The organism is Ralstonia sp. SA306 (genome assembly GCF_054792405.1).
In genome coordinates, this window is the sequence record NZ_CP096453.1 from 57,672 (window position 1) to 115,102 (window position 57,431).

Annotated in this window: 52 protein-coding genes and 3 pseudogenes (1 of these 55 only partly in view); 29 read left to right on the forward strand and 26 right to left on the reverse strand. The window is 60.2% G+C overall.

Going from position 1 to position 57,431, the window contains the following annotated elements; translation table 11 throughout:
• Positions 1–221: 221 nt before the first annotated feature.
• Genes M1D44_RS25565 through M1D44_RS25580 form a run of 4 tightly spaced genes read left to right on the forward strand, consistent with a single transcriptional unit; the run spans position 222 to position 7,185 of the window.
• Positions 222–3,095, forward strand: coding sequence for a type VI secretion system Vgr family protein (locus tag M1D44_RS25565; protein WP_439004787.1), 2,874 nt, complete (start codon positions 222–224; stop codon positions 3,093–3,095).
• A 23-nt stretch (positions 3,096–3,118) separates the two neighbouring features.
• Positions 3,119–4,027, forward strand: a complete 909-nt coding sequence (locus tag M1D44_RS25570; RefSeq protein WP_439004788.1) for a DUF4123 domain-containing protein — start codon at positions 3,119–3,121, stop codon at positions 4,025–4,027.
• Positions 4,024–4,605 carry a DUF3304 domain-containing protein gene (locus M1D44_RS25575; protein WP_439004789.1) on the forward strand — a complete coding sequence of 194 codons (582 nt, stop codon included), beginning with the start codon at positions 4,024–4,026 and terminating at the stop codon, positions 4,603–4,605. The genes M1D44_RS25570 and M1D44_RS25575 overlap by 4 nt, the downstream gene beginning before the upstream one ends.
• A 57-nt stretch (positions 4,606–4,662) precedes the next feature.
• Positions 4,663–7,185, forward strand: a complete 2,523-nt coding sequence (locus M1D44_RS25580; protein WP_439004790.1) for a T6SS phospholipase effector Tle1-like catalytic domain-containing protein — start codon at positions 4,663–4,665, stop codon at positions 7,183–7,185.
• Positions 7,186–7,384: 199 nt separating this feature from the next.
• On the opposite strand, the gene M1D44_RS25585 is transcribed toward M1D44_RS25580, so the two are convergent.
• The 4 genes from M1D44_RS25585 to M1D44_RS25600 form a co-directional block, all read right to left on the reverse strand.
• Complete coding sequence (locus tag M1D44_RS25585; protein ID WP_461241634.1) at positions 7,385–7,567, reverse strand: hypothetical protein; 183 nt, start codon at positions 7,565–7,567, stop codon at positions 7,385–7,387.
• A gap of 1,056 nt (positions 7,568–8,623) precedes the next feature.
• On the reverse strand, positions 8,624–10,351 hold the full coding sequence (locus tag M1D44_RS25590) for a DUF2334 domain-containing protein (RefSeq protein WP_439004792.1): 1,728 nt from the start codon (positions 10,349–10,351) through the stop codon (positions 8,624–8,626).
• A gap of 24 nt (positions 10,352–10,375) precedes the next feature.
• Positions 10,376–10,825 (reverse strand): hypothetical protein, encoded by a 450-nt coding sequence (locus M1D44_RS25595; RefSeq protein WP_439004793.1) that lies wholly within the window; start codon positions 10,823–10,825, stop codon positions 10,376–10,378.
• A gap of 138 nt (positions 10,826–10,963) precedes the next feature.
• On the reverse strand, positions 10,964–12,472 hold the full coding sequence (locus M1D44_RS25600; RefSeq protein WP_439004794.1) for a lactonase family protein: 1,509 nt from the start codon (positions 12,470–12,472) through the stop codon (positions 10,964–10,966).
• A gap of 512 nt (positions 12,473–12,984) precedes the next feature.
• On the opposite strand from M1D44_RS25600, the gene M1D44_RS25605 reads away from it, so the two are divergent.
• Positions 12,985–14,226, forward strand: coding sequence for a DUF2252 family protein (locus tag M1D44_RS25605; protein WP_439004795.1), 1,242 nt, complete (start codon positions 12,985–12,987; stop codon positions 14,224–14,226).
• Positions 14,227–15,403: 1,177 nt separating this feature from the next.
• On the opposite strand, the gene M1D44_RS25610 is transcribed toward M1D44_RS25605, so the two are convergent.
• Both M1D44_RS25610 and M1D44_RS25615 read right to left on the reverse strand, forming a co-directional pair.
• Positions 15,404–18,517: an LPD7 domain-containing protein gene (locus tag M1D44_RS25610; RefSeq protein WP_052672820.1), complete on the reverse strand. Its 3,114-nt coding sequence runs from the start codon at positions 18,515–18,517 to the stop codon at positions 15,404–15,406.
• Between the two features lie 7 nt (positions 18,518–18,524).
• Positions 18,525–18,884 carry a plasmid mobilization protein gene (locus M1D44_RS25615; RefSeq protein WP_045204865.1) on the reverse strand — a complete coding sequence of 120 codons (360 nt, stop codon included), beginning with the start codon at positions 18,882–18,884 and terminating at the stop codon, positions 18,525–18,527.
• A gap of 403 nt (positions 18,885–19,287) precedes the next feature.
• On the opposite strand from M1D44_RS25615, the gene M1D44_RS25620 reads away from it, so the two are divergent.
• Positions 19,288–19,788: a hypothetical protein gene (locus M1D44_RS25620; protein WP_045204864.1), complete on the forward strand. Its 501-nt coding sequence runs from the start codon at positions 19,288–19,290 to the stop codon at positions 19,786–19,788.
• Between the two features lie 310 nt (positions 19,789–20,098).
• Here the strand turns inward: M1D44_RS25620 and M1D44_RS25625 are convergent, their stop codons facing one another.
• Positions 20,099–20,719, reverse strand: coding sequence for a hypothetical protein (locus tag M1D44_RS25625; protein WP_052672819.1), 621 nt, complete (start codon positions 20,717–20,719; stop codon positions 20,099–20,101).
• A gap of 573 nt (positions 20,720–21,292) precedes the next feature.
• Entirely contained in the window at positions 21,293–21,931 is a 639-nt protein-coding gene (locus M1D44_RS25630; RefSeq protein WP_439004796.1) for a hypothetical protein, read from the reverse strand.
• Positions 21,932–22,560: 629 nt separating this feature from the next.
• Here M1D44_RS25630 and M1D44_RS25635 point away from each other — a divergent pair.
• Positions 22,561–23,031 (forward strand): annotated as a pseudogene (locus M1D44_RS25635) (SOS response-associated peptidase family protein); the annotation flags it as partial.
• Between the two features lie 576 nt (positions 23,032–23,607).
• Here the strand turns inward: M1D44_RS25635 and M1D44_RS25640 are convergent.
• Positions 23,608–24,516, reverse strand: coding sequence for a LysR family transcriptional regulator (locus M1D44_RS25640; RefSeq protein WP_045204863.1), 909 nt, complete (start codon positions 24,514–24,516; stop codon positions 23,608–23,610).
• Between the two features lie 198 nt (positions 24,517–24,714).
• Here M1D44_RS25640 and M1D44_RS25645 point away from each other — a divergent pair, with 198 nt between their 5' ends.
• The 11 genes from M1D44_RS25645 (at position 24,715) to M1D44_RS25695 (ending at position 30,781) form a co-directional block, all read left to right on the forward strand.
• Entirely contained in the window at positions 24,715–25,608 is an 894-nt protein-coding gene (locus M1D44_RS25645; protein ID WP_439004797.1) for an MBL fold metallo-hydrolase, read from the forward strand.
• A gap of 32 nt (positions 25,609–25,640) precedes the next feature.
• A complete protein-coding gene (locus M1D44_RS25650) occupies positions 25,641–26,222 on the forward strand; it encodes an ester cyclase (RefSeq protein ID WP_045204862.1) in 582 nt (193 codons plus the stop codon).
• A 63-nt stretch (positions 26,223–26,285) separates the two neighbouring features.
• The gene (locus tag M1D44_RS25655; protein ID WP_045204861.1) at positions 26,286–26,861 is read left to right on the forward strand and encodes a flavodoxin family protein; all 576 of its coding nucleotides are present in this window, start codon (positions 26,286–26,288) and stop codon (positions 26,859–26,861) included.
• Positions 26,862–26,959: 98 nt separating this feature from the next.
• Positions 26,960–28,258, forward strand: coding sequence for a hypothetical protein (locus M1D44_RS25660; protein WP_439004798.1), 1,299 nt, complete (start codon positions 26,960–26,962; stop codon positions 28,256–28,258).
• Positions 28,259–28,360: 102 nt separating this feature from the next.
• Entirely contained in the window at positions 28,361–29,014 is a 654-nt protein-coding gene (locus M1D44_RS25665) for a hypothetical protein (RefSeq protein ID WP_461241631.1), read from the forward strand.
• A 124-nt stretch (positions 29,015–29,138) separates the two neighbouring features.
• The gene (locus M1D44_RS25670; protein ID WP_316897819.1) at positions 29,139–29,276 is read left to right on the forward strand and encodes a hypothetical protein; all 138 of its coding nucleotides are present in this window, start codon (positions 29,139–29,141) and stop codon (positions 29,274–29,276) included.
• A gap of 1 nt (position 29,277) precedes the next feature.
• Positions 29,278–29,487, forward strand: coding sequence for a hypothetical protein (locus tag M1D44_RS25675; protein WP_045203160.1), 210 nt, complete (start codon positions 29,278–29,280; stop codon positions 29,485–29,487).
• 22 nt (positions 29,488–29,509) lie between these two features.
• A complete protein-coding gene (locus tag M1D44_RS25680; protein WP_045204860.1) occupies positions 29,510–29,791 on the forward strand; it encodes a hypothetical protein in 282 nt (93 codons plus the stop codon).
• Entirely contained in the window at positions 29,791–30,081 is a 291-nt protein-coding gene (locus M1D44_RS25685; protein ID WP_045204859.1) for a hypothetical protein, read from the forward strand. Before M1D44_RS25680 ends, M1D44_RS25685 begins: the two co-directional genes overlap by 1 nt.
• On the forward strand, positions 30,078–30,395 hold the full coding sequence (locus tag M1D44_RS25690) for a helix-turn-helix transcriptional regulator (protein ID WP_439004800.1): 318 nt from the start codon (positions 30,078–30,080) through the stop codon (positions 30,393–30,395). Before M1D44_RS25685 ends, M1D44_RS25690 begins: the two co-directional genes overlap by 4 nt.
• Positions 30,396–30,622: 227 nt before the next feature.
• On the forward strand, positions 30,623–30,781 hold the full coding sequence (locus tag M1D44_RS25695; protein WP_439004801.1) for a hypothetical protein: 159 nt from the start codon (positions 30,623–30,625) through the stop codon (positions 30,779–30,781).
• A 55-nt stretch (positions 30,782–30,836) separates the two neighbouring features.
• Here M1D44_RS25695 and M1D44_RS25700 read toward each other — a convergent pair whose 3' ends face one another.
• Positions 30,837–31,499, reverse strand: a complete 663-nt coding sequence (locus M1D44_RS25700; protein ID WP_439004802.1) for a winged helix-turn-helix domain-containing protein — start codon at positions 31,497–31,499, stop codon at positions 30,837–30,839.
• 400 nt (positions 31,500–31,899) lie between these two features.
• A complete protein-coding gene (locus M1D44_RS25705; RefSeq protein WP_045204856.1) occupies positions 31,900–32,142 on the reverse strand; it encodes an H-NS family nucleoid-associated regulatory protein in 243 nt (80 codons plus the stop codon).
• 1,119 nt (positions 32,143–33,261) lie between these two features.
• Between M1D44_RS25705 and M1D44_RS25710 the strand changes: the two are divergent.
• Positions 33,262–33,495 (forward strand): annotated as a pseudogene (locus tag M1D44_RS25710) (AI-2E family transporter); the annotation flags it as partial.
• 79 nt (positions 33,496–33,574) lie between these two features.
• Entirely contained in the window at positions 33,575–34,294 is a 720-nt protein-coding gene (locus M1D44_RS25715) for a Crp/Fnr family transcriptional regulator (protein ID WP_021197631.1), read from the forward strand.
• Between the two features lie 20 nt (positions 34,295–34,314).
• Here the strand turns inward: M1D44_RS25715 and M1D44_RS25720 are convergent, their stop codons facing one another.
• Together M1D44_RS25720 and M1D44_RS25725 are read right to left on the reverse strand one after the other, a co-directional pair.
• Positions 34,315–34,776: a PRC-barrel domain-containing protein gene (locus tag M1D44_RS25720; protein ID WP_021197630.1), complete on the reverse strand. Its 462-nt coding sequence runs from the start codon at positions 34,774–34,776 to the stop codon at positions 34,315–34,317.
• A gap of 394 nt (positions 34,777–35,170) precedes the next feature.
• Positions 35,171–35,353, reverse strand: coding sequence for a CsbD family protein (locus M1D44_RS25725; protein WP_045204854.1), 183 nt, complete (start codon positions 35,351–35,353; stop codon positions 35,171–35,173).
• Between the two features lie 379 nt (positions 35,354–35,732).
• Between M1D44_RS25725 and M1D44_RS25730 the strand changes: the two genes are divergently transcribed.
• The 4 genes from M1D44_RS25730 to M1D44_RS25745 all read left to right on the forward strand — a co-directional run bounded on the left by M1D44_RS25730 (position 35,733) and on the right by M1D44_RS25745 (position 38,276).
• A complete protein-coding gene (locus tag M1D44_RS25730; protein ID WP_439004803.1) occupies positions 35,733–36,323 on the forward strand; it encodes a BPSL1445 family SYLF domain-containing lipoprotein in 591 nt (196 codons plus the stop codon).
• 485 nt (positions 36,324–36,808) lie between these two features.
• The gene (locus tag M1D44_RS25735; RefSeq protein WP_037028723.1) at positions 36,809–36,967 is read left to right on the forward strand and encodes a DUF3309 family protein; all 159 of its coding nucleotides are present in this window, start codon (positions 36,809–36,811) and stop codon (positions 36,965–36,967) included.
• A 73-nt stretch (positions 36,968–37,040) separates the two neighbouring features.
• Positions 37,041–37,298 (forward strand): hypothetical protein, encoded by a 258-nt coding sequence (locus tag M1D44_RS25740; RefSeq protein ID WP_439004804.1) that lies wholly within the window; start codon positions 37,041–37,043, stop codon positions 37,296–37,298.
• Positions 37,299–37,388: 90 nt separating this feature from the next.
• Complete coding sequence (locus tag M1D44_RS25745) at positions 37,389–38,276, forward strand: slipin family protein (RefSeq protein WP_439004805.1); 888 nt, start codon at positions 37,389–37,391, stop codon at positions 38,274–38,276.
• Positions 38,277–38,363: 87 nt separating this feature from the next.
• On the opposite strand, the gene M1D44_RS25750 is transcribed toward M1D44_RS25745, so the two are convergent.
• A complete protein-coding gene (locus tag M1D44_RS25750) occupies positions 38,364–38,579 on the reverse strand; it encodes a glycine zipper 2TM domain-containing protein (RefSeq protein WP_080693787.1) in 216 nt (71 codons plus the stop codon).
• A gap of 396 nt (positions 38,580–38,975) precedes the next feature.
• Between M1D44_RS25750 and M1D44_RS25755 the strand changes: the two genes are divergently transcribed.
• Positions 38,976–39,191 (forward strand): hypothetical protein, encoded by a 216-nt coding sequence (locus M1D44_RS25755; RefSeq protein WP_156158402.1) that lies wholly within the window; start codon positions 38,976–38,978, stop codon positions 39,189–39,191.
• 95 nt (positions 39,192–39,286) lie between these two features.
• On the opposite strand, the gene M1D44_RS25760 is transcribed toward M1D44_RS25755, so the two are convergent.
• Positions 39,287–40,576, reverse strand: a complete 1,290-nt coding sequence (locus tag M1D44_RS25760; RefSeq protein WP_439004806.1) for an NRAMP family divalent metal transporter — start codon at positions 40,574–40,576, stop codon at positions 39,287–39,289.
• Between the two features lie 185 nt (positions 40,577–40,761).
• Between M1D44_RS25760 and M1D44_RS25765 the strand changes: the two genes are divergently transcribed.
• On the forward strand, positions 40,762–41,310 hold the full coding sequence (locus M1D44_RS25765; protein ID WP_156158401.1) for a hypothetical protein: 549 nt from the start codon (positions 40,762–40,764) through the stop codon (positions 41,308–41,310).
• Positions 41,311–41,436: 126 nt separating this feature from the next.
• Here the strand turns inward: M1D44_RS25765 and M1D44_RS25770 are convergent, their stop codons facing one another.
• The 4 genes and pseudogenes from M1D44_RS25770 to M1D44_RS25785 form a co-directional block, all read right to left on the reverse strand.
• A complete protein-coding gene (locus tag M1D44_RS25770) occupies positions 41,437–41,652 on the reverse strand; it encodes a hypothetical protein (protein WP_156158400.1) in 216 nt (71 codons plus the stop codon).
• 536 nt (positions 41,653–42,188) lie between these two features.
• The gene (locus tag M1D44_RS25775) at positions 42,189–44,402 is read right to left on the reverse strand and encodes an amylo-alpha-1,6-glucosidase (protein ID WP_439004807.1); all 2,214 of its coding nucleotides are present in this window, start codon (positions 44,400–44,402) and stop codon (positions 42,189–42,191) included.
• Positions 44,403–44,419: 17 nt separating this feature from the next.
• The gene (locus M1D44_RS25780; protein ID WP_045204847.1) at positions 44,420–45,499 is read right to left on the reverse strand and encodes a glycosyltransferase family 4 protein; all 1,080 of its coding nucleotides are present in this window, start codon (positions 45,497–45,499) and stop codon (positions 44,420–44,422) included.
• A gap of 400 nt (positions 45,500–45,899) precedes the next feature.
• Positions 45,900–46,223, reverse strand: a pseudogene (locus tag M1D44_RS25785) (Crp/Fnr family transcriptional regulator); the annotation flags it as partial.
• Between the two features lie 332 nt (positions 46,224–46,555).
• On the opposite strand from M1D44_RS25785, the gene M1D44_RS25790 reads away from it, so the two are divergent.
• Together M1D44_RS25790 and M1D44_RS25795 are read left to right on the forward strand one after the other, a co-directional pair.
• Positions 46,556–47,332: an EAL domain-containing protein gene (locus tag M1D44_RS25790; protein WP_439004808.1), complete on the forward strand. Its 777-nt coding sequence runs from the start codon at positions 46,556–46,558 to the stop codon at positions 47,330–47,332.
• A gap of 130 nt (positions 47,333–47,462) precedes the next feature.
• Positions 47,463–48,713: a sensor domain-containing diguanylate cyclase gene (locus M1D44_RS25795; RefSeq protein ID WP_439004809.1), complete on the forward strand. Its 1,251-nt coding sequence runs from the start codon at positions 47,463–47,465 to the stop codon at positions 48,711–48,713.
• 506 nt (positions 48,714–49,219) lie between these two features.
• Here the strand turns inward: M1D44_RS25795 and M1D44_RS25800 are convergent.
• The 3 genes from M1D44_RS25800 to M1D44_RS25810 all read right to left on the reverse strand — a co-directional run bounded on the left by M1D44_RS25800 (position 49,220) and on the right by M1D44_RS25810 (position 54,877).
• Complete coding sequence (locus tag M1D44_RS25800) at positions 49,220–49,537, reverse strand: hypothetical protein (RefSeq protein WP_439004810.1); 318 nt, start codon at positions 49,535–49,537, stop codon at positions 49,220–49,222.
• Positions 49,538–49,735: 198 nt separating this feature from the next.
• On the reverse strand, positions 49,736–51,130 hold the full coding sequence (locus tag M1D44_RS25805; protein ID WP_439007803.1) for a hypothetical protein: 1,395 nt from the start codon (positions 51,128–51,130) through the stop codon (positions 49,736–49,738).
• 363 nt (positions 51,131–51,493) lie between these two features.
• Positions 51,494–54,877, reverse strand: coding sequence for a hypothetical protein (locus M1D44_RS25810; RefSeq protein ID WP_439004813.1), 3,384 nt, complete (start codon positions 54,875–54,877; stop codon positions 51,494–51,496).
• Between the two features lie 752 nt (positions 54,878–55,629).
• Here M1D44_RS25810 and M1D44_RS25815 point away from each other — a divergent pair.
• Entirely contained in the window at positions 55,630–55,995 is a 366-nt protein-coding gene (locus M1D44_RS25815; RefSeq protein WP_439004814.1) for a hypothetical protein, read from the forward strand.
• A 16-nt stretch (positions 55,996–56,011) separates the two neighbouring features.
• Here the strand turns inward: M1D44_RS25815 and M1D44_RS25820 are convergent, their stop codons facing one another.
• From M1D44_RS25820 to M1D44_RS25835, 4 genes are all read right to left on the reverse strand, one after another.
• Positions 56,012–56,314 carry an SOS response-associated peptidase family protein gene (locus M1D44_RS25820; protein WP_439004846.1) on the reverse strand — a complete coding sequence of 101 codons (303 nt, stop codon included), beginning with the start codon at positions 56,312–56,314 and terminating at the stop codon, positions 56,012–56,014.
• Positions 56,277–56,696: an SOS response-associated peptidase family protein gene (locus M1D44_RS25825; RefSeq protein WP_439004815.1), complete on the reverse strand. Its 420-nt coding sequence runs from the start codon at positions 56,694–56,696 to the stop codon at positions 56,277–56,279. The genes M1D44_RS25820 and M1D44_RS25825 overlap by 38 nt, the downstream gene beginning before the upstream one ends.
• 40 nt (positions 56,697–56,736) lie before the next feature.
• Positions 56,737–57,069, reverse strand: a complete 333-nt coding sequence (locus M1D44_RS25830) for a hypothetical protein (RefSeq protein ID WP_439004816.1) — start codon at positions 57,067–57,069, stop codon at positions 56,737–56,739.
• Positions 57,070–57,220: 151 nt separating this feature from the next.
• Positions 57,221–57,431 carry the 3' portion of a hypothetical protein gene (locus tag M1D44_RS25835; protein ID WP_439004817.1) on the reverse strand. 68 nt of this gene lie beyond the right edge of the window, so the window shows 211 of its 279 coding nt (coding positions 69–279); its start codon lies beyond the right edge, outside the window — the gene reads right to left on this strand; it ends in the stop codon at positions 57,221–57,223.

The window sequence follows — 57,431 nt, forward strand, 5'->3', positions numbered from 1 at the left end:
CTTGCGCGCCACCGGCTGTCGGCCAAATTTCGGCAATCAGCATTCCTCCAATGCTGAATGATTTTAGATGCGCGAATATCTGTATTCAAAAATCTAATTATTTCGCTTTCTTAACCTGGCGGCGACTATTATTTACTACTTTGGGTGTGGCGTACATTTAGAATAATGCGCCCGCCTTGTTGCAGTACGTCGGGCGTCTAGCACCAACTGACATACCACTGATGGACGCCACGACCCTTCTTCAGAACCTCTTCGCACCAACACGACGCCTGTATACGCTGGAAGGCGATGGGCCGCTTGCGGACCTTGCGGTGGAAGCCTGGCTCGGTCGGGAGGCGCTGTCCGAGTTGTTTGAATGGCGCGTGGTGGCCGTCAGCGCCAATGCGCGCATCGCGCTCAAATCGTTGCTGGGCCAGCGCGTCACGTTGGTCACGACGCTGGCCGACGGAACGCAGACCAAGCGCACAGGCCTGATCCGCCTGGCTGAGAAGCTTGGCGCGGACGGTAGCCTCACGCGCTATCGCCTGACCGTGGTGCCCTGGTTCTGGTTGACCACGCAGCAGCGCCACAGCCAGGTGTTCCAGAACCGGCCGCTGCCGGACATCATTGAACAGATGCTGTCGCCGTACGAGCCATATGCCTCGTGGCGCTATGCGGCCGGTGCCGAAGCGCGCATGGCCGACTTTGGTACGCGCACGCACATCGCCCAGTTTCGCGAGACCGACTATCACTTTGTCACGCGCCTGCTGGCCGAGGCAGGGCTCGGCTTCACCACGGTGGAAGACGATCAGGCGCATGGCGGCCACACGTTGGTGATCTTTGCCGACAGCACACAACTGCAGGAAGACGCGGAATCAGCTGCGGCGGGCGGTATCCGCTTCCACCGCGCGCACAGCCTGGAAGAGCGCGACGCGATCCAGCAACTCGCTTGCCATAGCCGCACCACCGTAAGTGGCGTGGCGGTGGCCGCGTGGGACCCGGAAGGCAAGCAGAACGCTCGCGCCCATGCGCCCGCACGCTTCGCCACAAGCGCGGGCAGCCCGGATGCGTATCTGTCGATCAGCCCGTCGCTCGCACCCGATTCCGCCAACGCCCAGCGCATTGCCGAACAGGTCATGGAAAGCCTGGAGGCGCGCGCGCTGCTGTTTTCGGGGCGCGGCACGGTGCGCACGCTGCGCAGCGGTACGCGCCTGCAGGTTGTGGATTGCCCGCACCTGCCGCAAGACGTGGAAGGCGCCTATCCGCTGTTGATGGATCTGGTCGAGCACTGCGGCATCAACAACCTGACCGTCGATACGCACAACGCGCTCAGCCAGCGTTTGGGCGGGCTCGACGCCGCACTGGAATTCGATACGCCGCCCAGCGCGCCGGAATCCGGCCCCGGCATCTTCGGTTTTCAGGAAGCAGAAGGCCCCGTCGAGCGCAACGCGCCAACTGGCGATCTGCTCAAGGCCGCACGCACGCACGGCTACGCGGGAATGTTTCGAGCAAGCGATGCACGTCGGCTGTGGCGCCCGGCCGTGACAGAACCTGATTGCGGCCGCCTCTACGCCGCGCCCACCGCGCAGGGCGTGCACAGCGCCATCGTGGTCGGCCCGGACGGCCAGACGCAGGCAGGCGGAGAGGGCGAACACCACGCCACCCCCGCAGGTGAAATCCGCGTGCGTTTTCCCTGGCAACTAGGCGAGCGCGCGGATGACCGCAGCAGCCGCTGGGTGCGCGTTGCGCAGCGGCAGGCAGGTTCCGGTATGGGCTGGCAATGGCTGCCGCGCATCGGGCAGGAAGTGCTCGTCAAGTTCAGCGAAGACGACATCGATCAGCCGGTCGTGATCGGCTCGCTTTACAACGGCCAAGGGGAGGCCGGCATTGCGCCCACGCCGGGCGGCCAGGGCGCATCTGACCAAAGCGACAGCACGGCCCTCTACAAGCAAGGCAGCGACAGCGCTGCGAGCGCGCAAGGCAACGTGGCCGGCGGCCACAGCCCCGCTTGGCACGGCATGGGCACGGAGGCCGAGGGCCACCGCAACGCCGCCGCCCACACCGGCTTCAAGAGCGCGGAACACGGCGGCAGCGGCTACAACCACCTCGTCTTTGATGACAGCGACGGCCAGTTGCGTACGCAGCTCGCCACCACGCAGCAATCCAGCCAGCTCAACCTCGGCCATCTCGTCCATCAGCAAGACAACCGGCGCGGCAGCTTCCGTGGCCAAGGCTTCGAGTTGCGCACCGATGGCCACGCCGCCGTGCGCGGCCAGGCAGGCCTGCTGCTGACCACCTACCGCGACGCCAGCAACGGCAAAGCCGTGCCCACCGGCGACAACGCGGCAGGCATTGCGCTGATCAAGCAAGCCAAGGAATTGACGTCATCGCTGGGCCAAGGCGCGGTCACGCATCAGACTGCCGCACTCGACACCGCCAAGAACGACGATGCCCCGCTTGCCAAGCAAGCCAAGGTGGTGGCGGGCATGGTCGACGGCAAGGCACTCGACGCCGCCAAGCAGGACGCCAGCGCTGGCAACACCGCCACGCAAGGCAAGGTGCCGCATCAGAGCGAAGCCATCGCGCACCTGGCGGGCCGCGCGGGCCTTGTGATGGTGGCCGGGCAAGACCTGCAGCTCACCAATGGAGAGAGCATCGCGCTGGGCAGCGGCCAGGACACCAACCTCGCCATCGGCAAGCAGGCACGCATGCACGCTGGTCAGGCGATCGGCGTAGCGGCAGGTCTGTCGAAAGCTGGCGACAACAACATCGGCCTGCAACTGACGGCCGGGCAAGACAACATCGACGTGCAGGCCCAGCACGACGTGCTCAAGCTGATGGCCAAGCAGGACCTGAAGCTGGTGTCGGCCAATATGAACGTGGATTTTGCGGCGGCCAAGCGCATTCGCATCGCCACGGCCGGCGGGGCATCGATCACGCTGGAGGGCGGCAACATCACGGTCGAGTGCCCCGGGCCGATTACCTACAAATCAGCGGAACGCAAATTCGACGGACCGGTGAATCAGTCCTATCCGCTGCCGACGTTCCCGCAAAGCGTCTGTCTCGAATGTCTATTGAAGGCGGCCACCTCGGGTTCTCCCGTGGCGCGAGTGTAGACAGGTAATTGAAGAGGACTTTTATGTATTTCGCGGTTGATTCCCGTGATCCTGCTGTGTGGGTTGACGGCTTGTTGCAGACGATCGACGCTGCGCCAGACGCGCACTGGTTTGCCCTGGTCGATGGTGTGTTCGACTACGGCCGCAAGCCCTTCGCCGCACCACTGCAATCCTTTCCACTGTACGGGACTACCAGCAGGCTGCATGAGTTGCTGCCCGCCTCGCCCTATCTGTTGCCGCTAGACCGGCGTGCCGGCGTGGACTTGGGCGGCATCCTAAACGCGCTGGGCAGGCACTGTCAGGGACGCCCAATGCTCAGCTTTGTCGCGTCGTGGCAACCGGCAGAACACCTAGTGCGCCTGTGGCAGCCCTGCTTACAGCCGATGGTGGTGGAGGACGAGTCGCGTTATCTACTGCGCTTTGCCGACACGCGCGTCCTGCCGGCACTTCCGGGCGCAATGAACCCTACTGGATGGTCGCAACTCACTGCGCCGCTACTGCATTGGTGTTACGTCGATCGGGCCGGCGAACTGGAAACGCTGTGGCTCTCAGAATCGCATGCCGAACCAGCGACATATCCGATCGAGCAACTCGTGTTGCCACAAGCAGACATTGACCGGATGATCGACGCAGCCATGCCGGACGCCATCCTCGACCTGATCGATAGGGAATCACCGGGCAGCCTTCCTGATACAGGCAGGGCTGACGGCTACCGCCTTGTCTCCCAAGCCTGTGCGCTGGCCAAGAAGTACTCGATCGACTCGACACCGGATACTGTTGAACTCGCGGCGCACGCGCTCGAGACCAATGGAGCAGACCTGCGGGAGCCAGGGCTCTTGGCTTTGCTGGGCGATGCTCACCGTGAGCCGGGGGCGTTGCAGAATTATTTGCGTGCGGCCAAAGACGCGGCTATCGAGATGGGATCAGCATGAATGCAAAGACGATAAAACGACTGTGTGCAGTAGTACTTGCAGGCGCGCTGCTAGGTCTCACTGCGTGCAGCAAAGCGGAGGCGCCAAGGGCGAACGTAGAAGACGAAACGCTGGGCGGCGCCATCGGCGTGCTCAACTACACCGACATTCCGATCGGGTCGGTCTACGTCAATGGGGAGTGGGCCGGAGGGATGGTGCCACATGCTGGCGGAACCAAATGGATCGGTAGCGCTTCCGTGCCCAAACATTGGGACCCAAACTTCAAGGTGACGATCAAGTGGAGCGACGACGAACTGTACGAGAAAGACAAGAAGGCACTCTACGAGAAACAAGTTCCTGTCGAGAAGTATCCGCCGAAGGGCGGTTCGTATTTCTATGTCGCGTTTTTCCCGAATCACGAAGTCAAACTGTATTTGACTGACTGGGGGCCGGGCTGGGAAGGCGACCCATATCACCTTGAAGACCCAACTGATGCGTGCTTGAAGCGAAAACCTCCGCAAGAACGCGAGACTTGCTACGCACCCGAATACCGTGAGGAATACAGAGCGCTACAGAAGCAGAAAGCGAAAGGCAAATAGACCGGGGCCCGCTCCGCAGCCACCTTCGCAGACAACTCACCTTCACGCCGTTCCACGATGACCACCGTTCAATTTGCGCCGCTGTGCCCTGACACGCCCTTTGAACTCTCGCAACAGGAGATGTCGCGCAAGCGATCTCTTCAGGATATCAACCTGAAGGTCCCGCCTCCCTGCGAGGAAGAGTTGCATTTCGGGTTCTTCTTCGACGGCACACGCAATAACAGGGACAACGACCGCCCGCGACAGGCACAAAGCAACGTGGCACGGCTAGTTGATTTGTTCGAGGTAAATCCAAGACCGACGGAATTGAAGCGCTACCGCTTTGCAAGCTATGCCGCAGGCGTCGGTACCCCGTTCTATAGGGAGGTCGGTGACCTGGGCATCGGCATCCACGCCGTCGCAGGAGCAGCGGCCGGATGGGGTGGCGAATGTCGTATCAACTGGGGCCTGTTGCAAATGCATAATCACTTGCATTTTCATTACCATGGCCATCCGCTAACAAATGCGCCAGCAGACCGAGATTTGGTCAAGCAGATGAGCGCCGACATCAACGCGCCCGAGATCCAGATATCCAACCTCGGCAGCGGCGCAACTATCGAGCGCGAACTGCAGGGCAGGTATCGCGCCCATGGCGAGTTCGACCGCAACCTGCGTGCGACCGTTGGCTCGTTTGCTTCGCTCACATCGGTCGCGCGCACCAACTGGCGCGAAGTCAACACCAAGGGGCGGCGTCGTGTGCTCAACGAGCGTAAGGCAGCGCTGGCCAAAGCTCTGGGCAACCTGCCAAAGGAGCGCAAACCGATCATCAAGCGCATTCGTCTGCACGTCTTTGGTTTCTCGCGCGGCTCGGCGCAGGCGCGCGTGTTCTGTAACTGGCTTCGCGATGCCTGTGACGCTAATGGCGAGAAGCTCAGCCTCTGCGGTATCCCCGTCCAGATCGATTTCTTGGGACTGTTCGATACCGTCGCATCAGCAGGGATCGCCCAAAGCATGATCGAGACGATGGCGTCAGGGCATGGCGCTTGGGGCCAGAAGCGGTGGATGCGTATCCCGGGCCCGGATCTCGTCAAGCGGTGTGTGCACCTAGTGTCCGGTCATGAAGTGCGGGGCTCATTTCCACTGGACAGCGCGCACGGCGACAACGTGGAGGAGTTCGTCTACCCGGGGGTGCACTCCGACCTGGGGGGAGGCTACGAGCCTGGCGAGCAAGGACGAGGTCGCCGCGTGGATTGGACACCCGATGACAGTGCCAAACTCTCGCAAGTGCCGTTGTCGCACATGTACCGCGAGGCGGTCATCTCCGGTGTGCCGTTGATGAGGCCATCTTCGGCACCGCGTGAATTGCAAGACCAGTTCAAAGTCGACCCGGACCTGATCAAAGCCTTCAACGCCTACCGGTCGGCGACGGCCGACACTGGCGCGACGGCAACGCCGGACTTGATTCATCACCACTATGGCTACTTCCTGCGCTGGCGCCATCGGTGGCTCGGCAAGGTGGGCAGCATGCTGAGCGTGCAGCACGCCGCCAAAACAGATCAGACCGACTTGCTGACCTCCGATGCCGAATTGGCTGAGGAACTGAAGTGGGTCAAGCGCTATTCGAGCTACCAAAATTTGGTGCCGAGCTGGGCCAAGGGCCACTATCTCGGCTGGATCATGGAAGGCGGGAAGTGGTCGGTCGAGGCCGGTGCAAGCAGTTTGGGTGCGCTAATCTCTGGAGTCGCCGGCGTGGGCGGTCGTCCCGCTTTGCAGAATGCCGTACCCGAGGCACCGGGTGGTCCTATCGCCTATATTCCCGCCGTCGGCGCTGTGCAAGGCGCGATGCTGTTCTTTCGCGCCAAGCAGGCACTCGGCTTAAAGTTCGACAGTTGGGGTGCGGTGCAAAGCGCATGGGAGAACACGGACGTGCCGCAAGCGGTCGACCTGTTCTTCTCGCGCTACGTGCATGACTCACGGGCTTGGTTCAAGCCGCTGGGCGACGACAACGACGTCTGGTATCGCAAACAGCAGAGCGCGCTCGATGCGGTAGCCGCCAAGGATGCCGCGCTGAAGAATCCGCCTCCGGTGAAGATCACTGCGCTCACTGCCAAGGTCGGCGTGCCGCCACCCCCACCGTTAACGAAAGAAGAACAGGAGCAGTTGCAACTGCAGGCCCGTCTTAAGCAGCAACGCGAAGCCAAAGGACAGTCGGAAGAGGACGCACTCAAAGATCCGGCCTATACCGAACAGTTGCCGCAGCAAGCCAGTGGCCGCGAACTGTGGCAGATGTGGGGCTTCCTGCGATGGCGTACCGTCTATGGCGACAAGTACATGGACTATCGTGCTGCCTTCCCTCAACTGGCGGGCCAGGACGCCGCAACACTCCGGAGACGCATGAAATCACTTGAGTCGCAGCTCAAGCAGATGCGATCTCGCTCAGAAGAACTTGGAAAAACATTGAGCGGAATGGGTAGCACTGGCATGCCGCCTCAGGACATGTTGAACGAATGGGGCGGACTGAATCAGGGTATTCAAGCTACTGAAGAAGAGATGGTGGCCATCACGGCGTTCATGGAGGAGTTGGACAGCAACGGTGGTTAGAAGAGTGGCTGTCCAAAATGACGCTGTGACCATAAAGATAGATAAATGGGGTGAGTTTCAGATTGTGTTGGTCGAGTCAGGCCAAGAAGAAGCGGAACGTTTATCACGTTGCTCGCAGAGCCAAGGCAGTTCAAAGTCAGTGGGTCGATGATCCCTCGCAAGTGCTGACCATGCTGCATTCGGCCTTACCCGATCTGCTTTAGATGGGATGGCTCGGTTCGAGAAGGGTACTGTGTGATTCGCTGCGGACGTTGCGCGCCAGCACGCGCACGCGCGACCTGCTTGTGATCGCGCTACCTGTGAAGGGGTTTTGGATCTCGCGCATGCCATAAAGCACGGTGCCGGGCGAACCGTTCACCGGCTCCTGCGGGAACGCCTGCATCGGGCCATCGAGCACGCCCGCGAGCGCGCCGCGATGCAGACCACCTCCCAGGAGGACAGGGCGTAAAGATCTTGTTCCTGTCTGCGGGCAAGCCTTGGTTCAGATTGAGTGGGCCAAGGAAGCTACCGCTCAAGGCAAGGTCATTTCCGCGGATCAGCAGCGTATCCAGGAGCTTGAGACCGGCAAAAAACGTTCTCGCGTTTTGGTGCTGACCGACGGATCGAAACGCTGCCGATACGCCGGCACACCGAGCACGAACACCTCCAGCAAACGCGTCTTCTCACGGCTGCTTAGACGCACCGGGTCCCACACCCAGGTCCAGCTAAACCGCTTGCCGCAGGCACGGCACTTGAGCCGCCCATCGAACAGTTTGTATAGCCTGCTTGCGGAACATTCAGGACAGCGTTTTATCGTCGGACCAGAGTAACTCTGACTCTGGTCCGGTTTGGGGGAAACTACCCAATATTTACGGCTCGACGAGCGAGATCCGGCGCTCGTCTTGTTGGAATGTGCACTCAAGGCGACTAGATAAGTGCATAGGTCGCAACTACGCTAGAGAACCTGCGGCGCCAAAACGGCAAAAAAAACCTGCGCGGGCTGACGTTTTTTGCGGGGAACCTCGATGCAAATTTCAGTGAAAACCGGTCACGGCCAGGTCGAGGTCCATACCGCGCGACGGACAGACAAACGATGGTCGAGTGACTATCGTTATGTTCCGCATCACGGCACACCAACTGAATGGACATCAGCCTACTCGCCCGAGGGATTCCTCTCTGAGGGGATGGCGTTGAACGCGGGCATTCTGATGGCTAAAGAACTTGCGCAGCAACGCGACGCTCAACGTCACACCACGAAGGCTGGGAAAGAGAGATCGGTGCAACGCGCACCCCCTCCCTAACCCATTCGTGGATCGCAAGGCGCGATCCTGCAATGGCTTCATACCAAGCGAACACCGAGGTGGTCCTCTTCATATCCCCCTAATGCCACCGGTGTTCCTGTCTGGAATAGCCCCTTCTGAACCCCTCGCCAGTTTCGAGCGCATCCGCATTCAGTTGGCTACTGAGCCGTGCTGGCATCCACCCAGGTAAAGCCCAGCGCGGAGATGCCGGTAATGAGTTGTTGGAAGTCAGGGAAGCCCGTGGCAACCAGCCCCGGCTCCAGCCAGAACGGATGGAAGAAGAACGAGGCAAAGCCGTCGCGTACCACCAGAGCGTAGGTGGCGTTGGTCAGGATGTCCGCGACGTTGTACGTCAGGCAAGACGACGGATCGATTGCGCAGATGTTGTATTCCACATTGCCGAGGTTCTCCGGAATCACGCGTTGGCCGTAGTAGTCCTTTTGAATGATGTAGGGGAAAAACTGGCCGACCGAGAAGTCGTGTCCCGGCGCCGTCGAAGCGAGCGTCTGCGGGTTATCCGACGTGTAGTACACCACGCGCTGATAGGTGTTCTTGAAGTACTTCGGCACAGCCTTGATGGCCGATGGCGACGACTGGTAGTGTGGTGCCTCCCACGCAAATGGGAAGTATCCGTTGAGTTGCAGTTCCAGCAACCCGGCCGACAAGCGACCGGCCGCCCATTGGGTCGAATCCTCATTCACGGGCCGGTTCTGCGTGGCGAGCCAGAACTCATAGTCGTTCGCGCTGACCGCGTTGATCAGGTTCGGAATGTTGCTGTACTGGTGCGTGTAGCCGTGCATCAGGACGTGACCGCCGCGCGCCCGGGCGTAGTTCAGCGCCTGCTTCAGCCCCGTTGCGTTGACCATGTGGATGGTCTGCGCCACGCCGCCGTTATAGACACCGTTCGGATCGGTGTACACCGGGATGGTCGCAATCGAGAACGGAACCTTCTGGCCGTACAGGTAGTCCGTCAACTGCTGCATCGAAGACACCGTCGTGGTGGCATTCACGTCTTCCAGACGGACAAGCGCACGGTGCAGCGTGGGCGCATTGGTGCCCAGAATGTCATGCAGCATGTCGCAGATCACCAGGTAGCGGTCACGCGGTCCGATGTACGAGAACGGCATGTCGGCGAAGTACCAGAAGTTTCCCGAGCGAATGACATATGGCACGGCCGGCTTCGTGGTGGGGCTGACCGAGTTGGAGATGGTCACCAAGGTCGTGGCCTTGGTTGCATCGGCCACCGCCGTCACGCCGATGTCGGGGTCTGCAGTAACGGCCCCGGTCGTAGCATTGAAGGCGTAGTACTTGGTCATGGTCTGGCTCTTGTACGTGATCGTGTCGTAGAAGCCAGGGTTCGGTGCACTGGCCGACGGCGTCGCATTCATGCCAGCCAGATTGACGAAGTTAATGCCGTAGCGCGTGGTGAACGGATAGGCCGTGTTCCAGGCCAACTCCCACAGGTTGTACTTGAACCAGACGACGGTCTTCTGCGTGGTGCTCACGTCCGATAGGAACGCCGCGGGTATGGGGTTGTTGTAATAGCTCCCCATGTAGAACGTGGCGGTGTACTGCTCGGTCATGCCCGCCGTGTAGTTCTGCACGGGCAGCATGGTGATGGTGGTGTTGAAGTGCGCGAGCAGGTTGTACAGCATGATCGCGTACGCCTTGCCCAGGTTGGTGTACGGGTCATTGGCGGGCGCGTCGTACAGCACCAGCATCTTGGCCGGCGTGGTCTGCGCTGATGCCGATCCGCCGATCGTCACGCAGATGGCTCCGACCCCGAGGGTGCAGGTGGCGCTCTGAGACAGCTCCGTCAGCGAAACGCCCAGCAGGCCGCCCGCAAATACAAGCGCACAGAGAAACTTTCGAAACAGCGTCTTCATGATGACTCTCCGGCTCATGGGCAATCATGGGCGATACACCGAGCCATCCGCTTGGCGGTAGAGCCCGAGGTTGAAGTTGGGGCCACGGTTGTGGCCACGTTCGGTACCCGTTACCTCGTTTTCCGGCATACCAGGACGGACTTCAGTCATGACCACGGTGCGTGGCGGTGGAATGACCTGTCCGTTTTCATCCATGACGCCGTAGCCGTAGGCGCGCGCGCCACCAGTCACGGGCTTGGGTGTGGCTACCGCCACGACAGTGGGCCGCATGGGTTGCGCAGTTGTAGTCGTCGCCGTTGTATATGCGGGTGCTTCTTTCTTGTTTCCGCTCTCACCGCCGCTGCCGGGGTCCGTAGCGCTGGCCACGACAGCGAGATTGTCCGCATCGCCGGCCCATGGTGGCGATACGATCAGCCACCCGGCAACGAGGGCGGAGGCCAACAACACGCCTCCCCCGATTCGTTTCGCTTTCATCAAAACCTCCCACCCAATCAGGCGACGCTATGCCGGTAACCAATGCACAGTGGCCTTTGTCGCTTCCTTCTTGATGATTTCCAGACCTTGGTGGTCGTTTGACCACACAGGGTATGCAATTGATCAACCCGGGAAATTTCAGGGCACCGCCGCAATCACCATCCCGCGCGGGATATTGCCGCTGGCCGCCGACCCATTCGTCACCGCGGTCAGCTTGCCGGTGGTGCCGTCCACGCGGTAGGCGGTGACGGTGTTGTCAACGCCGCTCACCACATAAGCGAAAGTGCCTGCGGGGTTCAGCAGGACAGTGACGGGGGCGTTGCCGGTGGCAGTGGTGTCGATAAGCGTCAGGGCGCCATTGGTTGGATTGATCGAGAACACGCTCACGTTATTGCTGAGCACATTGCTCACGTACAGGAAGCCGCCTGAGGGTGAAATCGACATATAGAACGGGTTGGTGCCCGCCGCGACCGGTGTGCCCGATGCGGTGAGTGCGCCAGTGTTGCTGACGCTGTAGATGCCGATCGTGTTGTCTGCAGAGTTGGCGACATACGCAAAGCTGCCGGCCGGGTTGACCGCGATGAACTGCGGCGTATTGCCGGTGTTGACCGTGGTGCCCACCTGCGTGAAGGCGCCCGTGCTGTTGTTGATGGCAAATGCCATGGCTGTGCCGGTGGTGCTGCCGCTGTTGGCGTTCACCACGTAGGCGAAGGTGCCCGCGCTGTTGATGGTGACGGTGTACGGGTTGGCGCCTGCCGTGATTGCTGACAGTGCAGTCAGCGCGCCCGTGCCGGTGTTGACCGAAAACGCCGAGAGCGTGTTGTCTCCAAAGTTGGCCGTATACGCAAACTTGCCGTTGGGTGTGCGCGCGATGCTGAACGGCTGTATGCCGGTCACAGTGGGCGAGCCCACCATGGTCAGCAGCCCGGTGGTCGGGTTGATTGACAGCGTGGTGATGGTGTTGTCGTTGGCGTTGGCCACGTACACGTACTTGCCTGCCGGATCAACGGTGAGCGACAGCGGCCCGAGCCCGACGGCCACTGCCGTGCCGATGGCTGTGGGAATGCCAGTGGTCAGGTCCAGCGTGAAGGCGGAGATGGTGCCGTCGTTAGAGTTCACGGCATACGCAAACAGCGGCCGCGGTGCGCACGCCACCGCAATGTTGGTGACATTGCTGGTGCCCACTGTGCCGCTGCCGTTGGTGACGGTGCAGTTTTCCCCTGAAGGCCGGGTGCCTACCGTCGCAGCGTACGGCCTGCCCTGCGCGAGCGCGGTTGGGAAGCGGAAGTTGCCGTTGGCGCTGACGGTAATGGCGTCGCCGCCGTTGTTCAGCAGAGTGACCGATTTGCCCGTAGTCAGGCCGCTGACGGTGCCGCCCACGCCAAAGGTTGTCACCGGTGAGGGCGCGGGCGCGGGCGTGGGGGCGGGCGTGGCGTTGCTGCTCGGCGGGTTGGCCGCTGGGGGCGAGGCATCACCGCCGCCGCCGCAGGCCGTAAGCCCCAAAGACATCGCCGCCGCTGCCATTACCAGCGCCGCGCCGTGGATGCCGCGCGCGCGTGTCGCACTGCGAGGGGGAATCGGTGCGGGCGTTGGTTGCCCATGTGTGCCGCTCGCGCGTTGCGCTTGGGCGATTGACAGCTCGGCCATGGCTCCCCCCGTTCTGGTTGTCGCGAGTGTGTGGACTCGTGTTCCCCAAAGCATAGGAACCCCGACCCATATGCCGACATAGGCTAATTGACCGACGAGGCCCTCCGCTTCATGGACGGGAACGTGCGGTGTGCGCCGGTTGCAAGCGTTTGGCGCGATACTTGGGCCACTGTTGCTTGCCTTGCCATGCTTGGCTCCGCCGTTGAGCGGCCGCACATTCTGATCGCAGGCAATGCGAGACAGGACAATTCGACTCTTTGCAGCTGGTGACCATACGAAAGGCGGCCAGGGCGTTTCACGTCCACGCCGTGCTGGGTTTCCAACTGTGTTCGTCGGCGCAGAGAATATGGTCCGATACACTGAGGACGCCCTCGCGTTACCGTCGCGTACTGAAAAACTGTGCGCCGCCGGTGCAATGGGAATCCTACCGCCCGAGCAAAAATGACTCTCAGAGGTCTGCCGATGTGCAGCGTTGAGTGGACCGAGAACATCTTCCAGAAGGAGCGCGGCATATGCCAACCAAAACGAAGCGTGGCCCCACCCACTCGGCCACACGCGGGACGGTCCTACCGCGCAACCGCAACGTCGCGCTCGCAGAACTGCGTAACCTGAAGATGTCCAAGTCCGCGCACGCGTTCGTGCGCGGCAGCACTACAAAGTTCTACGAGTGGTTGGAAGAAATCAGCCCAAGCACGTTACCAGCGGGCCCGGCCATCTGGATATGTGGGGACTGCCACGTGGGCAACATTGGCCCTGTGGGCGACACCGCCGGCCGGGTCGCGATTCAGGTCCGCGATATGGACCAGACAGTCATCGGCAATCCGGCACACGACCTGATCCGGCTGGGGGTGTCTCTCGCCACGGCCGCACGCGGATCGGACCTGCCCGGTGTTGTCACCGCGCAGATGGTCGAAGCGCTCATGGCGGGCTACATGGCAGCTCTGAAGGCGGGCCCCACGCATCGGCTTCCGCCCAAGCCTCCAGCAGCGAAGACCGCCATGAAGGCTGCGACCCGCAGAACATGGAAGCAACTCGCGAGCGACCGCATCGAAGACGCGAAGCCGACGATCCCCCTCGGCAAACGCTTCTGGCCTTTGCGCAAGGCGGAGCGCGACGCGCTTGAGGCGCTTTGTCGGGAAACCACGCTACCCCTTCTCGTTACCCGCCTGTACTCCCGAGAGCCTGCGGACCAGATTGAGCTTATGGATGCAGCGTATTGGGTAAAGGGATGCAGCTCGCTGGGGCGGCTCCGCTATGCAGCGTTGCTTGCCGTCGGAACAGGGAAGAACCGGCACTATTGCCTATTGGATTTCAAGGAGGCTGCAGCGCCTGCGGCGCCCAGGCAGCCGCAGACCAATATGCCGCGCGACAACGGCGAGCGTGTCGTCGCGGGCGCAACGCACCTTGCGCCGTTTCTGGGAACCCGGATGGCTGCCCTGCGGGTGTTGGATACCAGCGTCTTCGTGCCGGAGTTGCTCCCCCAAGACTTGAAACTTGAGATTGACACGCTGCCGCAAGCGGAGGCCACTGAAGTCGCACGCTACCTCGGCGCGGTAGTCGGTGTCGCGCATGGGGGACAACTTTCGCGAAACGATGCTGGGGTGTGGCGACGCGAGCTACAGCGGCGCCACGGTAAATCCATCGATGCGCCGTTCTGGCTGTGGACGAGCATCGTGGATCTGGTGGGAAGACACGAACGCCAATATCTTGATCACTGCCGGCGCTGGGCGTTGGGACACAGCACCACCACCTAAATCTTTATGGGGCACCTGTGCTAGTCCGCCTCTTCATTGCGAGACGACAGAGGGGCTGCAAGACGGGGGGACGCAGCAGCAGCAGAAGAAGACAGCGCTGATCGCCTTAAGCCTCCATATCGTCGTGACTTCGTTGCAGCGCCTAGAAGTTGCTCACCTCACCGCGTGTTTTAGGAGGAGTCGTCGCGATGACGCTTCGGCCGCGCCTAGCCCTGCACGTGGATGTCGCTGCTGATGATCGTGCCGAAGGAGCGCGGACTGTCGTCGCGGCCATGGGCCGGGGCGGCGACCGTGGCCTGCCGAGCGAGTGCAGCAGTGGCCATCTGTTTGGCTTTTATGGGGGATCGCCTCTCATCTTGTTGCCGATAAAAAAAAGTGCCCGCCGGGGGACGGAGCACAAAACTGTTGGTCGTGTATTCGTGTATTCGTGTATTCGTGTATTCGTGTATTCCCGATTCCAGCCATCTGATTCACCTGCACGACCCCGTAGGTGTTGCGTAGCGCCGCCGCGCCTCGCTTGTTCTCCGGTGCCAGGGCTGTGTCTTGACTGACCACGAACCTGCGCCGCCACGCCAGACAATGCACTCTCAGCAAGCGGCTCGATGTAAGGCATTTGTTGTTGCACGACTGATGTGGAGGCTGCGGCCGCCGCGAAGTTCAGCGTCATCGCAACGTCAGCGGTAACTGCGGTCTGCTCAAGCGTGTAGTCGGCCGGCAAGTGCCGAGCATGGCGCTACGAGGTGATTGTTGGCATGGCTCGCGCCTCCCCGCAGGGCATGGAGCGACATCTGTGCCATGTCGGTTTCGGCCTTGATTTTGCGGGGCATGCGTCCGTCTCCAGTCGCACTGAGCGGCACGAAGCGTGCATTTCTGTATCACGGCTGAAACAAACGCGGCGCTCGCGTACGACGACATAGTTAGAAGGGGCGGCAGGTCCAGCGGAAATCACGCAACATTTCAGTGCGACTCCGGCCGCTCGCGATGTTGCCTGCCGAGTGCTCCGGTAGAACTTATCCATGCTGAGGGTGGCTCATCCGACACTCGTCTTTTCAGCCCACACGATAAGTCGCGGGCTTTTTTTCCACGGGTTGTTTTTTGGGGAGGACGGCCGCCACGGCTCCTAGCACTTTAAGCATTGCGGCATGCCGGAAGCGTAGGCATAGCGTCAAACCGCAGCCTATCGCTCGATGTCACCGCCTAGCTCCGGATCCGGGGGCTGCGCGCCTCGATCCGATATATCTGCTCTATGGCCTGGCGATGGCGTGCCAGGATCAAATGTCGGCGTCTCCGGTTGCTTGCCAGATGGTGGCGTTGACCGACTCGTCTCCTGCGGCCGACGGGAGGCCAGTTCTTGCAGAATGTCCCTACGCTCGACAAACATGCGGTTAATTGCGCCATCAGCAAATTCAACATTGAGCCGCGCATCTGCCGCCACCCGCGCCGCCTCCATCTGGAATTCCAACGGTCCAGACAGCTGCAGCACCGGCCCAAACTTCTGCTGCGCGAGGCGCAGGGCGATTTCGATCGCATCCCGATCGTTCTGCCACAGACGCACCGACTTGCCCTGGTCAACCAGCAGCGCAGCACCGTTGCGCTGGTACTCCACGTCGCCGTTGCGCTGCACCCGGTGCGTGATGACGGGACCGTCATACAAGATCGCGTTGGGCTGCACCGGGCGCGTAGGTCGGATCGTGAGTCGGCGCGGATCTTCGGCCGGCTCTTGAGGGCGCAGTCGCTGCAGCTCGAACAGCGCCGCGGTGTCGCCGCGCTGGCCACGTGCTGCGAGATACGCCAGGTAACGATCCTCCTGCGACGGCCGAGACGCCCTCAACGTATCGCGCTCGGCCGTGATGGCGCGGCTGAGCGCCGTTTCCTGCTCCACGCGCGTCATCCGCGCCGTCGACAATGCCGCCTTGACCTGTGCTGCCCGCGACAGCTTCGGATCTTCACCGATAGCGCTGCGTGCCGCACGGAACGCCGACCGGATTGCCTCGCGCCGTTCACGCTCGCTCTGCAGCTGCGCCGCCCACGCCGCGCGGTCAGCCTGGCCGAAGACTGCACGCTGCAGCATGAACTCACGCCACAGCGCCGGCGTCGGCTCCGGCCGCTGTGGTGAGGGCGCTTCAATCTCCCGGCCGGTCTGCGCCCGATAGGTTGTGCGCAGCAGCTGCGCCGCATCTGCCCAGGACAGATTCAATTCCTTCGTCAGGAAATCCGATACGTTCAGGTTGCGCATGCCGGCACGGATGCGATCACCACCGTCCGCACCCTTGGTGATCGCGTACTTGTCGACGATCAGCCCATGCGTGCGCGAGAGCGTATCCAGCAACCGCTGCGCATCCAGGTTCGCCTTGATCTCGCGGAACTCGGCCCGCTCAATGTCGCCGCGCGCAGCCCGCCGCTCCGACAGATCTCGCGCCAGCTGATCCAGCACACTGTCCGCTTCCCGTCCCGTCGCTGTGCGCGCCCGGCTGTTGAACTGCACCACAATGTCGCCGGCGCCCACGGCCGCTGGCCATGACGGCGGATGCTGCGAGTGGCCGGGGGGAGCGTCAGCCCTAATGGGCTGGCTGTTAATTGCATTTATTCCTGCATCCGACTGCGCGCGCTCAAACGGCATCGAGCCGATCGCATCAAAGCCCTCGATCTCAGCCAGATTGCGCGGCCCCGGCCGCTGCCCAAATGGGGCTGGTATACCCGCGGCACCTGGTGGTGGCGCAAACTGGTACTGCGTGAACTTCGCAGCGCTGGCCGAAAGCAAGCGCGCTTGGCTTGCAGGGTCGCCAGCTTGGTAGGCGTCATACATCCGCGCTGCCACAAAACGCCAAGCTAGATCCTCGGCCGATAGACTTACGCTTCTTCGTTCGCTTGTTCCCGCTCCAGCGAAATCGCCAGCCCGTCGCAATGCGTCAGCTCGTTCGGCTTGCTCGACTCCCAGCTCCAGTAGTGGATCAGCCGGCAGTAGCTCTTGAGCTCGCGTGGGGTGGCCATCCATACCGCCGAAGGGCAGACCTCGCACACGGTCTGCGGATTCGGGCGCCGCGCGGGGTCGATCTGCATCAACGTCAACGCCACCACGCCCGTGCCCGCCTCGCCGGTCACGTTGGCTTGGCTGCGCTTCGACTTCTCTTCCGAACTCCGGGCGTGAATCACCCCATCCGCGTCCACCGTCTCGTTCGGCCCAACGCCAGGCGCCGTGCTCTCCATACCCGCTGCGCTCGCCTCGGTCGAGTGCTTTGCCATCCAAACCTCCATAGGGTTGATAGAACTGAAACTCGCGCTCGGCCAGCAGCGTGCGCTGCTCATCCGCCGGCGCTTCCCGATAAATCTTGTAGAACGGACTGCCACCGTTCAGGTATTTGACTTCACGTGCCCGCGAGGTATGCCACTCGGCCAGCGCCTCACGAAACATGACTGGCGTGGTGCGCGGCTGACCAGGCGCGACGTATTCCGCATGCACCCGGGCTTCCATCGCGGCCCGCTTGTCTTCGGCGCTCAACTCAACGAACTCGCGCGAGAAAACGTATTCCTTGAGGTTCACACCCTTGGCCGCGCCAGGCGGCTTCACGTTCTCGTATTCATTGCTGCGACCGGCATTGCGCGTGCGCACCTCGCCGAATTCGGCCAGCAACGATCGGAAGTCTTCGTAACATGTGATGTCCCGCGCCAGCACGGCGTCCAGGATCGCCGACCGCAGCTCGCGGTTCGACCCATCGAACGCATCGCCCTTGTAGCGGCTGATCATCTCCGATGAGTCGGTGAAGGCCACGCGCCGGTTGTCGCGCGGGCTGGCCAAGCCGTACTTGGCATTGACGTGTTCCTGGAAGGCCTCCAGGAAGCGCGTTTGCTGGTCGACCTTGCCGAAGGGGTCCAGACGCCGGCCCGTCAGCCGGTTCAGCGCCGGCACCACGACGTGGATGTGCACCTTGCGCTCCACCAGATCACCCGTCTTGCGATCGGGATAGCTCTTGAGACGCGGCACGTGCGCTTCGGCGTAGAAATTGTATTCGTCCGGCCGGTAGGCCGCGAACATGAACGCCTCGAAGTCACGCACGATCTCGGCCAGCACCTCACGCGACAGCTCGTCCTCTTTGAACGAGAGCGTGACATTCATGTACCGGCTGGCATCGGTGCTGTCCATCGACTGGATCAGCGCATCGGTCAAGTCCAGGTCGCCGGCGAGGATGACGCGCTCATCCATCTCGTCGCGCGTGAACTCGCGGTCTTGCTTCTGGCCTTTTTCCAGATACTCCTTGACGCCTTCGCGGTAGTGCCGGATGCGGATCAGCATGGGCTGCTCAGTCCACCTGGGCCAGCGTGGCCTTCAGATACCGACCAATCAGCTGCAGCCGGTCGAGCATCTGCATGTAGGTTTCCTCAGACAGAGCGCCGCGCTCATGGTCTGCACTGGCTTGGCGCGCGAGCCGCTCGATGTCGCGGCTCGTCTTGCCAAAGATGAACAGCAGGCGTTCGCGGTGGGGCGTGGCCTTCAGACGCGCCACCAGCTGCGTGCGGTTGGCCAGCACCGCCTGGCGGAAGAACTCGGATTGGGTCAGGCCAGACGCCGCGACCTTGGCCAGGTACGCCTCGCGATCAGCTTCCGACAGCCGGAAGCTGATCGGCTTAGACAGGCCACCTTCGGGCTTCGGTTTGGGCATCGCAGAGTCTTCTTGTCGGGGTTGGGCTGCTGGATCGGGCGCGTCGCGCTACGCATAACAGGGGCGCGGAGGGCCGTCCTGTCGCGCAGTTCCACGCGGCAACGCCGCGGGGGGTTTCAAAGGGGCGAGCCCCTTTGGCACGTTGTATTTTACGGGAGGCGGAGCATCACGTAAACATACACTACGTGCCTTACGACTTTGATCTAAGTGGTAACTATTCAATACTCTTACCAGAGTATGGTGAGACTCCTGAATAGAGATACAGAATCCTTTAGAATCCGGCGGAATCAATGCAGAACTGATGCAGAGCTATCTAAGAATCGATCGGTAATGATGCGATCACCGCGATACGGTGACTCGCCGAATCTCGTTAGCGGCTCATGAGTCACTTTTTGGCGCGCATATGAACGTTCAGGAATTCCAGAATCAGGTCCAGCCAGCACGACGACGCTCAATAATGCATCCGTGGCTCGCCGACATTCAGGCGCTGCGGGCGGCGGGTTACACCATCGAGCAGGTGCGCCAATTCCTCGCCGCGAATCAGGTCGTCGTGGCGTTCTCGACCTTGGCCGCCTTCATTGCACGGCAGACACCGCAGGAGAAACCGGCGCGCTCTCGGACCGCTCCGGCTGCGAACGTGAGCGAACCTGTCCGGCAAGCCGCTGACACGTCAGCACCGCCGAAGAAAGCGGAGCGGTCTTACAAGACCACGGAAGAACTGGCCAAGGAGAACCCAATGCTCAACAAGCGGGCCATCCTCGACTTGTACGCCCGCCAGTTCCAGGCAGAGCCGCCGAATCCGTTGGATGAGTTGATCCGCAAACAGGAAGAACGCAAGCGCTTGGCGCGTGAGCAAGCCAGTGCAGGGAGCGCAGGGGCCGGGCCGACTGCTGCGAGTGGATAGAAGGGAAGGCGGTCAGCGTCAGGAGTGTCCGCGCCCAGGTCGAAGGGCATAGGGGCCCCCTCCGGGGACATGGTAGCGTTGGTTACCTTCCAGGCGGTTGTCGCGCGGCCAGCGCGGCTCGCGGGACCGAGTAGCAGGTTGGACTGACAACGCCCCTACTTCAGCGTTGCCTTTACTCGACTACCCTTCCCTGCAAGCCCGTTCGCCATGCTGGGCAAACTGCTTACGGCAGGCTGGGCAGTGCCGTCATGCCGCAAGGGTGGGCGGGCCATGCCCGCCCTAGGGGCGCGACGTTCGCGCCCAGTCCAGCTTAGTACTCGTCCGGGAACAGCAACGTCGTCACGCTGCGATCAGCTTCGGTGATGACCCATACCTTGCGACTGCCGACCATGTAGCTCGACATGAGGCGTCCGCCCTCTTCCAGCGCGCGGGTGTTGCTGTTGCAATCCTCTTCGCACATGTCGCCCCAGTCGCCCATGGCGTGGCGCGCAACCAGCATGGCGGGCACGACCGGCAACAGGCCACGCTCCTTCATGAAGTCATAGCATCCTGTGGTCATCGCCACGTCGCCCAGCTTGAAGGGCGAGCCACGGCGCTGCTCGACACCTGCGGGGGCCGCACCTAAAAAATGCTCGGTATAGGTGCCGTCCGCCTTGTGATAGACGTAGCGCTCGCCCATGTTGCCTGCGCGGTCCTTCTGCGCCTGCGCGAACATGGAGGCCGGAACGTCGATGCCCAGCGTTTCCAGCTTGGCGCGGTAATCGTCCAGATCGAACGCATACGGCTTGCGCTCCTGCAGGTTCGTGTAGACGTAGCGGTCGGCGTCCAGATACTCGACCGTCAGCAGATACTGCTGCACGGGGCGATCCCAGCCGATCATCACGCGCACGGGACGATTCAGGTAAGTCGTTTCAAAATAGTGTTGACTCATGTTTCGTACTCATATGGTTTGTTAGCTACCGGGCCCCTAGATTTGGAGCCCTCTCCAGGGCAGGTTTGTCAGGTGGTGTTGCGGCCTGTCAGCGCTGCCGCCGTTCCCCTGAGTTCCTCGCCCTGTGGACAAAGGAGGCGACGCTTGCCACGCCGCAAGGGCGCGCACGGAGGCCGCATGCGGAGCACAGCCCCTTGGGGCGAGCACCGAACGGGCGAGTACGCGGCGAAGCGAACCCTTGCGACGTGGCAAGCGTCGCCTACGGTCCACAACAGGGCGGGGAACTCAGGGGAACGGCGGTAGTGCGCGGCGACACCACTGGCAGACGCCGCGCGGCGAGCGCCTATTGCGGGCCTTGGCCCGCACTGGAATCCACGTAAGCGGTGGGATGCGCGACACGACACAGCGCAGAGGCCCACGGCAATGGTCAGGCAAGACGGCGGGCACACGGCCCGCCGCGGAAGAAGGCATTGCAGGCAACAGCGTGGACCACTACACTGCTGCCTGCGAGCGGGCGACTCACCCGCTCGCAACTCATACCTCGCCCAGCCTGCATGGCTGGGATTTTTTTTGTCAGGCGGCGTGCTGACGCAGCAGCGGCGGCACCCAGCGTTTGCCCTCCAGCAAGCGCCCTGCAGCCTCCACCATCGGCCCTTTCTTCATGGCCGCGAGCGGCACGGCTTCCGCTGGCGAAACCGCCTCACTGACCGCTTGCAGCACATCGGTCTTGCGCACCTGGCACAAGTAGCCATCGGGCGTCGCGCTCCACCAGTCCGCCATGTCCAGATTGACGGCTCGCGCGAGTGCATCGGTGCAATGCTCGCCACTGCGGGATTGGATGCCATCAACGGTGAGCGCCGTGCAGTGGGCCAGCAGCGCGATCAACTCTTCCTGCGGCATCGCCAACAGGTGTTCCCACAGCGCATCTGGTTCGCCCGGCAAGCGCTCGCCCCACTCTGCCCGCGCCGCATTGATCTGCTGCCATGCCCGCGAGTCTTCGAGCGCCGCATCGGCGGCATGCAAGTCGTACGCTACGTTCTTGGCCGACACCTTGATGCCGCCCTCGCCGCTCCGGTAGTACACCTCGCGCGCCAGATCCGTCACCATCGTGTGCGCCAACGCTGCGAGCGCCACATGGTGGTTCTCCATCAGCATGGCTTGCAAGGCAGCCGTGCGCTGCGCGGTCAGCGCGCGCACCAGTTTCTTGGGCATCGCGGGCAGGCGATTTAATGCCGCTTCCGGACACGGCTGCTGCGCCGCGCGCCTGCGCGCGAGCGGCCTTGACAGCAGCCTTGCGGTCTTCCGGGCGGATCGCACCTCGAATCACCTCCACGCCTTGGTCGCGCAGTGCAACGATGACGCCGGCATGGGTCTTGTCCGCGACCGTCTCCAACGCGGCTTCGCGCTCGTTGCGCTCCGTGTAGATGCCCTCCAGTTCATCCGACAAGCGCTGATAGGCCTCGTCAGCCCCCTCGTCATCGGACAACTCCAGCGCCTCCATCTGCGCTTCGATGGCCTCTTGGCGCTGGTCCAAGGCATCCATCGCAGCCTGCTCAGCCTCGGTCGGCTCGCGCAACATCCGCGGCGCACGACCGTAGGCATTCAGCGTGGCATAGTCGGGCTGCACCAGTGCGACAGCCCAAGCCCAGCCCTCTTCCGCACGGATCGTCTCCGCTTGCTGTGCCAGTAGTTCTTCCGCCAACTGGTGGGCCAAGGCACCGTCCGCCCAGTACGCACCGTGTTCAGCGAACAGATTAACCTGTTCGTGCCCACCTGCGGCGAGATAGGCATCGCGCCCGACGAATTCAGCCACCGCCGAGTCGGAGGCGATGGACGCTTCGCCAAGCAGGGCACGGCGCAGCGCCGCCGGCAAACCGGCCTTCTACGACGAGCAGTATCCCGGCACCTACAACGCCCGCCGCGACAACCTGCGCGGCTTCTGGAAAGGCCAGTACGGCCACACACACGGCTTAGTCCTCGTCGACGCATTCTATGAGAACCTGACCGGGCCAGACGGCACAAACGTCGTGCTCGAATTCCGCCCCGACCCGCCGCAGACGCTGCTCGTCGCCTGCGTGTGGTCACACTGGCGCGCGACCAAGCCCGGCGAAAAGGATCTGCTGTCGTTCGCCATCATCACCGACGATCCGCCGCCGGAGATTGCCGAGGCCGGGCACGACCGCTGCCCGACTCCGATCAAGCCAGAGAACATTGATGCGTGGTTAAACCCAGACGCCCGAGATCTGGACTCTATTGACGCGATTCTTGAGAACAAACTGCAACCGTATTACACACACCGCATCGGTACTTAAACTAATTGCAGAATTAAAAATCAACTCAATTCCGACTCAATTCAAATTCGAATTGAGTTCATTAGATAGTTTTTCTTGACTACCTTATTTACAACGCTTCTAGTTGAGACGCCTGCAACAAATTTATCCACTCATCTCTAGATTTCTACCCCAATACTTTAGAGACATCTTATGTTCGGAGCGAAAAAACGCGACACACGAAAGCTTGTCTCTGGCACTGTCAGAAGAATTGGGCCATTTCTTGTAGTTAGCGCTTCATCACTAACGTACGAATTGATGCTGGACGGTCACGCTCATTCTTTCAGGATTGGAGCAAGGCACGGATTGCGCCCGACGTCGCTCATTCACGTCACGAGGGTCGGCGACGCTGTAGAGTTTGAAGTGACGCCAGCAGCAGAAGGCCAGGACTACCATATCGGCATAGAGGACACGTTCAAGAACCTGTCGCTAGCACAGGAGCGAACTTCAGCGAAGTAGCGGTGTGGACGCGCCGCGCGCGTTGCCCGTTCTACCACTAGTCATCGGGTCTGCCGCACCGTGTAGAACAGAACCGCGGCAGACGCGCGGATGTCACAATCAAGAACGGTTTGCGAACGCCGCAAGTTCGCGCTGGAACCACTCTGACAGGAAGTCCAGCATCGTGCGCATCGACGCTGAAATGTACGATCGGGACGTGTATATCGCGTAGATGCCCAGCGGTTGCGGCCGGTAGTCTGCAAGCAATTGAACCAGATCCCCCGACCTGATAAGAGGCAGCGCCGACATCGCCGGCTGCATTGCAATGCCCGATCCCGCAAGCGTCGCATGCAGCAGTGTCACTGAGTCATCACCGGTCAGGTTGCCATTGACGGCGACCACATGCATCGAGCCGTCCTTTTCAAACTGCCAGCTTGTTCGCCCGAAGTGGGAGTAGGTCAAGCAGTTGTGGTTGGCCAAATCCTCCGGCACTTCGGGAACGCCCCGCTTCATCAGATAGCCAGCGCTCGCACAGACCACGGATTCGCATGTTCCGAGGCGCTTCGCGATCAGCATGGGATCAATCTCGTTGCAAATGCGAACGGCCACGTCTATTCGCTCGGCAACGAGATCCACAGTGCGATTCAGTATCTGCAGGTCGATGGTGACCTGTGGGTGCCGAAGGAGGTACTCGTTGACCGCCCTCGCCAAGAGGGACTGCGCCAATGGCTGGGAACATGCAATGCGCAGGAGCCCTCTAGGCTCGGCCACCACTTGGTCAGCAACCAAGGGGATCCGATCTGCGATTTCGATCAGCGCACGACAGTGAGTCAAAGCAGCCTCCCCGGCTGCGGTCAGGCTTATCCGCCGCGTAGTCCGGTGATAAAGCCGAGCACCTGCCCACTTCTCCACAATCGCTAAATACCGACTCACCATGGGCCTGGAAATTTCCAGAGACTCAGCGGCAGCAGCTAGGCTCCCACGCGAATGAATAGTGACAAATACACGTGCGGCAGTCAGGTAGTCCATGCGACAAACATTGCATCAATTCGGTACGCAAATTGTGAACTGAAATCTTTGTAGCACCAAACATACATTGCATCACTTTGGAAAACTAATTGTGAACTGATTTGGAATTCTTTGCAGACCCCAACGTGCGTACGATCCGATGTGCTCTGAGCGCCAGACGGCCAGAGTCCGAGGTCCAACAATCCATTGGGGGTTTTCATGCGTTCTTTTTTAACTGCTGTTGCTGGTGCTTTACTCAGTCTCTCTGCCGTCGTCTGTCATGCCGCGCCAACTCGCCAAGACGCGCTTCATTTGGAGGTCTACAACCCAGGTGCAAAGTCCGTCTTCCCGGTGTCCTCAGAGATCGTCTCGGGGCCGCACGAGGCGATCCTGATTGACGCTCAATTCCAGCGCGACGATGCGCAGAAGCTCGTCGATCAAATTCGTGCGACGCACAAGACGCTGACAACGATCTACGTCAGCCATAGCGATCCAGACTACTACTTCGGACTCCCCGTCCTTCACGAAGCATTCCCCTCGGCACGCATCGTAGCTACGGAGCCCACCGTTAAGGCCATGTCGCTCCTGATGGCCGGCAAGAAGGCCTACTGGGGGCCCATCCTCAAAGCGAATGCACCGGGCGACCTGATCCTTCCAGAAGTGCTCAAGGGCGATCGCCTGCAGGTAGATGGGCATCCACTATTGATCGAAGGGTTGCATGGCCCGGCACCCGAGCGAACCTTCGTGTGGATCCCTGACCTTCGAACGGTAGTTGGCGGCTCGGTGGTGTTCAGTGGCACCCACGTTTGGGTGGCCGATACGCAGACACCCGCAGCGCGCGAAGACTGGCAGCAGATTCTGGGACACATCGAGTCATTGCATCCAGTGCGCGTCGTGCCCGGCCATTACCTTGGCGACGCGCCCGAAGGGCTGCGCGCAGTCGACTTCACTGCCCGCTATCTGACGGTGTTCAACCACCAACTGCCCCGCGCTACTGACACCACCAACCTTATTCAGTCGATGAAGTCAGCCTATCCCAACCTCTCGGCGACTGAATCTTGGCTCGAGCTGGGTGCTCACGTCGTGATGGGCGATACGCACTGGCCGAAGTAACTCCACTGTCTTCAAATACAAACGAGGAAAGTATGCAGCGGAAAACCAGCTTTCAAATTCGTGCCGGCATCGTCGCAATCCTGTTGTTGAGCGGGGCATCGGCATTCGCCCAGACAGATGCTTGGCCACCGACCACCGTCAATTCGTCCCTGTCGAAGATCCCCGGTATGCCGGCAGCTCTGGCAGCCAATCTTGCCAATTTCGACGACCTCGATTTTCGCGTCTACACCAACCAAAAATGGCTCGAACTACATAAGAGCCATGCTGAGAATATCGTCGTTCACTATCCGGACGGCCATACGACAAAAGGCATTCCAGACCACATCAAAGAGTTGACGTTCATGTGGACGTTCGCCCCCGACAATCGAATCACGGAGCACCACATCAGGTTTGGAACTGCGGACGGACAATGGACCGCGGTGATGGGATACCTCGACGGCACCTTCACCAAGCCGATGGACATGGGCGGCGGAAACTTGATTCAGCCGACTGGCAAGGCTTACCACCTCCCGGTCGCAACACTCGGACACTGGAACAAACAAGGCCACATGGACGAGGAATATCTCTTCTGGGATAACAGCACGCTAATGAATCAGATTGGCGTGAAGATGTAATTCTCGAGTCGAAACAACATCAATTAAGACTCCGATTACACACCACCAAACAGGATAAAAAACATGACCAAGATTGCTATCGTCTTCTTTAGTGGCCACGGCCATACGGCAAGACAGGCTAGCGCCGTACTGGAAGGCGCGTCTCAAATTGGTGAGGCCAAGCTCTTCCCGATCGATCAACATGGTGAGCTTGCCCCCGGTGCCTGGGAAGAAATGTCCAGCGCCGATGCAATTATCTACGGCAGCCCAACCTATATGGGCGGCCCCGCCTGGCAGTTCAAGAAATTTGCGGATACATCGTCCAAGCCGTGGTTCGCCCAAGCGTGGAAGAACAAGATCGCCGGCGGCTTCACAAATTCAGGTTCACTCAACGGCGACAAGTTCTCGACTATCGAGTACTTCTGGACCCTTTCGCAACAACACGGCCAAATTTGGGTCGGGACGGGACTCATGCCCGCAAACAAGAAATCAAGCGGACCCAATGACGTCAATTGGACAGGCGGATTTGGTGGGGCGCTAGCCGTGTCACCTTCCGATGCATCACCAGATGAAGCTCCCCGAGCTGGTGATCTGGAAACCGCAATGCTACTAGGAAAACGGGTAGCTGAAATTTCTGAAATTCTTTCAGCAAACAAATAGCTCACAAATGAGCGGGGCCGCATTAGTAATCGGATTTTTACATAAGCGAGCGCTCCAGACTGCGACCGCAGTCAATCACACAACCTGATTATACGACCATGAAATCATTTAATTTCCACAAATTGGCAAATCATAAAATTCGTCTCATTTTTCCATTTTTATTCGCCATTCCACTATCCGTTAGCGCACAGACCAATAACAATCACGTCACGACGCTGCTGAATAACATCATGGATCCGCAACAAATTGCAGTCGCAATTCAGCAAGATCCCTCTTTCGTGACGTGGCACGGAGATACGTATCTACCGCAACCCGATGCATCTGTCATAGCATCAGATGGGTCAACGACCTTGACTCTCGACGAAGAAGTGAACACCGATTTTGCCACCGCGCTCGCCAACGCAGTCTCGACAACCAGTAACTCGTTGTTCGCCGCCGCGGCTCAGTCCGCTGCCAAGAACATTGGCACCCAACCTTATACTCTCGATTTTGGTGGTGCACAACGAGATACATTAGCATCGGGATTGGCAATCGCGAAAGTTGGGATAACAACCGCAATTGGAACAAGCGTCCCCTACACAATCACGAAAGATGGAAAGTATGTGATTGCGCTATCCGCCGCTTCACTCACTCTTGTTACAGATTTTGCAAGATACACAATGCAAGAGTATTTAAAAGGATATTTAATTAATAATAAAAAATTTACCACGAGTGCAGCAGCTTGGACAGCGTACGCGGCGTCCCAAGCATTTGGCGTTTTAATGACTCCAGTTTGGGGATATGCAACGCAAATAGCGATAGCACCGCACTTTAATGCTACGACTGCGCTCAGGAGACAACTTCTCCAGAAGCTAAATGACGACGCAAATAATTATAATACTTATGTATATAATTATAATTACGACACCAATTATTGCAGACAAACACAAAACTTAACTTACTGCAATGATGCTCAGCAAAACCTTAGTTCATCACAATCTTACTTATTGAACTACAACAATGCCAAAGCAAAACTTGCTCTGTACGACAGCACAACATTTCCAGCCCTAAGCACATCCACTGTTAATCCAATTCACTCACTTGCGATTGATCCCTATCCAGGTTACAAAACTCAGCCAACCACACCGGCCGATTACTCCTCAATGCTCGACTCTATATATAACGGCTTCATTTCTCGGTGCGATGCGACTTCAAATGCAGTAGAGCAAAGTGTATCAATTACCTGCCCATCGGCATCAAGTTTATATCGAACACGGATTTACCTTAAACCGCTTCAACAAGATGCCAATGGCAACGTTACGGTCGAGAAGCTCAGCGTCAACGGACGAGGAGACGCTGTGCTAGTTGGGACCTGGACAATCAACGCAAAGAATATTGATACCGCAAATTATCACTAATTTTTAATCTCAAAGAGTACTACCCGTTTTGAGGGAGACGCGTTCCCATTCGACTCCCTCTTTTTTAACTACATCATGCGAAGACTTGAGTTCACGCTTTCCATGCTAGTTTTACTCTCATTTTTTTCGTTCTCGATTTACATATACGTAGAAAATGGAGAAGGCGAAACGGACGCTGCACCAGCGCAGACGGCTGTACCGCAGGAAGTTCGCCCATTCCGGGCCACCAACGCTTCTATCCCGTGCTCAGACGCTCCCACTTCGAACAAAGACGTTGCCGGTGCGGTTTCACATTGTGCCAAATCGATTGATCAGCAGAGCGCTGACGCGCAGCCAGACGTAGATGCATCAAAACAATTGGTAAGCGATGCCCTGCTCGATAAGCGTAAAGGCCTAGCTTTATCCAACCTGATTGGTAAGCAGAAAGACTGTTTTGGCCCGCAGGCGGCTGGCTTCCAGCGCCCTCAGAATTGCCTTGCCGTGGCAAGAGCCTACCCATTGGCAATACAGGAACTAGGGACTCTGGCAAAGGGCGGGGACATGGAATCAGAGTATTTTCTTGCGAAACTGATTATCGATTCGATATTTGATAAGCATCCGATTGACTCCGCTACCCTTTCTTATATAGATAAGAACATCAGAGCAGATCGACCGGAATGGATCGATCATGCGCTCGCGTGGGCCAATGATTCAGCAAATCAAGGGTACGGCCCAGCTATAGCAATGCGAAAGAAGTTTGGATTCCTACGACCGTAATAATCTATACGATTAGTCACACTGACGTCCGTATTGCTGCTCCACGCATTCATCCTCCATCTCGACGAAACTTCCGAGACAGAGCCCACGCCCGTCGCCCAGCGCCAGGCATGAGGAGGACACGATGCGCCGTTCCGCCCTCCACCGCCTCGCGTCCGGCTACTTCAGCCACCACCCCGCCCTCGGCCTCGCCGTAGTGCTCTTCGCGTTCGGCCTCGCCGGCGCCATCGCACCCGATGCCGCAATGGTGCTCGGAGGCTGACATGCCTCCGCGCCCCATCGCAGACGCGGCCGTGCTCGCCGAGCGCAACAAGCTCCGCCTCATCTGCACCGACGCGCAGGCCTTGGCCGCCGGCCCAGTCCGCACCGCCATCGAGGCATCCGCGCACGCCCGCACCCATCCGCGCATTCGCACGACCCGCCGCGTGTGGGTCGACCTCAAGAAACTGGCTGCAGGCGACTTCGACGACTGACCAGCCGCAACGGAGACCAACCATGCATCGCATAGTGAACCGTACCCCCGCCACCATCCGCATCGGCAAGCACGACGTGCAACGCCGCCCCCTGCCCGGCTCGCTGCATTGCAGCTACAGCCTGCGCATCAAAGGCGTCGTCGTATGGGAAAGCGTCAGCATCCCCTGCGCGCGAGATCTCGACGGCGCCGTCAAGACGCACCGCTCGTGTCAGGAAATCATGCAGGCCGCGCGCCGCGATGGGCGCCGGATGGGTATGCAGAAGATCAACGGCGCTGTTCGGCCGAAGCGGGGGGCGTTGTGATGTTGCCCGTAGATATCCCGAAGGAACGCGCGTTCAATCTCCCGACCGGTTCAACGAAGCTCGCCAAGCTGCGCACACTAGTCGCAGATGACGCCTTCGCAGCTATGTTCCAAACGATGGGGCAGTACCGGACTGCGCTACTCAAGACCATCGCTGACCTTGGAGCGTTTGCCGATGCGCAAGTGAGGTCGAGCGATGAGGTGATGACGGATGCCGCTGGGCAAGCTCAGCACCTGTACGGCACGCTCGCTGCCGAGCCATTCATGCGGGCGGAGGGCCTCGAACGATGAGACCCATCAACTATCTTGATCTTCATTCTGTTGCGGCCGCGATATCCCTCTCTGAGACGAGCGTCCAGCAACTGGTGCGCGAAGACGCCTTTCCCAAGCCGCGCAAGATCTCCGCGCGTCGCGTTGGCTGGCTCTTTTGCGTGAGGTGCAGGAGTAGGCAGAGGGTCGCCCGATTTCAGACCTGCTGCCCCCGAAGAACACCAGTCGCCGCGCCTAGCGGCTCGGCAGCGCCGCGCACCTCTCCAAATGCGCGGAAAGCTTCAGCAGCCACTCGCGCCGCTCCCTGTCGATGGCGTGTGCTTCTCAAACTCTGACTGAGAAGCGGATGGCCACAGGCTCCCTACCCTTCTCCTGCTAGGGGGCAGGCGAACGCCCGCACCGATATGCGTGATATCGTCAGCGCTCGGTCAATACAGGTTCTTGAGAAACAGATGTACGAGGAATGCAGGGCATGGTGAGACGCAGGCCCGAATATCCCCCGCCACTCGCCGCCGGCACCTATCGAGCCACTTGCCGTGAAGTGGAAATGGTCCATGCCGCAATGAACGAACACAGCCGTGCTTTCACTGAAGCACTCTGCGTGAGCGACGGTCGATGGTGCATCTTCTACCGCGACGGCACCGAGGTGTGGAGTTGTAATGCGAGCTACGCGGCAGCGCATTTCGACATGGAGCCCGTGTCCGGTAGCAAGGACACCTGACTCGCGCACGCGTCTGTCAGGAACGCCAAGGTGCCTGGCGCGACGGCGATCGGCGTCAAGCCGCCAGCATGAGTTGCGGGGCGGCACTGCGCGATTGCTCGCTCATCTGCTGGACAGTCAACTGATAGCCGCGCGAGTAGACCGTCTTGAGCTCCACTCCGGTCGCCTCTCCGAAGCCCAGCTTCTTGCGCAGCTTGTAGATGTGCTGCTCGATCGAGCGTTCGGCAACACTGGCCTCCGTTCCCCAGACTGCAGAAGCGATCTGCTGGCGTGACAGAAACGCCCCAGGGGACGAGAACAAAAGCCAGGCCGTGGCAAATTCGCGGGCGGTCAAGCGGATGGGCGTGCCGCGTAACGTCACCGTCCGAGTGAGCCGGCACAGACTGTACGGCCCGACCACGGTACGGGTAGCGGACTCGGCCTGCTGCGTCCCGCGTTCCGCGCTGCGCTGAACGCGCTGAACGCGGGCATTCAACTCCTCTGCGGTGAAGTGGCCGGTGATCACGTCTTCGACAGCGCTGTCAAAAACACGCAGCATTTCCGCGCGTTCGGTGAAGGTGCCGAACACCAGCGTTGGCCAGCGCAAGTCGGCATTGCAGTCACGCCAGGACAGAACCAGCTGGCCGGCCGTGCTGAACAGCTGTGCATCGATCATCAGCAAGTCGAAGGCCTCGGTGCGCCGGGCGCGCAACAGCGCCAAAGCGTCGTCAAATCGCACGCACGTCACGTCCGCTGGCAGGCAAGCCGCAACGTACGCAAAGCTCGAAGGATTGCTGGTGAGGATGGCGAATTTCATAACGAACCCGATTGATGCGGCGCCCATCAACACGTAGACCCCGCTTGTTGTCTTTTACCCCAGCATAACTTTCACAAATCCTTCATACATCACTAGAAAGAGTGATCTTTGGCCTAGACAGTGCTTAATCCGAAAATCGCCGTAGTTGTCATCAAAATGACATCAAATTGAAATAGTTCGATGCAGATCCCGTACAACAGGAGGACGGCGAGAGAGCTGCCCACGTCAACGCGCGATGGCCACAAAGAAAAAGGCGCAGCCTTGAACACGTCTGCACCTTTGGTAAGACGGTTCAAGCCGGCGCCCTGCACCCGGCAATGACTCAGGTATCGGCCCGGAAATGCTCCGCACTTTGGCCGGCATTGACGGCCCGCTTGAGCCAGTCGGGCATATCGCCCTCCCCGTCCCAGGTCTGGCCATCCGCGGTGCGATAGCGCACCTTCAGCTGGTTTCGCTGCCGCGATGGGAACGCGCCTGCCGCCGCCAGGTCGGCATACGTCAGCCCGTAGCGCGCGATCTGCAGCCGAACCCACGTAATCGCCTCGGCGCGGCGGCGCAGCGTCACGGTGGAACTGGGCTCGCTGAGGGAGGGGCGACGCGATTCGGCATGGGAGATGACGCTCGGAGAGGATTGCCCCGAATCATCGCTGTGCAAGGTCCGTGCGGACCCGCAGAGATTGCCATGGCGCGAGCACTCGCAGGTGGGGTTCGAAATGGGGTTAAAAATATCAAACATTGCTCGTGACGTGGGCTCGCACACCGGTGCTGCTGTGGGCAAGTGTGGGTAGCCTCGTGGGCAACCTGTGGGCAGGCGCAGCCTGTCCATCGGGTTGTCCATCAGGCTATCCACATGGGCCGCGCCAGCGGATGTCCACAGCCTGGTGGACCACCACGGGACCGGCATCGCCTCCGCGCAAAACAACCGCAACGCGGACACGCTGGCCGCGCATCTTCACGCCAACGACGTTGCCGCCCGCATTGCTTGCGGGCATTTCATCGTAGGCGATCCGGCGCCCGTCTGAGGTATATCTGGCAGGATAAACGACACCTCGGACGAATGACCGAAGGCACGCTTCATTGCTCTACATTATCGTCCGTTTCTGCCCTCAAGAACGCGCCTGTTATCGCATGGTGGATTGGTCCGTAGACACAAATACGCTTGGATTAGGCCATTGATTAGGGAACGTACTGTCACGTACCGCCGAATATTTCAATAGCGATTTTGGGCGTGGGTTGAATATACCTTCCCTGAGAACCAAAGGGCGAGGAAGCTAACAAACGAGCAACTCCCCGCAAAGGATTTCCATCACATTGCTTCAGGCGAAGCGTTTGCTAACATTATTCGACTGGAGGTACCCGCGATGCCACCGATCCCTATCCAGTCCGGCGAGATACTCATTGCCGTACCCGAACTAAGCCGTGTGATTGGCGTACTGCAGTGTAGCTATGAGGTCGACATCTAGCCCTCCCCAGAGGGCGGCTTGACCATACACTTCACCATCAAAGATAAGCGGTATACCCTTGCAACCGTGCGAGGCGGCATCCGGCGTTCGCGGCAGCTCGAAGTGGCCCTGCTGTTTCTGCAAATGCAGTGCCATCGATGGCGAAGGGCGCGACCCCATACTGATTTATGGACGCTTTCGTCTGATGAGCAATCGCTGGAAAGGCCCCAGCGCCTTGATTCTGGCTGATCGGGTTTATCGTGGTCTACCGTCTGTTCCAGGACTACGTGCTGAATCCCTACCTGATGAGCGAAGGGGTCAAGGTCAGTCCGCTCCTCGTCATCGTGGGGTTGCTTGCAGGCGAGCAGTTGGGCGGCGTCGCAGGCATTTTCCTGTCGGTGCCCGTCATCGCCGCGCTCAAGATTGTGCTGTCGCGCGCCTGGGCAGCGCAGGGCCTGGGCCACGAGATACGCTGATGCACGGACGCCGCCATGCCCAGCAGCGCCGCGGGAATGACGACTGGGATACCACACCACCACTAGAAGGGAGGCGACCATGACGGCTCCACCGAATCCGAAGCTGAACCATCTGCTGTCCGTGCTGCCGCCAGCGGAATGGGAGAGCATCGCGCCGCAGCTTGTCTGGGTCGACATGCCGCTCGGGCACGTCGTTTATGAATCGGGCGACCGCCCCGAATTCGTCTACTTTCCCGTCACGTCCATCGTCTCCCTACTCTATGTCATGGAAGACGGCTCTTCGGGCGAGATCGCGATCGTCGGCAACGAGGGCTTGGTCGGCATCGCCATCTTCATGGGCGGAGAAACCACCCCCAGCCGTGCCGTGGTTCAGAGTGCGGGCGGCGCTTACCGCCTCAGTGCCCGCATTCTCAAGCAAGAGTTCGCCCGCGCCGGGGCCATGCAGCGTCTGTTGTTGCGCTACACCCAGGCGCTCATTACCCAGATGGCCCAGACCGCCGTCTGCAACCGGCACCACTCGATCGACCAGCAGTTGTGTCGCTGGCTCCTCCTGAGCCTGGACCGCCTGCCCTCCAACGAGCTGCGCATGACCCAGGAGCTGATTGCCAACATGCTGGGGGTGCGCAGGTCCGGTGTCACCGAAGCCGCGTTGAAGCTGCAGACCGCCGGATTGATCCGTTACAGCCACGGAACCATCGAAGTCCTCGACCGCCCCGGCCTCGAGCGTCGCGTCTGCGAATGCTATGCCGTGGTCAAGCGCGAGTTCGATCGCCTGCTTCCAGACCTCGAAGCGCTCTAACCAGGCATACGCCTACCCCATCAGGAATCCAGTTTGGCCTCTTTCCGGCTCCCCTCCCAGTACGGGGGCGTGCCATAGTACTGATGGATGCTGGTGGCCCATTGCGTATCCGCCATGCTAGGCCAGTGATTCTGATCAAAACCCGGCGCGGCTTCCAACTGCTTCTTGTCGATGCCCAGCACGAAGCTCTTGCGTACAGTGTCGAGCGTCAGAGCAGACCATGGCACGGCGAACAGCTTCGTGCCGACACCTAGAAAACCGCCGAATGACAGCACCGCATAGGCGATTTGCCCGCGGGGAACATCCAGCATGATGTGATCGATCTTGCCGAGCTTCTCACCGCTCGGGCCAAGAACCGGATCGCCGTTGAGTGTGTCGGCAGCCATGATGACGGGGCCGGGGCCGGCGCCCTTCAGCTGACCGTTGCCGACGATGGCAGCGCGCGGTCCGCTGCTTTGGTGGTCCAATTCGTTGATGTTCATGGTGTGACTCCAGATAAGGTGATTAGCCATTGAACCGGCGACTGCGCCGGCGGGGGGATACGTCAATGCGCACGGCGTTTCCCCTTGTGCCGTGGAGTGGGCTCGACGCGGGAAGCCTGCCTCTTGCTACCGACAGCCAGGCTCCAATCTGTCTTGTCGAGCGAGGTACTGAGCTGACGCTCCGCATACATGGCCGCACCCGGCGAGATTGGGTCGCTCGCCGGAAAGGTCATCTCAAGCGATGCGTCCACAGCGGATTGATAGGTGTGCCCTTCATCCGCGGCAGGTATGCATCCGCAAGCAGCAGGCTCCGACTTTCTGTGCTGTGCGGTGGTAGTGACTTTGTGCATGATCGCTCCCGTGTTGCATTGACGCGCTGCGCAGGTCGCGGGCATCAAGGCTTCGGCTGCTTCTTGAACGCTTCCTTGGCATCGCCATACGCGGCCTGCGCCTTACCGGCAATCTGTTCGACCTTTCCTTTCGCTGCCGTGGCGTCCTTTCCGGTGACCTTGCCAACGGCTTCAGTCAACTTGCCCTTCGCTTCCTCAAGACGGCCCTTCACTTGATCCTTGTTCATGGCAATGCTCCTGCGCTTTCGGCGCTCAGTTGGTCGTGGGGGATGCCGTGCCTTGACGCGCCGCGCTCGGACCACTTCCACTTCATTACCCGGCGATGCGCATACCAAAACAAGACCTTGCCCAACGAAACCGCATGATGTCTCCGCAGACGCAGTGCCGTCTGTACGGTAGTGGACTAACTCGAGAGGGGCGGCGCAATCACCCACGCAAATTGGCTGAACCGCGTCGCAAGCTGCGATGGACCGGATTCCGCCCGCGCGCAGCGAATCGCCATCCCTGGCTCTTTTCACCAGGCCCTGCATCTTCGTACGCTGTCGTACCGTAACGCACTCCGCATTGACATACGCTCAAGATGGCTCTTCCACGATGGAGGCAAAGATGCGAGAAAAACGTTTCCTAACAATGACGGCGATGGCTCTTGCCGCAGTCGTCGGACTCATGACTCCCGGCTGCACAACGACTGGAACGTCTGACTCGGCCGCCCATCAAGTCGACAAGCGACACGCGATTGATACAGCCGCCGACTCGACGCTTGCGCGTCTCTATACTGCCGCCAGCGGGTCGCGCGAACTGGTCGGCAAGGCCCGTGGTGTACTGGTGTTCCCATCGGTCATTGCCGCCGGATTCGGCATAGGCGGCCAATATGGTGAGGGGGTATTGCGCGTGGGCGGTGGGACGACCGGGTACTACAGCACGACAACGGCATCGATTGGGTTGCAGATTGGCGCCCAATCGAAAGCAATCATCTTCCTCTTCATGACACAGGAGGCGCTGGACCGATTTCGCAATAGCGAGGGGTGGTCTGTAGGCGGTGACGCATCGGTTGCCGTCCTGAAAGTGGGTGCCAACGGCAACATCGACAGTTCGACCGCGACGGGGCCGATCGAGGCATTCGTTCTCACCAACAGTCGGTTGATGGCAGGCGTGACGCTCGAGGGCACGAAAGTCACCAAACTCAAATCTCTTTAGTGCAGTCGCGAGGAGGCCGCCATGCGCGCCCTTATCTATACGGTCCTGGGGATATGGATGGCCTCGCTGGCCGGTTGCCTGTGGGTTCCTGACGACGGCTACCACGACGGCCGGCAGGGTGGCTATGAACGTGACCACCGTGGCGGTTATGAAGGTAATCGCCACGGAGGCTACGAGGGTGACCACGGTGATAGAGACCGTGATCATCGTTAGCGAAGCCGTTATTGATGGCCCCCGCTGACCAAGGGGGTGATCGCCGCTTTGCGACCCGCACGAGACATGCATTGGCATGCTGGTGCGTACGCTACCGAACCGTTCTCAAACCCGCACTACTCTATTCTTCAAGAGGATGGGGGACGCTGAATTCGCTCGGGCAATGCCCGGAAAACTTCGCGCGTCAACCTCATGAAGAACCAACCGTGGAGCGCTTCTTGCCTGGCTCGTGCACACGGAGTGGGGGGAATCTACAAAACAAGGAGGACATCATGTCTCTCGGACTCGTACTTCTCATTGTCTTAGCCGTTTTACTGGTTGGGGCATTCCCAAGGTGGTCCTACAGCAACGGGTGGGGCTACGCGCCAAGCGGTGCGCTCGGCGTGGTTCTGCTCATCGTTCTCGTGCTCTTGTTCATGGGGCGACTCTAAAGCCGACGATCCGTTACGCCCCACGGCATCTCATGCACAGGCGGCGGCGCACTACGAGAAAGAGGCCAACGTGATGCTCGATCAAACCATTCTCCAGTTCCCAGACATGGAGCGCGACGCGTTTCGCGAGGTGTGCTTGCGCCACGGCCTCGCGCCCGACGGCTTTGAGGTGTCATCCACCGAATACTTCTCAAGTGGCGCCCCTTCCGAGGCGCTGGACCGTAGCGTCATCGTCCGGATGGGCAAGACCATGCGGGAATACGACGGTGCTCATGGCCCGGACTGGACAGTCGATTTTGAACACGACATCCGGTCACACGTCTTCGGGTAAAGACGTCACGCAGACAGTTCGAGCGACCGTCTCCAGAACCCTGACCCCGTCCCTCATGGTTTGCAGTACCACTTGCTGGCGAGGCGCCATATGAATCCCATCACCGCATTCATCGTTGTCCTTCTCTTGGCTGTGGGGGCCGCCGCCGGTATGTTCGGCTCGGTTCTGCTGGCGCCCGTGTTTTGGGTTGCGGCAATCCTCGTTGCATCAACACTCAAGATGGCAAACGCCTGGCAGAAGTTCGTCATCCTGCGCGCAGGCAAGCTGCAAAGCGTGAAAGGGCCCGGGTTGTTCATGATCCTGCCGATCGTCGACAGCGTCACCGCTGTGATTGACGAGCGCATTCAAACGACCGGATTCAATGCCGAGCAGGCATTGACGAAAGACACCGTGCCGGTCAATGTCGACGCGATCATCTTCTGGCACGTTCATGATGCGCAGAAGGCTGCGCTGGCCATTACCGACTACCGTCAGGCCATCGATCGCGTCGCCCAGACATCGTTGCGTGAAATGATCGGCGCCTCGATGCTCTCGGCACTGCTATCAGACCGGAAGGCGGCAGACGAGCAGCTGCGCGCAGAGATCGGCGAGAAGACTGCAGCATGGGGCGTGACCGTATCGTCGGTCGAAGTGCGCGACGTGGCCATCCCCGTGGCGCTGCAGGACGCGATGTCCCGGCAGGCGCAGGCCGAACGCGAGAAACAGGCCCGCGTCATCCTGGGTTCTGCAGAAGCAGCCATCGCCGCCAAGTTTGTCGAGGCTGCGGGCATGTACGAAGGCCATCCGCAAGCGCTGCAACTGCGTGCCATGAATATCATCTATGAGACCACCAAAGAGCGTGGCGCCACGATCCTGATGCCGACCTCAATGGTCGACAGCATGAATCCCGTTGCGGTTGCCTGTGGGGTTTCCGGCAGCACGGAGCAGACCAGCGCTGTTCTGCCGCTCAAGACGGCTGCGGCTGCGGCCGCCGCTTAAGCCATACACCTTCGATTCACAAGAACGGGTTGGAAAGCGGCATTCCCCATTCGTGCGGGCGTGCCGCTTCGCCGGCCATGGCCGCAATCATTTCCCAACCTGATTGCCTACGACGCCACCGACGACTGCGCCGCCCACTGTCCCTACCGCGCTACCGCCTGTCAGGACAGCGCCTGCCACACCACCGACACCGGCGCCGATTGCAGTGTCCGTACCTCGCCGGGACATCCCGGCACACCCGCCCGCGAGCGTCACGATCACCAGCATCGCGCCGCACAGTTGTGCTATCCGATTGCTACGCATTTTGTACACCTCCGCCCCGATCGCAAGCCACCGCGTGCTGTTGCGGAGAGCGCAAATCCAGGACTTGAACTTTCTGTACGGACCACAAGCGGCGTACAGCCCATCGGGGCATCCCTGCGTCAGCACGTGAGCGTGAGTGTCGCGCGGACGTCCCGACAAAGAGGATCCTCGCTCGCGTGAAGTGTGTCGGTACGGTGGCAGACGCAGTCGTCACCTGCCCAGGTGTGCAACCGTTGAGGGCAAGCGGCGGACCGACTGCGTGATTCACCGTCAATACGGACCGGGTTCTGTACGGTACCGAGCCGACGACGTTTCGCCCCGGCCTTACGCTGCAGTCTCAAATAACAGTGAAACGGCACTTTCCGACATACCGAGGTAACCGCACCAAGGACATCTATGATCAATTCGCTCGACCTCCCAAACGGAACGCTTGAAATCCGCACGCTGCAGCGTAGTGACCGGCGATGGTTCTCCGAATATCGCTTCACGCACAGTGATGGAAGCGGCACCGGCTGGGAAGCAGCTGCAATCCCAGAGGGGTTCGTTTCCTCCGGATTGGCATTCAGCGCCGGGATACTTCTGGGGCAACAATGCGCGGAACTCACCGGGTGAGGGGGAAGAGGCGGCGCCACCCGAGGGGGCTACGCCACCAACACGTTGCATGAGGTCAACATCGGCATGCGGGCAACCTGCTTGCGTGCCGATGCCTACAGCAGAAACATCGCCAGGGCAGCAGCCCCCATGATTGCCGTGGCAGACCAACCCAAGACGATCAATGGCCGGCTTGCGGTATAGGGGCCCATCACCGCGGGCTTCGACACGAGCAGGATGATGACCGCCATCAGCGGGACCGCCACCACACCATTGATGACTGCGCTCCAGAAAAGTGCTTTCATCGGTCGGATCGGTGAGTACTGGATCGCCAGCCCTGCGAGTACGCTCAAGGCGATGATGCTGTAGAACCCGCGGGCGTCGCTCACTTTCCGCTCCAGCCCTTCTTTCCAGCCCATCGCTTCGGACAGCGCGTAGGCGCCTGATCCGGCCAGCACAGGCACGCCGATCAGCCCCACCCCCAGGATCCCGACGGTGAACAGCACGTACGCAAAGTCTCCCGCAAGCGGTCGCAAAGCACTGGCCGCCTGCGCCGCGGTCGTGATGTCGGTCACTCCAGAAACGTGCAAGGTCACCCCCGTGGCGAGGATGATGAAATAAGCGGTCACGTTGGAGTACAACATGCCGCTCCAGGTGTCCCATCGAATGCGCCGGAGCTCGGTGCGGGCCTTGGCTCCATCGGCTTTCAACGACGGGTGCGCCCGCATGTCTTCCACCTCTTCGGAAGCCTGCCAAAAGAACAGGTAGGGGCTGATGGTGGTACCGAACACGGCAACCACCATGGATGCGGCACTGGCATCAAGCCTGACGCTGGGCCACACCGTGTGCAGCGCCACGCGGCTCCACGGCACGTGTACGGTAAACAAGACTGCGGCATACGCCAGCAGAGACGCCGTCAGCCACTTCAGAAAGAAAACGTATCGGTGGTAAGGAACGAATATCTGCAGTGCCAGGGTACCGAACACCACCAACGCCGTCATGACATGCCGGTCGATGCCGGAAACGAGTTCCGCGACCTCGCCCATCGCCGCAACGTCAGCAGCAATATTCAACGTATTTGCGATCAGCAACAGCAACACGACGATACGCAACACAATCGGCGGGAAGACGTCCTTGATGTTGGCCGCAAGTCCCTTGCCCGTGACGCGTCCCATGTTTGCGCACATGGACTGCATGGCCGCCATCAACGGAAACGTAAGTGGCATGGTCCACAGCATCTCCAGGCCAAACTGCGCCCCAGCCTGCGAATAGGTCGCGATCCCGCTCGGGTCGTCGTCGGCGACGCCCGTGATCAGCCCGGGCCCGACATGCGACAACGGATGCGCATTCAAGCGCGCGCGCAGAACGCGATACAGATTGGGCCGGGCCTCTCCGCTGCAGTCCATGTTTGGCTTCCTCGTCTACCAGCGCTGGGCTGGAGTTGATCGACGCGATGTTCTAGTACCGGATCTTAGAGCGGCTCGCGTCTTGCTCGTGTATCAGCGTATGGGGGTTTCCCCAGACAAGCGGGGGTGATGCGCAGCATCGCTGGACTGTCGTCTTGCTTCCAACATTTTCTGCGATATGGTGCTTGGAACGCGCATCTATTCCCACTATTCTTTACCAGGAACGGGCGCGCATTCTGGACGCCACCGCTTCTCTATCGAGAGACAACATGGGCGCTTACGACAAGCTTGATGCCGCACTGAATGCGTTCGAAAAGCGCAAGGCGGAGGAGGAGGAAGAGGCTGCAGACAAGCAAAGTGCTGCGGAAACTTTCCGGGCCGAGTTTGCAGCGTTCCGGACGAAGACAGTGCATCCTGTGTTTGAGGATATCGGCGCACACCTGCAAAAGCGCGGCCACGGCTTCAAGGTCGAGATGACCGCCCTCAGCGCGACGCTCCATGTGTTTCCCGACGCCAAAGAACAGCCGGCATCTCTCTCGGAGCGCGCCGCCCAATACCCCAAGATCACCCTGATCGGCGACGCACTGGACCAGAAGATTCACGTGCACATGGTCGTTTCCAACCATAACGGTATGGCGTCCACCTCCGAAATAACCTTTGATCTGCGAGAGCTTACCGCGAACACTCTGCGTGACCTGGTCGTGGAATGCCTTGCCAAGTCCTTTGCAGGGTGAATGGGATCGACCATTCTCGCCGTCGAATTGCGAACATCATGTGCGCAACCCTTCAGCCAGGTGCACGTCGCCCCAAGCCTGTCGCAAAGGGGCCACGACGTGCCTCTCCTAAAGGCACTGCCTGCTTCAGCGTGCAAGCTCGGCGCACTGTTGCCCCAGCAGTATCCCGGCGCTGAATGCGAGGCCAGAAGAAATGAAGCCTTCTGGGATGGTGGCCTCTGCCCATGCTGTGGCATGTCCATCATTGGGCGTGAAACGATATTCGGAAAACCATCGTCGATCGCTGCGTTGTTTTGTGCGTATTTCAAGCGTTCCGTTTGGCAAGTCAAGCGAATTGATCATAGAGATGCTCGCTGCGGTGCCCTCGGTATGCCGGACTGTGCCGGTTCACTGTTATTTGGGATTCCAGAATAGTCTTCGGGTAGGGCTCTGTCAGATGAGTACCGTATGGAAGCAGGTCAAATAGTGTCCTAGGTCAATGCTGTTACGCCGTCGCCGCTATGCGGGAAGACAGCGGAGTGTCGGGCCACGTGATCCGCACGTCTGTCACTGCCCGGGCACTTTCACAGTTCCTCTCGCATTTCTGCCTACAGCGACAAAGCAGATCCATACCAAGCGCGATGACATCGATTGGAAGCTTGAGTCCGACAGCGCAACGCACGCCATTCACGCCGTGCACGCAGCCCGACCGCCATGGAGAAAAGGAGCGCGGGCAGTTGCGGCGTGACGGAGGATGAGCTCCATGCTCGTCACCTGCATGGCAAGCACCGCAGGCCACACCGCTTTACGCACACTCGTCGCGAGCCAAGTCGGCCGAAACATCGGTCCAAAGAAAGAAGCTCGGGGTCCGTCATTCGCGAATGACCGTCACCCCTCGGCTAGCTTCGAGTGATTGTTCTGATTGGCCCCTGCCGGTTCAGCACATCGACCACCACGCGCTCGCCGGAGCGACGCACCGCCACATCCGCACTGCCTTCACCGACTGCTAGGTTGCGGAAGACCACTTCGTCAAGGAAGGGCGGCAGCGACGGAGACTCGAAGGTGATTGCCGGCTCGAGCGTGTCGAAGTCGAGCCCCAGGCAGGCCTGCAAAAGCAGCAGCGGAGCGGCCGCCGCCCAGGCCTGCGGTGAGCACGCCACCGGATAGAACGTCGGGCCTTGGCTACGCTGGCGTGAAAAGCCGCAGAACAGCTCGGGCAGCCGGCGCAGCTCAATGTAGCTGGCGGCCGCGAACAGGCCCTCAAAGATGCGGCTGGCTTCGGGATGGTAGCCGTAGCGTGCCATGCCCGCGGCGATCAGAGCGTTGTCGTGCGGCCAAACCGAGCCGTTGTGGTAGCTCATCGGATTGAAGCGTGCTGCATCGGTACATACGGTACGGACGCCCCAGCCGCAGAATGCGTTGCTGTCCATCAGCGCAGCCACCACCGAAGGCGCGCGCTCGGGCAGCGCGATGCCAGTAAACAAGGCGTGGCCGGCATTGGATGCACGTACACGGCATGGGCGCTTCTCGCCGTCCAGCGCCAGCACGTAGGTGCCCAGTGCGGCGTCGTAGAAACGCGCGTCGAAAGCCTCACGCAGCATGTCCGCCCTGGCCGCATAGACCGCTGCGCTCTCGTGATCGCCCAGCGCCGCACTGATCGACGCTGCTGCCCGCCAAGCACCATAGGTGTAGGCCTGCACCTCGGCCAACGCAATCGGGCCCGGGGCGAGCTGCCCGTCTTCATGAAAGACCGAATCGCGGCTGTCTTTCCAGCCCTGGTTGATGAGGCCTTCCGGCGACTGTCGGCCATATTCGACAAACAGGTCGCCATCGCGGTCGCCATAGTCGTTGATCCAGTCCAGCGCAGCCCGGATGTGCGGCCACAGAGCGCGCATGGTTTCGACATCGCCGGTGCGCCGCAGGTAGGCACCGGCTAGCAGCACGAACAACGGCGTGGCATCCACGCTGCCGTAGTAGAGTCCGAACGGCACTTCCCTCAGCCTCGCCATTTCGCCATGGCGCATTTCATGCAGGATCTTGCCCGGCTCGGCATCGGCCTGTGGGTCAACCGTTTTCGCCTGCATCGCGGCAAGGAATTGCAGCACGCCGCGGGCAATTTCCGGGTCGAGCCAAAGCGTCTGCAGCGCGGTAATCAGGGCATCGCGCCCGAACACCGTGCTGAACCATGGAATGCCGGCATACGGATACGGTCCGTATTCGGTGTTGGTCAGCAACATGTACAGGTCCGATACGCTGCGCCGGGCCATTTCATTGAAGAGTTCATTGGAGGTCGTGATGGATGCCGCGCGGCGGGTCGCACGCCGCAACTCGCGCCGCGACTGCAGCAGTGCGCTGAGGAAGGATTGGGGCTCCACGGGCTCGGGCTGCATCGCTTCGCAGCGGATCTCCATGCGAAGTACCTGCGAGCACGACGGCTCGAGCGTCAGGTTGAAACTCGCGCTGCCACCGCCCAGCTCGGCCGGCGCCGGATCAAAGGCGAGCCGGGTCTCGCGCCGCACCTCGTCCAGACCGGCATAGCTCAGTGTGACCGTCGCACCCGCGACATCCGGCGTATGCACCGTGCCGCGCCGCAGCCGCCGCGTACCACGCACTTCGAAAAGGTCGGCAAAGTCGGCATCGAAGGCAATATCCACGCGCACGCTTCGTGACACGTCGTCATAGTTGCGCACGCTCAGCCGCTCATAGCAGGCGCCGTTCCAAAGGAAGCGCGACCTGCGCAGGTGGATCAGATCGTGCTCCAGCCACAGGCGACCGTTCTCGTCGAACAGGTCAGGATTGGTCAGGTCGCAGGTCAACGAGGCGTTGTCGTCGCGCAATGTGGAGGACAGCAGCATAGGCAGCGCCCCATCGATGGTCAGGCGTAGATAGGAGAGGTGCCTGGTATCGAAATGAAACAGCCCTTCCGGACTGCCTAGCACACCGAGGGCATCGCCGTTATGGTCGAACAGCGCGAAGGTGTCTCCGTGTTTGAGCGTGCGAGGCCGGCGCTCCTGCAGCGAGGCCGCTGCCGGGATATAGAACTGCGCAACATGGGCTGCCGCGGCGGCCGGTGTTGCGCTGCCCGGCAGTTCGTTCGACGGCTCGAAATGCATGGATAAAGTCCCTCTACTCACGCGAGCACCAGTTCGCCGGAATCGCGTTCCGGCGCGTCTGCGGCGCCAGGTTCGGTCAGGCTTCGGTAGATCCGCACGTATTCGCGCGTCATCCGATCGACGGTAAAGCGCGCCTCGAAGGCTGCACGCACGGCAGCGCGCGGGAGGGTGCTCACGCTATGCACGGCCGCCACCGCTTCATCGACGTTGCGCACGATATATCCATTGACGCCGGCCTCAATCACTTCAGGCACCGAGCCGCATGCAAACGCGACCACAGGAGTGCCACACGCCATCGCCTCGATCATCACCAGCCCGAACGGTTCTGGCCAGTCGATGGGGAATAGCAGCGCGAGCGCATTGCCGAGGAAGGCGGATTTTTCATGCTCGTCGATCTCGCCGAGGTATTCGACATTCGGGTGCGCCGCCACAAGTGGGCGGATGGTGCTCTCCCAGTAGGCGCGGTCGACCTCGTCAATCTTGGCGGCGATCTTCAGCGGTAGCCCGGCGCGTGCCGCAATCGCGATGGCATGGTCGGGGCGCTTCTCCGGCGAAATCCGGCCGAGAAACGCCAGGTAGTCGCCGCGTGGATTTGCACAGCAGGTCAGTAGGTTCGTCGGCAGGCCATGGTGCACGGTGCCGGCCCAGTTCACCGGGGGCATAGGCGCGCGCTGGGCGGTGGAAACCGAAACTAGCGGGAAATGCGGGAAGCGCGCGTAGAACGGCAGCAGATCCGGCAGGTCCAGGCGGCCATGCAAGGTGGTCACGGCCCGCACCGGCATGCACCGCAGCAGCGGGTACTGCATCATGTCGATATGAAAATGCAGCACATCAAAGCTGCTGGCACGCGCCATGACTCTGTCCAGCATCATCACGTAATACGGCAACGGATCGCGCACGTGCGTATCAAGACGTAGCGCCACGTCGCAGCACGGTACCAGTTCAGCAAGTGTGGCCGAATCCCCGCTTGCGAACAACGTGACTTCGTGGCCCTGCCGCACCAGTTCTTCGGTCAGGTAGGAGACGATGCGCTCCGTGCCGCCATACAGGCTGGGCGGGCAACGCTCCGCAAGTGGTGCAATCTGCGCAATCTTCATCGGTACCCCCGCGTCTTGTATGTAGCAATACTGGAGGCTGGAGTGACCGCGCCGGAGCCTGGGCCGGCGAACGATCAAAAGGGCCGCCCTCAATTTCAGGCTGTCGTGCCCAGGATTGAAGTGCGCGGTAAGGCCCTGCTCGCGCCGCGCGCGGAAGTCCTGCCTTTACAGTAAATCAAAGCGTCATGAAATTCGTCTTCAATTTGACGCCACTAGGTCAGTTGCACGGGACGTGCAGAAGGCAGCATCGCCTCGCTGTCCTGTGCGCGGGCCAATGCTTCGCCCACAGGCGCAGGATGGGATGTCTCTCGCGTGTCGTCCGTACGCTACCGTTCAAACGGACTTTGCGGCGGACCAGCCCAGGCGGGGTGGGATATCGATGATTCCAGATGTGCAGCAGTCAGATCGCCTGAAGGTCAGGGAGGAGACGATCAAACTCCCGCTTGACCACGGCGTAGCATTCACAGACGCGGCCTTCGAGGCCTGGCCGATCCAGCACTTCGATATTGCCGTGGCTATAGCGGATCAATCAGGCGGTCTGCAGCTTCAGCGCCGCCTCGGTGACACCGGATCTGCGCACACCCAGCATGTTGGCGATCAGTTCCTGCGTCATGCGCAGCTCGTTGGACGGCAGGCGGTCCAGGCTCAGCAGCAGCCAACGACACAACTGCTGGTCGATCGAGTGGTGGCGATTGCAGACCGCCGTTTGTGCCATCTGTGTTAACGCGCGAGCAGAATTCACCCACCGGGGGTCAAATTTAGCTGCGCGCCAACACCCCCTCAAGTCAAAATGCGGCGCTAAGGCCTTTTGCGGTCTTCGCCTCTCCGCTGCCTAAGGTGCACTGCGCGGAATGGGCAATTGATCTATCATCCAATTCCCCCTTCCCCCTCACGTGAGCGCAGTTTGCTCGCGTCGATCCCCTAGTGGCGCTGTACTGCACTTCGAGTGAAGTCAACGTCGCACAAGCCCGCTTGGCAGGAGTGTGCAGTGCTCAACGCCCACGCCCCGACCAAGCGTGAAGCGGTTGCCCAAAATCCTTTACTCGTTTTGCCAAGATGATTCAGATCCATAGCGCAAGCCGACCATCGGCATCCAACAAGCACTGCTCCGGATGCAACTCCGATGATGGCACCTCAATCGAGATGGCCTTCGCATTTCAGCCGATCGTTGATCTGCGCACGGGCGACGCCTACGCACACGAAGCGCTCGTACGCGGGCCCAACGGAGAGCCTGCGGCATCGGTGCTCACGCAAGTGGACGAAGCCAACCGTTACCGGTTTGACCAACGATGCCGCACCACCGCAATTGAGCAGGCGGCTGAGATAGGGATGGACACCTTCCTATCCATCAACTTCATGCCGAACGCTGTGTATCAGCCAGCCGCATGTATCCGTACAACCTTTGAAGCGGCCGAAAAGTACGGCTTTCCAATCAATCGGATCATCTTCGAAACCATCGAGGGCGAAGACATCATCAACCGCCCCCACCTCCTGGAGATCTTTCGGGCGTATCAGTCGTTCGGCTTCCAAACCGCGATTGATGATTTCGGTGCCGGCCACTCCGGGCTCACCCTACTCGCCGATTTCCAGCCGGACCTGATCAAGTTGGATATGGCCCTCATCCGAGGAATCGATTCAGATGTGGTGCGTCAACGCATTGTTTGCGGCGTGCTCAGCATCTGCAACGACCTCGGGATCCGGGTCATTGCCGAAGGCGTTGAAACGGCGCCGGAACGCGACTTCCTCGCTGCCGCGGGTATCACGCTCATGCAAGGCTACCTGTTCGCAAAGCCTGCGTTCAGAGCAATGCCACCGATATCAAATACTCGCTGATTGTCACACGCACTTTAGCCGGACCGGCTGCGGGCACACCGGTTATCCAGCTTCGGGCCTATATGCCCGGGCTGGCGGACGGCTGATTCGCATCAACCTCGTTCGATTGGACAACCGAGCCCGGTAATTTATGAGCACACCACAGCTAAAACTATTCGAGGCGGCCATCACGCAGGCATGGAATGCCATCGTGATTACCGATGCCGACATCTCTGTTGGTTGCCGGGTGCAATTTGTCAATCCAGCGTTCACAGCCATGACGGGCTATTCCCTGGACGAGCTACGCGGCCACTCCCTTAGGATTCTTCAAGGTCCTGACACCGATCCGGCATTGATTGATGAACTTCGCATTTGCTTGAAAGAGGCGCGCCTCTTCGAAGGCACCGCAACGAACTATCGAAAGGACGGATCGAGCTACACCGTCCGCTGGAGCATTTCGCCAGTTCGCGACGACAGCGGGTTGGTCACCAATTTTGTCTCGGTGCAACAGGATATTTCCGACTACGAACAGGCGGAACAGACAAACAGACTGCTCGCACGCGCGCTTGATGCAACAAGCGACCCGGTCATGCTTACGGATGCAAAAGCGCGGATCATCTTCGCAAATACTGCCTTCGCCAAGTCCACCGGTTACACGGTCGACGAAATCCAAGGCAGCACGCCCGCCATGTTCAAGTCAGGCAAACATGACGAGGCTTTTTATGCGGCTATGCGCCGCTCGCTTGCGAGCGGACGAGACTTTCGCGCCACCTTCATCAATCGGCGCCGTGACGGCTCGCTTTACCATGCAGAACAAAGCATCTCGCCGATATTCGACGAGAAAGGGCGTATAGGCCACTACGTCAGTGTGAGCAAAGACATCACCAAACGCGTAGAGCGGGAACAGGCACTGTTACGTGCGGCCACCAAAGACAAGCTCACCGGCCTGCACAATCGTCACCATGGCGAGCAACTCCTTGCGGAGCAGTACAGGACCGCCAGGACGATGCAGCGCCCCCTCACCCTCATCATGTGTGACATCGACCACTTCAAGAGGATCAATGACCAGTTCGGTCATCCCACCGGAGACCGCATACTGGTCGAGGTGGCCGACATGCTTCGGCAATCGGTCCGCAGCCGCGACGCTGTCATTCGCTGGGGTGGCGAAGAATTCCTGATCGTGCTCGACGAATGCTCGCAGACGGATACCGTCGACCTGGCCAAGCGCATTCTCGATCGCGTCAACGCCTATGAAGACGGGGAAGTCTCCGCGCTGACTCTTTCGCTCGGGCTCGCAACGCTTGCCCCAGATGAGGGGATCGACGAACTCATCGCACGTGCTGACTCGGCTCTTTACGACGCGAAACGTGCCGGGCGTAATCGGCTATCAATCGCGGCTTGATCGGCTAAATAGCACAAGCAGGCCACAAGGCAAAAATAAAGGCGGTCCGGAGAGAGGTGGACCGCCTTGAAGGCTGTGGAGAGAGCGAAACGCTCAAAGCCAATGTACCAGCGCAGCGGCCAAATGTATTGGGGTCAATACATTTATTGCGCGCAAACGTTGCGCACAGGTGACGGTAAAAATTACCCGTGCGGCCTGTTGATTTGCACCGAATCCTGACCCATAGGAGGTGCGGACAAAATCTTGGACTACCTGAAGGTAGTTCATGTATTCGTACGAGGACAGGATTCGAGCGGTCGAGCTCTACATCAAGCTCGGCAAGCGCGTCAGGGCAACCTGTGGGCAGGCGCAGCCTGTCCATCGGGTAGTCCATCAGGCTATCCACACGGGCCGCGCCAGCGGCTGTCCACAGCCTGGTGGACCACCGTGGCCGGCATGTCGACGGGAGCAGCGGCAACGTTGATCGCACGGCGGGGCATCGAGCACCACGTGCCGCAGCAACTGGGCTAGGTGCGATCCTCGCTCAGTCCACGCAGATCCGCTTGTGGCGGTCCGGTATAGACGAAGCCATTCTTGGCGGGGCACGTATAGACCACGTGCCCCGGCTCGCGCGTCATCTGAATCCGTGTTGCATGGGAAGCCAGGCGCTGTTCAAGCGCATGAACATACACTGCAGATAGCTCACACCCGGCGACGATCACGCCGACCAGCACGAGCGGCTCGAAGCGCAATTTGGGTGGGATTTCAACGCGAGGCTCCCCGACGAGTGGATACGGCGAACGGATCGGCGTGCCTGATGTGATCAGCCCCCCGTAGTCGGCCAACTGAGCCTGATACCACCTGGCCCGCCAGAGGTTGGTGGCGTGTATTTATTGCCATCATCATTGACGCCGCCTTGGCCACCGACCGCCGTCCCGGGCGGTGGGCTGCCTCCAGGAACGGTTCCATTCCCGCCGTCGAAATGGGTGGTCAGCTGTACCCGGCTCCAGCCCTGAGCGCCGCCACCGCCTCCTCCCCCGCCGTTACTGCCATCGCCGCCATCGCCGCCACCGCCGCCGCCGCCACCGGCAGCCGCCCCACCTACACCACCACCACCTCCACCACCGCCTCCACCACCCCCAGCCTTCCCCCCCCCCGTCCCCGCCGTCTCCGCCACCGCCGGCTCCACCGTCCCCACCTCGTCCGTCACTGGGCGGATTGTCAGCAGCACCATGGGCTCCCGCCATGCCGCCACCGCCGCCACGCTCAGAGCCGGTGCTCGCCCCTTGTTGGCCATTGCTACCGTTAGCGCTACCCTGTCCTCCTGCACCGCCAGCACCGCCTGAGTCGGCTTTGCCACCACCACCACCACTGCCGTTGCCGCCGTACCCGCTTTGGCCAGCATTGCCGGCCGCGCCGCCCCGCAGGTCGCCTTTGGTGTAACCGTCTCCAGCACCACCGGCGCCCCCCCAACCGTTGCCATAGCCGAAGCCACCCGCACCGCCACCACCTCCACCACCAGCCGCGACGAGTATGCTGTCTTCAACGGAATCCCCGTAGTAGGTGCAATCACCGGACCCGCCGACGTGGAGCTTGAATTGGCTGTTGGGAGTGAAGGGAAATGTTTCCTTCAGGTAAGCCCCAGCGCCTCCGTCACCGCCGCAACTGTTGGGTTCCCCAACGCTCTGTCCCCCATCGCCACCTGGCCCCCACATTTCAATCGTGACCTCAGGAGTGCCGTCTGGAATGGGAGCCGTGTTATCCACGACATAGCTGCCGGGCTGAACGAAGACAATGCTTCTTAGCCTGTCGGACAGTTGAGTCGCCAGCACATTCCAGCCGGTCCGGCTAAGTGCGACCTGAGCAATCAACGAGCCCTTAGTGGTCCACCATCCGTCCGTCGTGCTGTAAAGCGTATCCACTCCCGAGGCCCAGTCGGTGTCGACAAAAATCGGGAACAGCGCGGGGTCGGTAAGTGCGGTTGGCGGGGCCTTGATGCCGCTGAAGTCGTCGCTAAGTTTGGCGAGCCAGGGCCCGTTAGTGAACCACCATCCGTCACTGCACAGGTTCATGGAATCGAAGCCAGACGTAAAGTCAACGTCCTCTCGCGGCAATAGCGCCAGTCCCGGGAATATTTCCTTGAGGGAGGCGAGACGGGTTAAGACGGTTGCACCGTCAGCGCTGAGCTGTACGGCCTCGGTACCACGAACCACCCACCAGCTACCCGGCGGCCGTGGATCAAAGTAAAAAGTGTTGGGTAACCCGCTGGAGAAATCGACCAGTGAGAGCGCGGGCCACCAGTCTTCCAGCGCCACAACCGCGCTGGCGAACCCATCGACGGCGTTGGTCAACTTGACGGCCGAGAGATTCTTTGTGCACCGCCATTCGCCCTGATACTGGTTAATGGAATCAAAGCCCAAGGTCCAGTTTTCTGACATTTCCTCTCCAATCAGTATTTAATGAACCAAACCAACCGAAAAACCAAAAAAGCAGTTCATAAAAAACGCGGCCAGCTCCGCGAAGTCGAGACAGATGTCCATCAGCTTGTCGTAACGGAAGTGACGCGCCGCAAATGTTGGATGTGATTGAGCATCTTCTCCCTCGCGCTCGTGCTGTACCGAGCGCTGGGAACACGATCGAAGGGTCGCGACAGTGCGTACTCGCCAGCGCGCACTCGAAATCCCGCGCCGCATTGAATTTCGCCGGGTTACCTACATCGTACGCATTCGGCAAGCGGGCGCACCACGCTCGACTCCGAACAGAGAAAGCCGTTCGACACCGAATGCATCGCGTCCTCCGCCTTACTCATCCAACCAGGTTTCCCAAAAGAGAATTCCGCTAACAGCACCCGCGCACACGGAATCGATCCCGGCCAACACAAACAGCGATACGCCCTCTGTGCCCTCGGCTACCAGTTCGGTTCGGAGGACTTGGTACATCCGCGGGGCGGCGGACAAAAATTCCTCCGCCTTTCTGCTATGAATTGCTGTCACTATGAATTGGAGGATTCCATAGATACTCTGCGTTATCGGTTCAACGAATTCCGGCAATCTCACTTTGTCTGATTTCCATTCCAAGCCGATAAATATCCAATCAATAATAAGGCCGATAGCCCATAAAACCCATGGCACCACGTCCCAATGCGTCACGCCGTCGAAAAACCACGGAATGAGGGCGGCTGCCGCAATCGAATCCGCAAGGACGGCGAAGAACGTGAAGGGCGTCTCGAACTCATCCAATCCATCGACTTTCGGGACTATATCTACGATGGCGCAGAGTGCGCCGCTGACGATCGTCAGAGGGATCGCTACGGTACCCAAGAACTCCTGCAAGCCACCCGAAAGCGGCAGCAACTGCGCCTCTGACGTTGCGCCGTCGGCAACCTTATCGGTCTCCGAACCCAGGCCACTGGCCGCGAGCATGTTCGCCGCGCTGACGCTCTGCTCGAAATTGGCTACGGCGCCGTCATCCGGAAAGGGCGCACCCTTCTGAAGGATCTTGTAAAGCGCCGTTGTGGGAATGGCCACGATCGCCGCGACGAGGTTGAGTATCGTCAGCGGCAACCCGGGAAACAGGTGAGAGAATATTGCCGACAACACCGGAATGTTCCATTCGGCATTCAGTAGTTCTTTTGCCCAGATGAGGAGATCCCGGAGCTTCTTGAACACTAGATCAATTGCCGCCTGGACGCCCGACAGTATTGCCTTGGCGAGCGCTTTTACCGCCGTCAGCAGGGTTGCGAGGACCGAACGGAAGAGATTGTCCGCCGATTGCCCCATAGCGCTGAAGAATTGGTCGACCCCGGCAAAACCAGGATCGTCCTTGATGTCGGTGGCAATTTGCGTGAGCTGCGCAACGATGTCGTCCCATCCCAACAGGCTCCCCGGACCTGCCGAAAGAACCAGGCTGCCGCCCTGGCGCGAGCTGGCTCGATCGATGAAGTGGTTCAGCAGGACATTGTTCGACTGCGCCAACGATACTTGAGGCGTGTCAGGTTGGTGGGAGCGTGCATAGCCGCCGGGGGTTGAATTCGGACCGATTACCTGGATCGCAGTGTCCAGCGCTGTTTCCATCTGCCCTACCAGCGCCTGAAGTGTGTCATCGCACTTCCTCTGCAAGCCGGCGGCCGCGCCTCCCATGAAATCGAGGAACTGGTTGGCCAGATACCCCACTGCGCGCGCCGTGCGTGAGATATCCCCTCGATCGAGAATGTAGCCAAGCCACTGGAACAGAGTGTTGAACGATACCTTGACCTGGCTGAAGACGGATTCGACCAGATCGAAAGCCTGCTCGACGGTTTTAACAACGGTTTCAAAAAGGTGCTGTACCCCATCGACGACGAAACTGATCGCAACATGCACTCCGTCGGACACCGTGTTGACCACAGTTTGGACGATGTCGAGCAACCCTTGTGCGGCACCAGCGATCAGGTCACCGAGATCACCGATGAAGTCCCAGAATCCGTCGTCGCCGTGAATCGTTCGCCGTAAAGCTGTCATTTCGGTGGCAGCCTGTTCTGCGGTCAGCAGCTCAAATGATGCCTGGCCGTCATCCCCTACATGGAATCGCCAGGATGGAACAGCGTCAGCCGATGTCCAGGTCAGCTTGCGCAGTGCCGGCAAGTCAGTCGACAACGCTGTTCCTAGCCCGGGGCGTGCTCGTGGGATGGTCACTGAGGCTGCCGGCGCGCAAGCTGCCACATGCGAAACGAGTTGCATCGATACGGTGACGGCCTGGGCTATGGCATCGGCCGACTTCTCGGTGCGATATTGGCTTTGAAGCACCTTGGCGCCGCCAGCTGTGGTCGCATTCAGCAATTCCTGGCCCGTGAGCACCGCCAAAGACTGCTGCACGATGGCGTCCTGTGCATTCGTGACGACTTCGTCGGGCGCCATCCGATCTGGCAGGTGCATCAGAAGCGGTGGTACGGATAGACCGGTCGTTGGCTGCTGCACGTTCAATACACCGAGGGCGTTCGTTGTGACTCGCGCCTTTCGATCGGGGCCAACCGAGTAGACAGCTCCGCCGATCTGAAGGACAGTAGGCTCTGCGGTCCAAATCGTGACACCGGTCAGCGCCAGTGGCGTACCGAGTTCGTCCTGGAAGCTTACGTCAGAGCCGTAAGAGCTGTAGGTCTCGACACCGGATTCAAGAGGTACGTTCAGCGGTGTAATTTGCCAATCGCCGCTCTCCTGCTGAAAGAAGATACGAGTCACCGAGCCCGGCATGCCGGCAAACATATCGATTTGCCCGTCGCCATTTAGCGAAACGCTTAACGTGTACGCGTTCGCCCCGATTGGAAGCGGTGCAGAAAACTCGGACTGTAGACTCGGATCTTTGGCCATGTGCCAGAGGTCGGCGTTCGCTGAGATCAGCAACAGATGGGTGGTGCTCGCATTCGTCACGACTCCATAAATTCGATAAAGGCTCTGTTCCTCGGTTAATGGGGTCCAACTATATACATCATTGATAAGATCCAATCGATACACATTTCCATCATCGAGGACCGAATAGAGGTCATCGGCGACCGCAACTGCCGACTGCACAGTAAAGTTTGATTTGAATGGAAGCTGTACTTCGGTCAGGGTATCCGGTGTCAGCGTAGTAATCGAGGTATGGACGAGTGCCAATCGCAGTGTCTTACGCGTTGCACCAAACCACACGTAATTCGTTACGGGATATTTATCGCGCGCCAAGTTAAAAGTCGGCTCCGCATTGCCATCTAGGCATCCAATCACCAGCCTAGAGACACCGCCGTCCATCGGAATCCGTAGCGCGATGTATATCGCTGACTCGACGAGTGTCGGATAGATTTCAGAAATACTCCCTCCGTCGGGCGGTCGCGGGTAGTTGAGCGGTTGAGGACTGGACCAGCGCTGAGCCGCGCCGGGTTGTTGCACCACCATGTGAAGTTCGAGATTGAAGGACAGAAATACCGTGATGTTTCCGTCGCTGTTCGTGATTACGCCGATGGCCTGGGCCGAACCGAGCGAAGTGGTCGAGTACCCGGTATTACTTGTTGGATCTGGAAAGTAGTTATGGACCAGCCCATCCCTACCAATAGTAAATACTTCAACATCCCCATTTCGGTTGGTTGCGGACAAAATTTCCCACCCCGGGTTGACACCGGTTCCAACTGAGAAATGCTCCATGAACCTGGTTTCCGTAGCAACCTGGACCGACATGTGTCTGCTCCTTTCAATATGAAGCCGTAGCGCTAAGGAAGCGCTGATTTATTTAAATAACTGTTCGTGGCCGGCATCAACGTGCCCAAAGAATATTCGACCCAAGAGCGCCCAGAAAACGTTTCAAAACACATTCCTATCGTGCCCTTTGAACGCGTTATCCATGGCTTCTCGCTCCTCAGGACGCAGATTGGATGTCAGTCGACATCCCCTTTCGATACCTGCAGGTAGTCAGTGCGACGGCATTCAGCGCACGGCGGATTTGATGTCCTTCTACGGCTGGCGGCGTTGGCATCCCGGAATCTGTCTAGTTGTGGTCGCATTACGAGACAGTATGGAAAAAGTTGTATCCGAGCGCAAAACGAAGCCACATCGTCCTGCCAACCCTCGCTTCAGGGTTACATATGAATTCGATCGCTGAGCGCAACTGAACAACGACGAGGGCGACTACCGGCGAAATGGCGTGCGTGCTGCTGCGCAACTGATTTTGCGGAAGGTAGCCTTGTGAGCAACCTGTGGGCAGGCGCAGCCTGTCCATCGGGTTGTCCATCAGGCCATCCACTGCTTGATGGACTACGGTTCGCCTTTCGAGAGTCGGTCGCAATGCCCTCTCCAGCGCCTGCAGAAGCCGCACACGCAGGCGTAAGATGGAACAAAACGGTGCAACAGAGAACGGCCGCGCTGGATGCCCCTGCCTCGTATCGGCAGTCACGCGTTCGTGGCCACAAGCGCTGCAAAGGCCGGAGACCACGATGAGCACTTCCGACGACGATTGGAGCGGCGTCGCATTCGCGCAGAACAATCGCACGGCGGATACGCTGGCGGCCCACCTGCAGGCCAACGGCATCCTGCCGCCCGGGCACTTCGTGGCGAACGTCCAGCTGTACTTGCGTGCCACGGCGGCGCCCAAAGGGCTGAAGGCCCCTTACCTGACTGTCACCCTGTTCGATGCGTCCGGCAGTTGCGATCCGGCGGCAGCTGACCGCGAGGCGATCCAGGATGGCCAGGTCGTTTTCCCGATCGTGCACGTGCAGGTCGATGAGAAGGTGATCGAGATCTTCAGCGACCTGATGATCGACCTGACACCAAAGGGCTTCCACACCACCACCGCGAAGTGACGACGTTGTACAAGCGTTAGATCAGGAGGTCACTCGATGGCGCCTTTGCAGCCCGAGGCGGCCGCGGCGCCGGCGCAGTGTCCATCAGCTCGGCCGGATAGAGGCTCAGGAAGGTGCGGGCAACTTCGGGGGCACGACACTCCAGCCAGTCATCCCAGCGATCTCGCGGGACGATGACGATGCTCCGCTCCTCCTTGTTCGGCGCATGCATGCGCCGCATCAGCGGGTGTGCGTCGGCATTGACTGTGAGCATCGTAAAGATGTAACCAGGCGGGAGGCCATCAGCACGCGCCTCCCAAGCGCGCCACAGCCCTGCGATGGCAAAGTCGGGGGGCGTCCTTTAGCCAGATCTTGTAGCGCGTGCTCTTCTTCGGATCGGCCTCGTAGTTGGCCTCGAATATCGCGCGAGCTGGGGCCAAGCAGAGTTGGCCAGCCTTCCAGTACTTCGCAAAGGTCGGTTTTTCGCCGACGGTCTCGGACCGCGCATTGGTCGTGTCAATGCTGACACCTGGCGGCAGCCTGCGTTTGGGCACAAAACCGAAGTTGGCGACGACGCAGTCGCGCACACCATGCTCGTTGATGCGCACGATCGGCGCCGCGTAGTCGGGGTACGACTCGGCACGGTAGTCAAAGTGCTCTGCGGCCGTACGAAATAGTTCGTTGATTCGGTCCAGCTCCGACGGCTCGTAGTTATTGCACATGCGCAGCTCGCGATCATGCGATGCCCGCCATCATAGAGCACTAGCGGTAGACTTTTTTATTACGCTTCTTCGTGCTGTTGCGATGCCGCCGCTTCTCCTTGATGTGATGCAGCGACGGCAGGTTCTCGTGCACGTAGCGCTCGTCGCGCAACACTTCCGCCAGCTCGCCCAGCACATAGTCGAACCCGCCGGGGATCAGTTGATCCTGCATCCGGGGCGCGCGCACAACCGCGCCGGCAGTCTTGATGACGGTGTGCAAACAGTAGATCTCCCACACCAGGCGACGCATGGGGCGCGTCGGGCTCTCCTGGTAGAGGGCGCGAATTTCCGCTTGGGTGAGCGCGGGATAGTTCTTCCGTTCCGGATTCTTCATGGCAGGCACCGCTACACAACCACGCCGCACCCTGACGAAACGGAAAATTTAGCGGACACAGCAACGGTCGGGCAGCGGCTGAGGGGTGCCGCAGCCCATCACCTCAGCCCCCGAAAACTTCGGGGTACCGCACCCCCACCCACCCCGCCGTTCAATCGCACAACTCGGCTTCGGCCAGCTCCAGAGCCTCGACCTCGATAGCGGAAAAAGCAGGGGCCAGGATTGCGTGGCGGGCCTTGGCATCCCAAAGCGACTCAAACGGACCATGGATGGTGGCGTCGCGCGACAGCATGTAGCCGGGCTGGCCCAGCACATACAGCAGGGCAATAGCCCACCCGCTCGGGTGTTCCCAACCGTAGGGC

Excerpts from the sequence above, each read along its gene's own strand:
- M1D44_RS25750 (WP_080693787.1), bottom strand. The coding sequence starts at position 38,579 with ATGCGTAGCAATCGGATAGCACAACTGTGCGGCGCGATGCTGGTGATC.
- M1D44_RS25805 (WP_439007803.1), bottom strand. The coding sequence starts at position 51,130 with ATGTCAGAAAACTGGACCTTGGGCTTTGATTCCATTAACCAGTATCAG.
- M1D44_RS25775 (WP_439004807.1), bottom strand. The coding sequence starts at position 44,402 with ATGCATTTCGAGCCGTCGAACGAACTGCCGGGCAGCGCAACACCGGCC.
- M1D44_RS25670 (WP_316897819.1), top strand. The coding sequence starts at position 29,139 with ATGCGCCGTTCCGCCCTCCACCGCCTCGCGTCCGGCTACTTCAGCCAC.
- M1D44_RS25655 (WP_045204861.1), top strand. The coding sequence starts at position 26,286 with ATGACCAAGATTGCTATCGTCTTCTTTAGTGGCCACGGCCATACGGCA.
- M1D44_RS25650 (WP_045204862.1), top strand. The coding sequence starts at position 25,641 with ATGCAGCGGAAAACCAGCTTTCAAATTCGTGCCGGCATCGTCGCAATC.
- M1D44_RS25675 (WP_045203160.1), top strand. The coding sequence starts at position 29,278 with ATGCCTCCGCGCCCCATCGCAGACGCGGCCGTGCTCGCCGAGCGCAAC.
- M1D44_RS25660 (WP_439004798.1), top strand. The coding sequence starts at position 26,960 with ATGAAATCATTTAATTTCCACAAATTGGCAAATCATAAAATTCGTCTC.
- M1D44_RS25720 (WP_021197630.1), bottom strand. The coding sequence starts at position 34,776 with ATGAACATCAACGAATTGGACCACCAAAGCAGCGGACCGCGCGCTGCC.
- M1D44_RS25770 (WP_156158400.1), bottom strand. The coding sequence starts at position 41,652 with ATGATCAATTCGCTTGACTTGCCAAACGGAACGCTTGAAATACGCACA.
- M1D44_RS25595 (WP_439004793.1), bottom strand. The coding sequence starts at position 10,825 with ATGAAAGCGAAACGAATCGGGGGAGGCGTGTTGTTGGCCTCCGCCCTC.
- M1D44_RS25755 (WP_156158402.1), top strand. The coding sequence starts at position 38,976 with ATGATCAATTCGCTCGACCTCCCAAACGGAACGCTTGAAATCCGCACG.
- M1D44_RS25565 (WP_439004787.1), top strand. The coding sequence starts at position 222 with ATGGACGCCACGACCCTTCTTCAGAACCTCTTCGCACCAACACGACGC.
- M1D44_RS25590 (WP_439004792.1), bottom strand. The coding sequence starts at position 10,351 with ATGAAGACGCTGTTTCGAAAGTTTCTCTGTGCGCTTGTATTTGCGGGC.
- M1D44_RS25825 (WP_439004815.1), bottom strand. The coding sequence starts at position 56,696 with ATGTGCAATAACTACGAGCCGTCGGAGCTGGACCGAATCAACGAACTA.
- M1D44_RS25585 (WP_461241634.1), bottom strand. The coding sequence starts at position 7,567 with ATGCAGGCGTTCCCGCAGGAGCCGGTGAACGGTTCGCCCGGCACCGTG.
- M1D44_RS25615 (WP_045204865.1), bottom strand. The coding sequence starts at position 18,884 with ATGCCCAAACCGAAGCCCGAAGGTGGCCTGTCTAAGCCGATCAGCTTC.
- M1D44_RS25745 (WP_439004805.1), top strand. The coding sequence starts at position 37,389 with ATGAATCCCATCACCGCATTCATCGTTGTCCTTCTCTTGGCTGTGGGG.
- M1D44_RS25690 (WP_439004800.1), top strand. The coding sequence starts at position 30,078 with ATGAGACCCATCAACTATCTTGATCTTCATTCTGTTGCGGCCGCGATA.
- M1D44_RS25620 (WP_045204864.1), top strand. The coding sequence starts at position 19,288 with ATGAACGTTCAGGAATTCCAGAATCAGGTCCAGCCAGCACGACGACGC.
- M1D44_RS25815 (WP_439004814.1), top strand. The coding sequence starts at position 55,630 with ATGAGCACTTCCGACGACGATTGGAGCGGCGTCGCATTCGCGCAGAAC.
- M1D44_RS25735 (WP_037028723.1), top strand. The coding sequence starts at position 36,809 with ATGTCTCTCGGACTCGTACTTCTCATTGTCTTAGCCGTTTTACTGGTT.
- M1D44_RS25760 (WP_439004806.1), bottom strand. The coding sequence starts at position 40,576 with ATGGACTGCAGCGGAGAGGCCCGGCCCAATCTGTATCGCGTTCTGCGC.
- M1D44_RS25625 (WP_052672819.1), bottom strand. The coding sequence starts at position 20,719 with ATGAGTCAACACTATTTTGAAACGACTTACCTGAATCGTCCCGTGCGC.
- M1D44_RS25810 (WP_439004813.1), bottom strand. The coding sequence starts at position 54,877 with ATGTCGGTCCAGGTTGCTACGGAAACCAGGTTCATGGAGCATTTCTCA.
- M1D44_RS25575 (WP_439004789.1), top strand. The coding sequence starts at position 4,024 with ATGAATGCAAAGACGATAAAACGACTGTGTGCAGTAGTACTTGCAGGC.
- M1D44_RS25780 (WP_045204847.1), bottom strand. The coding sequence starts at position 45,499 with ATGAAGATTGCGCAGATTGCACCACTTGCGGAGCGTTGCCCGCCCAGC.
- M1D44_RS25715 (WP_021197631.1), top strand. The coding sequence starts at position 33,575 with ATGACGGCTCCACCGAATCCGAAGCTGAACCATCTGCTGTCCGTGCTG.
- M1D44_RS25630 (WP_439004796.1), bottom strand. The coding sequence starts at position 21,931 with ATGCCCAAGAAACTGGTGCGCGCGCTGACCGCGCAGCGCACGGCTGCC.
- M1D44_RS25580 (WP_439004790.1), top strand. The coding sequence starts at position 4,663 with ATGACCACCGTTCAATTTGCGCCGCTGTGCCCTGACACGCCCTTTGAA.
- M1D44_RS25600 (WP_439004794.1), bottom strand. The coding sequence starts at position 12,472 with ATGGCCGAGCTGTCAATCGCCCAAGCGCAACGCGCGAGCGGCACACAT.
- M1D44_RS25795 (WP_439004809.1), top strand. The coding sequence starts at position 47,463 with ATGAGCACACCACAGCTAAAACTATTCGAGGCGGCCATCACGCAGGCA.
- M1D44_RS25790 (WP_439004808.1), top strand. The coding sequence starts at position 46,556 with ATGATTCAGATCCATAGCGCAAGCCGACCATCGGCATCCAACAAGCAC.
- M1D44_RS25680 (WP_045204860.1), top strand. The coding sequence starts at position 29,510 with ATGCATCGCATAGTGAACCGTACCCCCGCCACCATCCGCATCGGCAAG.
- M1D44_RS25640 (WP_045204863.1), bottom strand. The coding sequence starts at position 24,516 with ATGGACTACCTGACTGCCGCACGTGTATTTGTCACTATTCATTCGCGT.
- M1D44_RS25605 (WP_439004795.1), top strand. The coding sequence starts at position 12,985 with ATGCCAACCAAAACGAAGCGTGGCCCCACCCACTCGGCCACACGCGGG.
- M1D44_RS25685 (WP_045204859.1), top strand. The coding sequence starts at position 29,791 with ATGTTGCCCGTAGATATCCCGAAGGAACGCGCGTTCAATCTCCCGACC.
- M1D44_RS25740 (WP_439004804.1), top strand. The coding sequence starts at position 37,041 with ATGCTCGATCAAACCATTCTCCAGTTCCCAGACATGGAGCGCGACGCG.
- M1D44_RS25665 (WP_461241631.1), top strand. The coding sequence starts at position 28,361 with ATGCTAGTTTTACTCTCATTTTTTTCGTTCTCGATTTACATATACGTA.
- M1D44_RS25570 (WP_439004788.1), top strand. The coding sequence starts at position 3,119 with ATGTATTTCGCGGTTGATTCCCGTGATCCTGCTGTGTGGGTTGACGGC.
- M1D44_RS25725 (WP_045204854.1), bottom strand. The coding sequence starts at position 35,353 with ATGAACAAGGATCAAGTGAAGGGCCGTCTTGAGGAAGCGAAGGGCAAG.
- M1D44_RS25645 (WP_439004797.1), top strand. The coding sequence starts at position 24,715 with ATGCGTTCTTTTTTAACTGCTGTTGCTGGTGCTTTACTCAGTCTCTCT.
- M1D44_RS25610 (WP_052672820.1), bottom strand. The coding sequence starts at position 18,517 with ATGCTGATCCGCATCCGGCACTACCGCGAAGGCGTCAAGGAGTATCTG.
- M1D44_RS25830 (WP_439004816.1), bottom strand. The coding sequence starts at position 57,069 with ATGAAGAATCCGGAACGGAAGAACTATCCCGCGCTCACCCAAGCGGAA.
- M1D44_RS25695 (WP_439004801.1), top strand. The coding sequence starts at position 30,623 with ATGAACGAACACAGCCGTGCTTTCACTGAAGCACTCTGCGTGAGCGAC.
- M1D44_RS25730 (WP_439004803.1), top strand. The coding sequence starts at position 35,733 with ATGCGAGAAAAACGTTTCCTAACAATGACGGCGATGGCTCTTGCCGCA.